The organism is Streptomyces sp. NPDC057137, from assembly GCF_042670825.1.
Taxonomy (GTDB): Bacteria; Actinomycetota; Actinomycetes; order Streptomycetales; family Streptomycetaceae; genus Streptomyces.
The window spans coordinates 1-43,032 of record NZ_JBHUUW010000066.1 but is presented as its reverse complement, the minus strand read 5'-3'; the positions used below and the strand labels follow the sequence as shown (position 1 = coordinate 43,032).

General features: G+C 69.4%; 31 protein-coding genes. 16 read left to right on the top strand and 15 right to left on the bottom strand.

Annotated elements, in window-relative coordinates:
- Positions 1 to 143 precede the first annotated feature (143 nt).
- From ACFT9I_RS33550 to ACFT9I_RS33535, 4 genes are all read right to left on the bottom strand, one after another.
- The gene (locus tag ACFT9I_RS33550; RefSeq protein ID WP_382570721.1) at positions 144 to 788 is read right to left on the bottom strand and encodes a dihydrofolate reductase family protein; all 645 of its coding nucleotides are present in this window, start codon (positions 786 to 788) and stop codon (positions 144 to 146) included.
- A gap of 295 nt (positions 789 to 1,083) precedes the next feature.
- Positions 1,084 to 2,613 carry a helix-turn-helix domain-containing protein gene (locus tag ACFT9I_RS33545; RefSeq protein WP_382570719.1) on the bottom strand — a complete coding sequence of 510 codons (1,530 nt, stop codon included), beginning with the start codon at positions 2,611 to 2,613 and terminating at the stop codon, positions 1,084 to 1,086.
- 180 nt (positions 2,614 to 2,793) lie between these two features.
- Positions 2,794 to 2,994: a DUF4236 domain-containing protein gene (locus tag ACFT9I_RS33540; protein WP_382570715.1), complete on the bottom strand. Its 201-nt coding sequence runs from the start codon at positions 2,992 to 2,994 to the stop codon at positions 2,794 to 2,796.
- A gap of 160 nt (positions 2,995 to 3,154) precedes the next feature.
- Positions 3,155 to 3,886, bottom strand: a complete 732-nt coding sequence (locus ACFT9I_RS33535; RefSeq protein WP_382570713.1) for an SDR family oxidoreductase — start codon at positions 3,884 to 3,886, stop codon at positions 3,155 to 3,157.
- A 220-nt stretch (positions 3,887 to 4,106) separates the two neighbouring features.
- Between ACFT9I_RS33535 and ACFT9I_RS33530 the strand changes: the two genes are divergently transcribed.
- Positions 4,107 to 4,940, top strand: a complete 834-nt coding sequence (locus tag ACFT9I_RS33530; protein WP_382570710.1) for a helix-turn-helix domain-containing protein — start codon at positions 4,107 to 4,109, stop codon at positions 4,938 to 4,940.
- 166 nt (positions 4,941 to 5,106) lie between these two features.
- Positions 5,107 to 5,727 carry a dihydrofolate reductase family protein gene (locus ACFT9I_RS33525; protein ID WP_382570708.1) on the top strand — a complete coding sequence of 207 codons (621 nt, stop codon included), beginning with the start codon at positions 5,107 to 5,109 and terminating at the stop codon, positions 5,725 to 5,727.
- On the opposite strand, the gene ACFT9I_RS33520 is transcribed toward ACFT9I_RS33525, so the two are convergent.
- Positions 5,720 to 6,628: a helix-turn-helix transcriptional regulator gene (locus ACFT9I_RS33520; RefSeq protein ID WP_382570705.1), complete on the bottom strand. Its 909-nt coding sequence runs from the start codon at positions 6,626 to 6,628 to the stop codon at positions 5,720 to 5,722. The genes ACFT9I_RS33525 and ACFT9I_RS33520 overlap by 8 nt on opposite strands.
- Before the next feature lie 102 nt (positions 6,629 to 6,730).
- Between ACFT9I_RS33520 and ACFT9I_RS33515 the strand changes: the two genes are divergently transcribed.
- A complete protein-coding gene (locus ACFT9I_RS33515) occupies positions 6,731 to 7,342 on the top strand; it encodes a short chain dehydrogenase (RefSeq protein ID WP_382570703.1) in 612 nt (203 codons plus the stop codon).
- Here the strand turns inward: ACFT9I_RS33515 and ACFT9I_RS33510 are convergent.
- Both ACFT9I_RS33510 and ACFT9I_RS33505 read right to left on the bottom strand, forming a co-directional pair.
- Positions 7,327 to 7,887, bottom strand: coding sequence for a hypothetical protein (locus ACFT9I_RS33510; RefSeq protein WP_382570701.1), 561 nt, complete (start codon positions 7,885 to 7,887; stop codon positions 7,327 to 7,329). The two genes, ACFT9I_RS33515 and ACFT9I_RS33510, sit on opposite strands and share 16 nt — an antisense overlap.
- A gap of 162 nt (positions 7,888 to 8,049) precedes the next feature.
- The gene (locus ACFT9I_RS33505) at positions 8,050 to 9,522 is read right to left on the bottom strand and encodes a glycerophosphodiester phosphodiesterase family protein (RefSeq protein WP_382570699.1); all 1,473 of its coding nucleotides are present in this window, start codon (positions 9,520 to 9,522) and stop codon (positions 8,050 to 8,052) included.
- 386 nt (positions 9,523 to 9,908) lie between these two features.
- Between ACFT9I_RS33505 and acnA the strand changes: the two genes are divergently transcribed.
- Entirely contained in the window at positions 9,909 to 12,623 is a 2,715-nt protein-coding gene (acnA, locus tag ACFT9I_RS33500) for an aconitate hydratase AcnA (RefSeq protein WP_382570727.1), read from the top strand.
- A 197-nt stretch (positions 12,624 to 12,820) separates the two neighbouring features.
- Here acnA and ACFT9I_RS33495 read toward each other — a convergent pair whose 3' ends face one another.
- Positions 12,821 to 16,663 (bottom strand): GH92 family glycosyl hydrolase, encoded by a 3,843-nt coding sequence (locus tag ACFT9I_RS33495; RefSeq protein ID WP_382570696.1) that lies wholly within the window; start codon positions 16,661 to 16,663, stop codon positions 12,821 to 12,823.
- 699 nt (positions 16,664 to 17,362) lie between these two features.
- On the opposite strand from ACFT9I_RS33495, the gene ngcE reads away from it, so the two are divergent.
- The 10 genes from ngcE to ACFT9I_RS33445 all read left to right on the top strand — a co-directional run bounded on the left by ngcE (position 17,363) and on the right by ACFT9I_RS33445 (position 31,212).
- Entirely contained in the window at positions 17,363 to 18,811 is a 1,449-nt protein-coding gene (gene ngcE / locus ACFT9I_RS33490; protein ID WP_382570693.1) for an N-acetylglucosamine/diacetylchitobiose ABC transporter substrate-binding protein, read from the top strand.
- Positions 18,812 to 18,859: 48 nt separating this feature from the next.
- The gene (locus ACFT9I_RS33485) at positions 18,860 to 19,789 is read left to right on the top strand and encodes a carbohydrate ABC transporter permease (protein WP_382570690.1); all 930 of its coding nucleotides are present in this window, start codon (positions 18,860 to 18,862) and stop codon (positions 19,787 to 19,789) included.
- On the top strand, positions 19,789 to 20,712 hold the full coding sequence (locus ACFT9I_RS33480; RefSeq protein ID WP_382570687.1) for a carbohydrate ABC transporter permease: 924 nt from the start codon (positions 19,789 to 19,791) through the stop codon (positions 20,710 to 20,712). The genes ACFT9I_RS33485 and ACFT9I_RS33480 overlap by 1 nt, the downstream gene beginning before the upstream one ends.
- A gap of 356 nt (positions 20,713 to 21,068) precedes the next feature.
- Positions 21,069 to 22,268, top strand: a complete 1,200-nt coding sequence (locus ACFT9I_RS33475; protein ID WP_382570684.1) for an ROK family protein — start codon at positions 21,069 to 21,071, stop codon at positions 22,266 to 22,268.
- 121 nt (positions 22,269 to 22,389) lie between these two features.
- Entirely contained in the window at positions 22,390 to 23,502 is a 1,113-nt protein-coding gene (locus ACFT9I_RS33470) for a sugar ABC transporter substrate-binding protein (protein WP_382570681.1), read from the top strand.
- 192 nt (positions 23,503 to 23,694) lie between these two features.
- Entirely contained in the window at positions 23,695 to 24,483 is a 789-nt protein-coding gene (locus tag ACFT9I_RS33465) for an ATP-binding cassette domain-containing protein (protein ID WP_382570725.1), read from the top strand.
- Complete coding sequence (locus tag ACFT9I_RS33460; RefSeq protein ID WP_382570679.1) at positions 24,480 to 25,772, top strand: sugar ABC transporter permease; 1,293 nt, start codon at positions 24,480 to 24,482, stop codon at positions 25,770 to 25,772. Before ACFT9I_RS33465 ends, ACFT9I_RS33460 begins: the two co-directional genes overlap by 4 nt.
- Before the next feature lie 253 nt (positions 25,773 to 26,025).
- Positions 26,026 to 27,957: a 1-deoxy-D-xylulose-5-phosphate synthase gene (gene dxs / locus ACFT9I_RS33455; RefSeq protein WP_382570724.1), complete on the top strand. Its 1,932-nt coding sequence runs from the start codon at positions 26,026 to 26,028 to the stop codon at positions 27,955 to 27,957.
- 194 nt (positions 27,958 to 28,151) lie between these two features.
- Positions 28,152 to 29,654, top strand: coding sequence for an amino acid permease (locus ACFT9I_RS33450; RefSeq protein ID WP_382570676.1), 1,503 nt, complete (start codon positions 28,152 to 28,154; stop codon positions 29,652 to 29,654).
- A gap of 37 nt (positions 29,655 to 29,691) precedes the next feature.
- Complete coding sequence (locus ACFT9I_RS33445; protein ID WP_382570674.1) at positions 29,692 to 31,212, top strand: ArnT family glycosyltransferase; 1,521 nt, start codon at positions 29,692 to 29,694, stop codon at positions 31,210 to 31,212.
- On the opposite strand, the gene ACFT9I_RS33440 is transcribed toward ACFT9I_RS33445, so the two are convergent.
- Complete coding sequence (locus tag ACFT9I_RS33440; RefSeq protein WP_382570671.1) at positions 31,188 to 31,580, bottom strand: NTP pyrophosphohydrolase; 393 nt, start codon at positions 31,578 to 31,580, stop codon at positions 31,188 to 31,190. The two genes, ACFT9I_RS33445 and ACFT9I_RS33440, sit on opposite strands and share 25 nt — an antisense overlap.
- A gap of 101 nt (positions 31,581 to 31,681) precedes the next feature.
- Between ACFT9I_RS33440 and ACFT9I_RS33435 the strand changes: the two genes are divergently transcribed.
- Complete coding sequence (locus ACFT9I_RS33435; RefSeq protein ID WP_382570669.1) at positions 31,682 to 32,839, top strand: hypothetical protein; 1,158 nt, start codon at positions 31,682 to 31,684, stop codon at positions 32,837 to 32,839.
- Between the two features lie 497 nt (positions 32,840 to 33,336).
- On the opposite strand, the gene ACFT9I_RS33430 is transcribed toward ACFT9I_RS33435, so the two are convergent.
- The 5 genes from ACFT9I_RS33430 to ACFT9I_RS33410 form a co-directional block, all read right to left on the bottom strand.
- Positions 33,337 to 35,463, bottom strand: a complete 2,127-nt coding sequence (locus tag ACFT9I_RS33430; protein WP_382570667.1) for a 3-hydroxyacyl-CoA dehydrogenase NAD-binding domain-containing protein — start codon at positions 35,461 to 35,463, stop codon at positions 33,337 to 33,339.
- Positions 35,460 to 36,680 carry a thiolase family protein gene (locus ACFT9I_RS33425; protein ID WP_382570664.1) on the bottom strand — a complete coding sequence of 407 codons (1,221 nt, stop codon included), beginning with the start codon at positions 36,678 to 36,680 and terminating at the stop codon, positions 35,460 to 35,462. The genes ACFT9I_RS33430 and ACFT9I_RS33425 overlap by 4 nt, the downstream gene beginning before the upstream one ends.
- A 537-nt stretch (positions 36,681 to 37,217) precedes the next feature.
- Positions 37,218 to 38,501, bottom strand: coding sequence for an HRDC domain-containing protein (locus tag ACFT9I_RS33420; protein WP_382570661.1), 1,284 nt, complete (start codon positions 38,499 to 38,501; stop codon positions 37,218 to 37,220).
- Between the two features lie 87 nt (positions 38,502 to 38,588).
- Positions 38,589 to 39,248 (bottom strand): response regulator transcription factor, encoded by a 660-nt coding sequence (locus ACFT9I_RS33415; protein WP_023537917.1) that lies wholly within the window; start codon positions 39,246 to 39,248, stop codon positions 38,589 to 38,591.
- A gap of 576 nt (positions 39,249 to 39,824) precedes the next feature.
- A complete protein-coding gene (locus ACFT9I_RS33410; RefSeq protein WP_382570657.1) occupies positions 39,825 to 40,499 on the bottom strand; it encodes a DUF3000 domain-containing protein in 675 nt (224 codons plus the stop codon).
- Between the two features lie 91 nt (positions 40,500 to 40,590).
- Between ACFT9I_RS33410 and hemE the strand changes: the two genes are divergently transcribed.
- Positions 40,591 to 41,682, top strand: coding sequence for a uroporphyrinogen decarboxylase (gene hemE, locus ACFT9I_RS33405; RefSeq protein WP_382570654.1), 1,092 nt, complete (start codon positions 40,591 to 40,593; stop codon positions 41,680 to 41,682).
- 11 nt (positions 41,683 to 41,693) lie between these two features.
- Here the strand turns inward: hemE and ACFT9I_RS33400 are convergent, their stop codons facing one another.
- Positions 41,694 to 43,031 carry an FAD-dependent oxidoreductase gene (locus ACFT9I_RS33400; protein ID WP_382570651.1) on the bottom strand — a complete coding sequence of 446 codons (1,338 nt, stop codon included), beginning with the start codon at positions 43,029 to 43,031 and terminating at the stop codon, positions 41,694 to 41,696.
- Position 43,032: the final 1 nt, after the last annotated feature.

Below are 43,032 nucleotides of genomic sequence, written 5' to 3'. Positions count from 1 at the left end.
GCTTCCGGAAGCAGCTGTCCGCACGCGGCGGCATTGACAACTGCTTGTGCGGACCGCCGGATCGCTCCCTCGAACTGCTCCCGTAGCCGCTCGGGGCAAGGTCCGTTCCTGCCGATCGGCAGGAACGGCAGGAACGGCAGGCCCTAGCTGGTGATGATTCGATTCCAGAGGTGGTGGGTAAGGCCGCTCGCCGACGTCGCCGACTCGATGGTGAAGCGGTCCTGAACCTCGGCCAGCCCGTCCCACATCGAGACCCCGGCGCCGAGGGTGATGGGCACGGTGACCAGGTGCATGAAGTCGATGAGGTCGGCTTTCAGGAACTGCCGGACGGTGGAGGGGCCACCGCCGATGCGAACGTCCCGGCCCTCTGCGAGGTCCTGGGCGCGTTCGAGTGCGTCCTCGGGTGTGGCGTCGAGGAAGTGGAAACTCGTCCCGTTGTCGAAGTGGATGGGGTCACGTCGGTGGTGGGTGAGCACCACCACGGGCGTACGGAAGGGAGGCTCGTCGCCCCACCAGCCCCGCCAGTCGTCGTCGGTCCACTCGCCGGTCTGCGGACCGAACTTGCCCCGGCCCATGATCTCGGCCCCGATGCCCTGACCCCAGGTGCTCGTGAGAGCGCGATCGATGGTGATCGGGTCATCCACGGCGTCCACGCCGTGGATGACCCGCCCGTCGAAGCGGGCGAACAGCCTCTCGGCGCCACCGATGGGTGAGTCGATCGTGATCGTCTCGCCTGCGCTGTAGCCGTCGAGGGAGACATGAAAGTTCTGCACGCGGACCTTGGCCATGCGATGGACCTCCAGCAAGTGATTGCAATCTGCAACCGGTTGACGAACCTTACAATCGAGGAGTTGCGAGTCGCAATCAGCCAGGAGGGTGCGCGATGCGTGAGCAGCCGCGTTCGGGTTGTGCCATCAACACCGCGGTGGAGTTCCTGGGAGACCCGTGATGGTCGCCCTCGGCACGTGGCCCGCGTCTACGGCGAGAGAGGCGTCCGCCGGGGCGGACGCCTCTCTCAAGTCGGTCACTTCCTGGTCGCCGAGGGGGTGGTCGACGACATCAGGGTGCGGCGGCATTCACGTACTAGATGTCGCGGAAGATCTCGATCTGCGCGCCCACCGAGTTCAGCCGCTCCGCCAGATCCTCGTAACCGCGGTTGATCACATACACGTTGCGCAGCACCGACGTGCCGTCCGCCGCCATCATCGCCAGCAGCACCACCACCGCGGGCCGCAGCGCCGGCGGGCACATCATCTCCGCCGCGCGCCAGCGCGTCGGGCCCTCCACCAGGACCCGGTGCGGGTCGAGGAGTTGGAGCCGGCCGCCGAGGCGGTTGAGGTCCGTCAGATAGATGGCGCGGTTGTCGTAGACCCAGTCGTGGATCAGGGTCGTGCCCTGCGCGACGGCGGCGATGGCCGCGAAGAACGGCACGTTGTCGATGTTCAGGCCCGGGAAGGGCATCGGGTGGATCTTGTCGATCGGCGACTCCAGCTTCGAGGGCCGTACGGTCAGATCCACCAGCCGGGTACGGCCGTTGTCCGCCGGGTACTCGGGCGTACGGTCGTGGTCCAGGCCCATCTCCTCCAGCACCGCGAGCTCGATCTCCAGGAACTCGATCGGCACCCGACGGATCGTCAGCTCGGACTCGGTGACCACGGCGGCGGCGATCAGGCTCATCGCCTCGACCGGGTCCTCGGAGGGGGAGTAGTCCACATCGGTGTCGATGCTCGGCACGCCGTGGACGGTGAGCGTCGTGGTGCCGACGCCGTCGACCCGTACCCCGAGCGCGTCCAGGAAGAAGCACAGGTCCTGGACCATGTAGTTCGACGACGCGTTACGGATGACGGTGACACCGTCGTGCCGGGCGGCGGCCAGCAGCGCGTTCTCCGTGACCGTGTCGCCGCGCTCGGTCAGCACGATGGGCCGGTCCGGCGACGTCGAGCGGTCGACCACCGCGTGGTACAGCCCCTCGGTCGCCGTGATGTCCAGGCCGAAGCGGCGCAGCGCGATCATGTGCGGCTCGATCGTGCGCGTACCGAGGTCGCAGCCGCCCGCGTACGGCAGCCGGAAGTTGTCCATACGGTGCAGCAGCGGGCCGAGGAACATGATGATCGAGCGGGTACGGCGCGCGGCGTCCGCGTCCATGGCGGCCATGTCCAGCTCCGCCGGCGGCACGATCTCCAGATCCATGCCGTCGTTGATCCAACGGGTGCGTACACCGATGGAGTTGAGCACTTCGAGGAGCCGGTAGACCTCCTCGATACGCGCCACCCGGCGCAGGACCGTGCGCCCCTTGTTGAGCAGCGAACCGCAGAGCAGCGCCACACAGGCGTTCTTGCTCGTCTTGACGTCGATGGAGCCGGAGAGCCGGCGTCCGCCGACCACGCGAAGGTGCATCGGCCCGGCGTATCCGAGCGACACGATCTCACTGTCGAGCGCCTCACCGATGCGCGCGATCATCTCAAGGCTGATGTTCTGGTTGCCGCGCTCGATGCGATTCACGGCGCTCTGACTGGTGGCCAGCGCATCCGCAAGCTGTGTCTGAGTCCAGCCCCGGTGCTGCCGGGCGTCACGGATGAGCTTGCCGATGCGTACGAGGTAGTCGTCTGCCATGGCGAAAGGCTATCTCATATGTGAGATGAGAGAGCAGTTGAGGTCCGCCATTCGTGGAGCCCCGGCCGAGGCTCGCACGCGCACCTCGTTCCCCATCCTGGCCCGACGTGCCCGTCCCGGCGAGCGGGGTACGGCCGGACGAGTGCGGGTGATGGGGTGCGGGCGTAGGGGTACCGCGGATCAGTGGCCGCGGCGCTTCGTCGTGGTCTTGCGCCAGCCGAAGGGGCCGGGCAGGTCCATCGAGGTGGTACGTCGGCCGGTGCTGCTCGCGGTGTGCTTCGGGCCGTTCTTGCCGCCGCTGGTGATGGACCACGAGCGCTTGTTGATGTTGAGCCGTACGCCGGGCAGGATCCGGAAGCTCTTACGGAATGTGATCGGCACGGTGTTCTCCTCAAGTCGGCCTCGGTGGAGCCTTGTCGGGAGTACGGGTTACCCGTGGGCCTCCATGCATGTCTGCCGGCACCGACATTGACGGAGGGTCACCTGAGGCGTGCCGTCGACGGGCCCGCTCAGGCGCGGGCGGCCGGCGTCGAGGAGGCCGTCAGCCCTGGGCCGTCGGCCTGATCACGAGTTCGTTGACGTCGACCTCCGGCGGCTGACCGATCGCGTAGTCGATCGCCTGGCCGATCGCCGCCGCCGGGATCGCGATCCCCATGCTGCCGCGCACCGCCTCGCGCACACCGGGATCGCTGATGCCGTCGGTCAGTTCGCTGTGCGTCAGGCCGGGGCAGACCACGGTGACGCGTACCTCACGGCTCTCCTGCCGCAGCCCCTCCGAGATCGCGCGGACCGCGAACTTCGTCGCGCTGTAGACGGCCGCTGTCGGGTCGACGCGCAGCCCGGAGACGGAGGCGATGTTCACGATGTGCCCGGCGCCCTGGTCGCGCATGACGGGCAGTACGGCGGCGATGCCGTGCAGCACGCCCCGGATGTTGACGTCGATCATGCGGTTCCACTCGTCGATCTTCAGCGCGTCCATCGTCGACAGCGGCATGACGCCCGCGTTGTTGACGAGGACGTCCACCCGCCCGTGCCGCTCGCGCGCGGCTGCGACGAACGAACGCATGCTCTCCAGGCTGGTCACGTCCAGCTCGTGGTGGTCGGCGGTGCCGCCGGACGTACGGATGGACTCGGCGACGGTGGCGATCAGGCCGGTACGGCGGGCGCCCAGGACGACCCGGTGGCCGGAGGAGGCCAGCCGTCGGGCGGTGGCCTCGCCGATGCCGCTGCTCGCGCCGGTGATGAGGACGACCTTGCTGGTGGGGGTGGTCACGGGGGAATCCTTCGTAAGAGGTGCAGGGGGGTGGGGGACGCGGCCGGTTCGGTACGGCGAGCATGCGCCGGATCGCGCCCGCGAGGCAGGGCGGGACTTCCTGGGTGCGCCACACCCTGGAACACCAGGGACACCGGAGACACCGGAGACACCGGAGGAATACCTGGGCACGGCTCCGGCGGCCGGGCCCGGCGGCGCGCCGCGACGTACGATTTGCCCCATGAGCGGTTACGGACTGGGCGAATTCCTGCGGGCCCGGCGCGCCCGGCTGAGGCCCGCCGACGTGGGGATGCCCAGCTCCGGAGCCCGCCGGGTCGCCGGGCTGCGGCGCGAGGAGGTCGCCGTGCTCGCCGGGGTCAGCGCCGACTACTACGCCCGGCTGGAGCAGGGCCGGGAGCGCAGCCCCTCCGGTCCGGTGATCGACGCCCTCGCCCACGCCCTGCGACTCGACGCGGACGCCGCCGGCCACGCGTACCGCCTGGCCGGCCTCGCACCGAAGACCTCCGACGAGGCCACAACCTGCCCCGACCAGGTGGACCCGGAGCTGGCGCGGCTGATGAGCGCCTTCCCGGCGGCCGTCGCGTACATCGTCAACCGCCGTCTCGAAGTCCTCGCGTCGAACGCCCTCGCCGACGCACTGATGTCCCCGCTCACCGACCACCGCCACATGGTCCGCTCCCTCTTCCACGATCCCGCCGCCCGCCATCTCTTCGCCGAGTGGGCGGCCGTCGCACGCGACAGCGTCGAGGCGCTGCGGCTGGCCCTCGGCCATGACCCGCACGACCCGGCGCTCATCGCCCTCGTCGCCGAACTACGGGCGAGCAGCGCGGAGTTCGCCGTGCTCTGGCAGGACCACAGCGTCAGCGGACTCGGCCGCAAGACCAAGATCTTCAACCACCCCGACGTGGGCCGGATCGTGCTGACGTACCAGACCTTCGACGTCCAGGGGACGCCCGGCCAGCACCTGCTCGTCGGCACCGCCGCGCCCGGCGGTCCGGATGCCGACGCGCTCGCGCTGCTCGGCTCGCTGCATGCCGCACGCCACGTGCAGTGACGCGCGTCGTAGGGGCGAGCGGGCCGCGCATGTCGAGATCGGCGCCGCCGGCCGGCTCCTTCACGACAGACGAGCAGCGGGCAGTACCGGCAGTACCGGCAGTACCGGGAGTACCAGGCGTACCGGGAGTACCGACAGCAGCACCGAACGTCGAAGGAGCACTCTCATGACGGTCACCGTCACCGCCGACATGGTCATGTCGCTGGACGGCTACATCGCAGGCACCGACCACAGCGTCACCAACCCGGCGGGCCACGGCGCCGACCGGATCGGCGGCTGGATCCACGCCCAGTCCAGTTGGCGCGAGCGCACGGGCCTGAACGGCGGTGAGGCGGACCAGGAGTCCGACATCATGCGCGAGTGGTTCGAGTCGACGGGCGCCGTGGTCATGGGACGGCTCATGTACGACTCCGGGGCCGACTTCTGGGGCGACAACCCGCCGTTCCGTGCCCCGGTCTTCGTCCTGACCAACCGCCCCGCGCCCACCCTCGTCAAGGAGGGTGGCACCAGCTTCACCTTCGTCACCGACGGCATCCACAGCGCGCTCGACCGGGCCAAGGCCGTCTCCGCCGGCCGTGACGTGGACATCGCCGGCGGCGCCCACACCGTCCAGCAGTATCTGCGGGCCCGCCTCGTCGACGAACTCCAACTGCATGTGATCCCCGTGCTGTTCGGCGCCGGCCTGCGGCTTTTCGACAACCTCGGGCTGGGTTCGCACGACCTCGAACCGATCCGCGTGGTGGACACCCCCGGCGCCACCCACCTCAAGTACCGCGTCCTCAAGTAGCCGAGGACGGGGCGGCCGTGGTGGCGAGGAGCCGGAGCGCGGCCTCGGACGCGGACCCCGGCTCGGCGCCGTACACCGCCACGCGCTGCCCCTCGTCGTTCGGCAGGGTCATGAACTCGACCATGAGCGTCATCGTGCCGACCGTCGGGTGGCGGTACGTACGGGTGTCGGTGCCGCAGTCGCCCACCGAGTGCGCCGCCCACAGCTCGGCGAACTCATGGCTGGTGACGGTCAGTTCGCCGACGAGACCGGTAAGACCGGGGTCGTCGGGGAAGCGCCCCGCGATCAGACGGAGATCGGCGACGGTGGCGCGTGCCTTACGCGTCCAGCCGCTGTCGCTGTCGCTGTCGCCGTTGCTCTCGCCGTTGCCGTCGCCGTACAGCTCGCGCATGTGCGGGTCGAGGAACAGCAGACGGGCGATGTTGGGGCGGTCGGCGGGCCGGTCCGGCGAGCCGATGTCGAGATGGCCGGCGAGCAGCGCGTGCGCCGCCGGATTCCAGTCCAGGATGTCGCCGAAGCGCCCGAGCACCAGGGCGGGTACGTCTCCGAACGACCGGATCATGATCCGTACGCCCGGACGCACCCGCTCGGGCTCCGCCTCCCGGCGCGGGGCCTTCGGCCGAGGACGGGCCAGCGAGTAGAGATGCGCGCGCTCGTCGTCGTCCAGGCGCAGCACGCGTGCGACGGCGTCGAGCACGGAGTCCGACGCGTTCGGGCTCTGCCCCTGCTCCAGTCGCGTGTAGTAGCCGGCGCTCACCCCGGCGAGCTGCGCCAACTCCTCGCGACGCAGCCCCGGCACCCGGCGGCGGCGGCCTCCGTACGTAGGCAGCCCGGCGTCCTCGGGCCGTAGCAGAGCGCGCCGCGACCGCAGGAATTCGCCCAGGTCCGCGTGTGTCTCCATACGCTCCAGTATCGGGGCGCCGCGCCGGTCCTGCCTGCACCTGTCAGGGGTGGTCCTGGCCGAGGGATGGGTACGGCCGCCGGTCCGTCGCAGCATGGCGGCATGAGAATTCTGGTGATCGGTGCCACGGGCACCGTCGGAGGCGCGGTCGCCGACGCGCTGGCCGCGCGGAACGCGACGTACGAGGTGCTGCGGGCGGCACGCCGTGGCGGCCCGCTGCGCGTCGACCTGACCGACACGGCCTCGGTCGACGCACTGCTCGACAGGACCGGCCCGGTGGACGCGATCGTGTGCTGCGCGGTGAGCGGTGCGATGACTCCACTGACGGCGCCGTCGGACGACGAGTACTGGAACGGCCTCGACGGGAAGCTGATCGGCCAGGTCGACCTCGTACGTCGGGCGCTCACCCACGTACGCGACGGCGGGTCCCTCACCCTCACCAGCGGCCGCTTCGCCGAGCCCGTACCGGGCAGCTCGCTCGGCCATCTGGTCAACGCCGGGCTTGAGGCCTTCGTCCACGCGGCGGCGGTCGAAATGCCGCGCGGTGTACGGCTGAACGCGGTCAGCCCGGGTTGGGTACGGGAGACGCTGACCGCCCTGGGCATGGACCCCGCGCCGGGCATCCCGGCGGCCGACCTCGCGCGCGTCTACGTGAACGCGGTGGAAGGCACGATGAACGGCACCACGCGGCCGTCGCCTCAGGAGGCGGCCTGACCGTCGCGCGGGCCCCGGTGGCGCCGGTAGTAGGAGACGGTCACGGCGGCGAGCAGCGGCCCCCAGAGGACCAGGGGCTGGTAGAGGATGCCGACCACGATGTTCCCCGTGTCCGTCATGTCGACGTGCGGATACGTCCACCACCAGGGAACGCTCGCCCACATCAGGGTCAGTGCCACCGCGCCGACGGCGGCCGGGACGACGGCGGCCGTCGGGCGCACGACACGCCCTCCGATCAGCGGTATCCAGCGGGGCACGACCTCGCCCCACGGCTGCACCAGACCGATCGTCAGAAAGGCGAGAAGCTCGCAGACCACGCTCAGCGTCAGCATCCAGACCTTGGCGCCGGGCGTCTGGAAGTCCACGAAGCTCTCGTCCTGGTAGCCGGCCGGAAAACCGAGCACCAGGGCGATCCGCCACAGCCCGCTCGGCAGCACCACCAGCGTGGTCAGATGCGCGGCCCAGACCGCCCAACGCGGCGGCGGCGCGACGGAGCCGGCGGTCGTGGCCGTCGTGGCCGTCGTGGCGGTTTCCACAGTGGTCATACGGCTCATCCTGCCGCCCGGCCCGCCACGTTCCATCAGCCTCGGAGCCCGGGCCGGGTAGTCCGCCGGGATGGCGCCCGGCGGTGTGAGCGGGCCGTGCGGAGGAGCGGCCGTCAGACCTGGGGAGCATGCCCGGCAGGTCTCCGCGTCACCGTGCGTGGCTCAGCGGCCGACGCGCTCCAGCTGGAACCAGTCCAGGTTCCAGTTCTGGTAGGCGTCCGCGTCCAGGCTGACGCGGACCTTGTGCGTGCCGCGCGTCAGGTACCGCTCCACGCCGCTGTTCTGCGGGACGAACGCGCTGTGGCTCGTGGTGTTCCGGACCGCGACCGGGCCGCTGTCGGCGCCGCCGTCGAACGACAGCCGGTAGGTGCCCGCCGGGGAGTAGGGCGAGGACACCCGGGAGACCACCCGATACCTGCCCGACCTGGGGACCTCCACCTCGTACGTCAGCCACTCGCCGGCCCGCAGCCAGCACACGTCCACCGCGCCGTCCTGGTCGCAGACGTCGACGTCCTCGTTGACACGGGCCACGCCACCGCGGTTGCCGGCGTCGGTGTCGTGGTAGGCGACGCCCTCGCCGCCCCGGGCGAAGTCCTCGCCCTGCACCCGCACCGCGTCCTGCGGCACGGGGTTGGCCTTGCCGGTCTCCAGCCAGGCTCGCAGGGCGACCACGTTGTCCGTCTGGAGCACACTGGCACCGAAGACGTCGATGAGAGCGCCCCAGCCCCGGGCCGGGTCTACGAGGGAGTACTCGTCGGTGGAGTGGTCGGCCAGGCCGTTCCACATGGAGTTGATCCACACCCGGCCGGTGGCTGCCATGCGCTTCAGGACGGGGGTGCGGGCGACCGCGTCGTAGTCGCTGTCGAAGATGACCTCGTACGCCACGGGCTGGTGGGCGCCGAACTCGTCGATGGCGTCGATGTTGGCGTCCGAGACGATGTGCAGGTAGATCGCGTCCCGGTGGGCCGCGCGGAACTTCTCGACCTCCGCCACGGGGGCGTCGCTCTTGAACAGCCCGTTGCGGACCGTACCGGTCTCCCGGAGGACCGTGAAGATCTCCTCGCGGGCGGGCCAGCCCTTGTCCAGGTTGACCAGGCCCCGGTTCTTCGCGATCCCCATCGCCTCGGCGAGCGTGGGCACCCGTTCGTCGGTGAGCGCGGCCTGGGCGCCGCCAAGACCTTTGCGCAGGCGCAGTTCCCGCAGCTCGGCCAGGGTGAGGTCGGAGACGGCGCCGGTGCCGTCCGTGGTGCGGTCCACCGTGGTGTCGTGCATCAGGACCGGCACGCCGTCCGCCGTGAGCCGGACGTCGATCTCGACGATCTCGGCACCGTCCTCGTAAGCGGCCCGGACGGCGGGCAGGCTGTTCTCCGGCGCGGCCCGCCACTGGCCGCGGTGCGCGGCGGTGAGGACCGTGGCGTCCTCGCCGTGGTCGAGGAAATCCCGGTAGGCGCGCTCGGCGGCGTTCCCGGAGCGGCCACCCGAGCCCGACCCCGACCCCGAGCCCGACCCCGGGCCCGAGTCGGCGCCGGCACGCGCGGAGCCGACGTCGAGCGTCCCGACCGTGGCGACCAGCACGACGGCCGCCACGTAGCTGATGTAGCTGCCCCAGCGTTTCCTGATCATTGTCGCTCTCATGCGACGCACACTGATCACCGTGGATGGCTGCCACACGATCGTTCCCTGGCCCCGTCCCCAACACCGCGTGACTTCTTCAGGGGGCCGCAGGGAGCCGTCCTCGGTGACGTCGATCAGCCTTCGACGAGACAAGAACAAGACAACACGACAGCCGCCGGGCCGAACACAACGGCCGCCCGGGCATGACCTCGCAGCGGTCATGTACTAGAGTTATCTCGACATCGAGATATCTGCCGAAGGCGTACCGCAGCCGCCAGGCAGTAAGGCGAGCCTAACTTAGCCTTACCTTAGCGGATCGGCGAGCAGCCCGTTGGCGGCACCGCGCGGCGTCAGCCGCACATGCGTCGCGGCGCGGTAGTACGCGCACATTCATGAAGGAGACTGTCGTGTCGGCGAACAGCTTCGACGCCCGCAGCACGCTGCGCGTGGGCGACGAGTCGTACGAGATCTTCAGGCTGGACAAGGTCGAGGGCTCAGCGCGCCTCCCTTACAGCCTGAAGGTGCTGCTGGAGAACCTGCTCCGCACCGAGGACGGCGCGAACATCACCGCCGACCACATCCGCTCGATCGGTGGGTGGGACTCCCAGGCGCAGCCGAGCCAGGAGATCCAGTTCACCCCGGCCCGCGTGATCATGCAGGACTTCACCGGCGTGCCCTGCGTCGTCGACCTCGCCACCATGCGTGAGGCCGTCAAGGAGCTGGGCGGCGACCCGGCGAAGATCAACCCGCTGGCCCCGGCCGAGCTGGTCATCGACCACTCCGTCATCGCGGACAAGTTCGGCACGCCCGAGGCCTTCGCGCAGAACGTGGAGCTGGAGTACGGCCGCAACAAGGAGCGCTACCAGTTCCTGCGCTGGGGCCAGACCGCGTTCGACGAGTTCAAGGTCGTCCCGCCCGGCACCGGCATCGTCCACCAGGTCAACATCGAGCACCTGGCCCGCACCGTCATGGTGCGTGGCGGCCAGGCGTACCCCGACACCCTCGTCGGCACCGACTCGCACACCACCATGGTCAACGGCCTCGGCGTGCTCGGCTGGGGCGTCGGCGGCATCGAGGCCGAGGCCGCGATGCTCGGCCAGCCCGTCTCGATGCTCATCCCGCGCGTCGTCGGCTTCAAGCTGACCGGCGAGCTGACCCCGGGCACGACCGCCACGGACCTCGTCCTCACGATCACCGAGATGCTGCGCAAGCACGGCGTCGTCGGCAAGTTCGTGGAGTTCTACGGTGAGGGTGTCGGCGCCACGTCGCTCGCCAACCGCGCCACCATCGGCAACATGTCGCCGGAGTTCGGCTCGACCGCCGCGATCTTCCCGATCGACGACGAGACGCTGAAGTACCTGCGCCTGACCGGCCGCGACGAGCAGCAGGTGGCGCTCGTCGAGGCGTACGCCAAGGAGCAGGGCCTCTGGCTCGACCCGGCCGCCGAGCCCGACTTCTCCGAGAAGCTGGAGCTCGACCTCGCCACGGTCGTCCCGTCCATCGCCGGCCCGAAGCGCCCGCAGGACCGTATCGTCCTGGCCAACGCCAAGGAGCAGTTCGCGCGCGACGTGCGCAACTACGTGACGGACGACGAGGAGGCGGGCAAGGAGTCCTTCCCGGCCTCCGACTCGCCGGCCTCCTCCAACGGTGTGCCGACCCGCCCGACCCTGGTCACCACGCCGGACGGCTCGACGTACGAGATCGACCACGGCGCCGTCACCGTCGCCGCGATCACGTCGTGCACCAACACCTCGAACCCGTACGTGATGGTCGCCGCCGCGCTCGTCGCCAAGAAGGCCGTCGAGAAGGGCCTCACCCGCAAGCCGTGGGTCAAGACGACCCTGGCGCCGGGCTCGAAGGTCGTCACGGACTACTTCGACAAGGCCAACCTCACGCCGTACCTCGACAAGCTCGGCTTCAACCTCGTCGGTTACGGCTGCACGACCTGCATCGGCAACTCGGGTCCGCTGGACGAGGAGATCTCCAAGGCGATCAACGAGAACGACCTGGCCGTCGCCGCGGTGCTCTCCGGCAACCGCAACTTCGAGGGCCGGATCAACCCCGACGTCAAGATGAACTACCTGGCGTCCCCGCCGCTGGTCGTGGCCTACGCGATCGCCGGCTCCATGAAGGTCGACATCACGCGCGACGCGATCGGCGTCGACCAGGACGGCAAGGCCGTCCACCTCCAGGACATCTGGCCGACCGAGGCCGAGGTCAACGAGGTCGTCGCCTCCGCCATCGGCGAGGACATGTTCAACAAGTCCTACCAGGACGTCTTCGCGGGCGACGCCCAGTGGCAGGCGCTGTCGATCCCGACGGGCAACACCTTCGAGTGGGACCCGCAGTCGACCTACGTACGGAAGCCCCCGTACTTCGAGGGCATGACGATGGAGACGACCCCGGTCGCCGACATCACCGGCGCGCGCGTGCTCGCCATGCTGGGCGACTCGGTCACCACCGACCACATCTCCCCGGCCGGTGCGATCAAGGCGGACACCCCGGCGGGCAAGTACCTCAACGAGCACGGCGTCGAGCGCCGTGACTTCAACTCGTACGGCTCGCGCCGCGGCAACCACGAAGTCATGATCCGCGGCACGTTCGCCAACATCCGCCTGCGCAACCAGATCGCGCCGGGCACGGAGGGCGGCTACACCCGCGACTTCACGGTGGCGGACAGCCCGGTCTCCTTCATCTACGACGCCTCGCAGAACTACCAGGCGGCCGGCACGCCGCTGGTCGTCCTCGCGGGCAAGGAGTACGGCTCGGGCTCGTCCCGCGACTGGGCGGCGAAGGGTACGGCGCTGCTGGGCGTCAAGGCGGTCATCGCCGAGTCGTACGAGCGCATCCACCGCTCGAACCTGATCGGCATGGGCGTGCTCCCGCTCCAGTACCCGGAGGGCGCGTCGGCGCTGTCGTACGGCCTGACGGGCGAGGAGGCGTTCACCTTCACGGGCGTCACCGCGCTGAACGACGGTACGACGCCGGCGACGGTCAAGGTCACGACGGACACGGGCGTGGAGTTCGACGCGGTGGTCCGCATCGACACCCCGGGCGAGGCGGACTACTACCGCAACGGCGGGATCATGCAGTACGTGCTCCGCAGCCTGATCCGCAAGTAGGTCTTGCCGGACGGCAGTTGACGAGGGGCCGCACCTCACGCGCGTAGGCGCGCGGGGTGCGGCCCCTCGCCGTTGGCCCCGGCCGCCGCACCGCCGCCCGCCGCCGAAGGACAGGCGCCAGGGAGCCGCGTCGTGCCGGAACAGCAGAACGGGCCCCGGCGTCCACCGCCGGGGCCCGTCCACCTGAGGCGCGGCCGCTACCGCAGCAACTCCACCTCCGCCAGCTCCGCCTGACCCTTCGTCACCAGCCGGTACTTCGCGTACGACCCCGGCGTCGCCACCGTGAACGCCCGCGTCTGCTGGTCCCACTCGAAGGACTGACCCGACCGCTTGTCGAGCGTCTTCCAGGTCGTGCCGTCCGCCGAGCCCTGGAGCTCCCACGCGGCCGGCGACGTCTCCGTCTTGGCGGACGTCAGCGTGTACTGGACCGCCTTCGTCGCCGACGGCACCGGCAGGTCGACCGAACCGCCCGCCGCGCCCGTCGTCTTCGACGAGTTGTCGAAGAGCGCGCCCGCGCCGGTCACCGCGTCACTGCGCGGCGACGGCACCTTGTCGTCCTTCGCGATCGACACCGGCGCCGCGTCCTTGCCCGAGCCCCACGCCGACGGCTTCGCGCCCATGTCGAACTCCAGCGTGCCGCCCTTGGAGAGAACGTCGTGCGGCAGCGCCGTGGAGTTCCACGTCTTGCCGTTGACCTTCAGGCCCTGCACGTAGATGTTCTTGTCGCTGTTCTTCGGCGCCGAGACGACGAGCTTCTTCCCGTTCTCCAGGTGCACCGTCGTCTTCGTGAAGAGCGGCGAGCCCACCGCGTACTCCCCGCTGCCCATCACCAGCGGGTAGAAGCCCATCGCGGAGAAGAGGTACCAGGCCGACTGCTCGCCGTTGTCCTCGTCGCCGTGGTAGCCCTGCCCGATCTCGCTGCCGGTGTAGAGGCGGCCAAGCACCTCGCGGACCTTCTCCTGCGTCTTCCAGGGCTGGGAGGCCGCGTTGTACATGTACGTGGCGTGGTGCGCGACCTGGTTCGAGTGGCCGTACATGCCCATCCGGACGTCCCGCGCCTCCGTCATCTCGTGGATGACGCCGCCGTACGACCCCACGAACTCGGGCGCCGCGGTCTCCGGCGTCGCGAAGTACTCGTCCAGCTGCTTCCCGAGACCCGCGCGCCCGCCGTACAGATTGGCGAGGCCGCGTGAGTCCTGCGCCGCGGTGAAGGAGTAGCCCCACGCGTTCGTCTCGGTGTAGTCGTAACCCCACACCCGTGGGTCGAACTTGTCGCTCGGGACCCGCCAGTCGCCCTTCAGGTTCCGGCCCTGGAAGAAGCCGGCCTCGGAGTCGAAGAGGGACACATAGCTCTGCGCGCGGTTGAGGAAGTACTCGGACTCCTCCTTGTACCGCTTCTTGCCCGTCTCCTTGTAGAGCTTCTCGCCCATCTTCGCGATGCCGTAGTCGTTGAGGTAGCCCTCCAGCGACCAGGACAGGCCCTCATGGGTCTCCGTGGAGGCGTAGCCGAGGAACGGCGACGTCTCCATCCCCTTGCGGCCCACGCCCGCGCTGGGCGGCACCACGGTCGCGTTCTTCAGCGCCGCGTCGTACGCCGCCTTCGCGTCGAAGTCGACACCCTTCACGTACGCGTCCGCGAAGGCCACGTCCGAACTGGTGCCGGTCATCAGGTCGGCGTAGCCGGGGGAGGACCAGCGGGAGATCCAGCCGCCGTCCTTGTACTGCTGGACGAAGCCGTCCACCATCTCCCCGGCCTTCTTCGGCGTCAGGAAGGAGTACGCGGGCCAGGTCGTCCGGTAGGTGTCCCAGAAGCCGTTGTTGACGTACACCTCGCCCGTGACGATCTTCGCGCCCGTGTGCGTGGGGGAGTCCGTGCCCATCTTCGGTACGAAGGGGCTCGCGTACTGCTGCCTCGGCTTCTTCTTCGTACCCGTGTTCTCGAAGCCCGAGTTGGGATACAGGTAGAGCCGGTAGAGGCTGGAGTAGAGCGTCGTGAGCTGGTCCTTGTTCGCGCCCTCGACCTCCACCTTCCCCAGGATGCCGTCCCAGGCGCGCTGCGCGTCCTTCTTGACCCGGTCGAAGCCGAGGTCGGCCGGCAGCTCGTCCGCCAGGTTCTTCTTCGCCTGGTCGACACTGATCAGCGAGGTCGCGATCCGCAGGTTGACGGTACGGTCCTGGCCGGCGTCGAGGCTCACGAAGCCGGTGACGTCCTTGCCGCCACCGCCCGGCAGCTTGCCGCTGTCCTTGACCGCCGCGTCGAAGACGCCGTACACGAACAGCCGCGTGGCGCCCGCCGATCCACCGCTGCGCACGTCGGAGTAGCCGGTGAAGGACCGGTTCGCCGCGTCGATGGTCAGACCGCCGTCGTTGTTGATGTTGTCGAGCACGACGCTCGCGTCGTCACCGGGATACGTGAACCGCATCGCCGCCGCGTGGTCCGTGGGCGTGATCTCCGCCTTGAGGCCGTTCTCGAACGTCACGCCGTAGTAGTGCGGCCTGGCGATCTCGTTCTCGTGGCGGTACGGCAGCGCGCGCGCCGAGCGCGACGCGTCCGGCGTGCCGGTGGCCGTCGACGGCATCAGCTGGAAGGTCTGCCGGTCGCCCATCCAGGGGCTCGGCTCGTGGCTCGCGGACAGCGCCTCCAGTGCGGGGAGGTTGTCGTCGTTGTTGCCGCGGGAGTACTCGTACAGCCAGCTCGTGGATCCGGCGTCGGTCACCGGCGTCCAGAAGTTGAAGCCGTGCGGCACGGCCGTGGCCGGGAAGGTGTTGCCGCGCGAGAAGGAACCGCTGGAGTTGGTGCCGCGCGTGGTGGACGCGTAGTCCGAGAGGTGCGCGAGACGCTTCTCCGGCGCCTTCACCGCCAGCGCGATGTCGTCCACCCAGCCCTGGAACTTCGCCGGGCCCTTGGCGGAGTCGTACGCCACGAGTATCCGGTCCACCGTCTTGCCGGCGGCGACCGAGCCGATCCGGGAGGCGACGGCGTTCCACTGGTTGACGTACAACCGCTTGGCCTCACCCTGGCCCTGAGGGGTCATCAGGCCGCCGTGCGAGTCGAGGGCCTTCAGATCGCTCAGGTAGGTGCCGTCGGTGAAGGCGAGGTCCACCGAGACGTTCGTGGCCGGGTAGTTGAGATCCGTCTCCGTCATGGCGGGATAGATCTTGTACGACAGCTCCGTGTTCGCGCGCACGGCCGTGTTGACGTCGAAGACCTTGTTGTACGAGTAGCCCCGGCCGTCCGGCTTGTGCGAACCGGCGTACTCCAGCGCGCGCGTGCCCGTGAAGCCGGCGTTGGACTTGGCCGTGGGCGAGCCGCCGGGGCCGCCGTCGATCTGGCTGCGCATGTCGGCGGGCGGCGGCGTGGTGGTGTCACCGTCGGAGAACTGGACGTCGGCGAGCTGGGTGGCGTCGCCCGCCCCGTTGTTCTTGGTGATGTCCAGCCGATAGTGCGCGTAGGCGGTCGAATTGTCGAATTCGTACGACTTTGTCTGGAATGGACCGCCGAAGGTCTGGTCCACTCGGGTGTCGAGCGTCTTCCAGTCCTTGCCGTCCGTCGATCCCTTGAGCGTCCAGTCCTTCGGATCGCGCTCGGAGTGGTCGTTGGCCGAGGTCAGCGCGTAGGTCACGACCTTGACGGGGGTGTCCAGGTCGAACTCGATCCAGGCGGTCGGCTCGAAGGCCAGCCACTTGGTGCTGGACTGGATGTCGACCAGGTTCTCCTTGCCCTCACCCCCGTTCGTGTTCTCGTCGCTGGCGCGCAGCTCCACGACCCGGTCGGTGACATTGCCGGGGATGCCGGCGTTGAACTCGCCGCTCACGCCCGACGATCGCTTCTCTCCATCGGGTCCGGTATCGACGGTATTGCGCCAGTCCGGCCGGGTGTCGCCCTCCTCGAAAGACGACGCGAACGAGTCCTTGGGGGCCGCGGCCTTGGCGGGCTGTGCCACGGCCGCCGAGTGTGCGGTGACGACAAGCAGTGAAGCGACAGCCACCAGGGCGGCGTTGCGGCACTGTGTGAGCCGGGGTCTTGGTGTGCGCTGCATCCCGAGTCTTCCTTCCGCGGAAGCATGATGGACAACGTTGTCAAAGGTCATGCGCCGGTTAAGTAGTGATGCAAGAGGCGCAAGGTGTCAAGGGTGTTGCCGGTGTCAGAAGACAGGAACCGGCCATTCTGTCGCAAGTGTTTCGTGGAATGTGCACACAAGTGCCCGCGACGAGAGCGCGCGAGTGGTCCGGATATCGCGCCGTGCGCGATCCGGAAAATGCGGCGAGATCCGTACGGATGCCGCGCGGGCCTTCTGAAACCCGCCCCAGGTCTCAACTAGGGAAAGACTCCCGCCCAAACCTGCTTTCGATCTTGCTCACTCGACCTGAAGTGGACTATACCTGTCGGCGTCCGCCTCGCCAGGTTTCGAACGGCGAAGGACCGGGAGACGGGGGACGGTTGGGTGCCGCGACGTCGCGACGCACCCCGCCGCCAACCATTCAGGCCGTCCCTGCTGTAATCACGCATCACACGTGATGCGTCACACCTCACGCATCACTACGACGCTCAACAACACGCTCGACAAGAAGCATCGCGAGACGCACGGCGAGAAGCACCGCAAGACGCAGAGCAATCAGCACCACAATCCTGAACGACCAGCTTCATTTGACCGCGGTGGCGGGGCCCTTCTGCCTCAGGCGAGAAGGACGGGCGACCGGTACACCGCCTGAGTCCTGGAGAAGGCGAGGACTTGAGCATGGGATCCACCTCCGCTCACAGCAATGAGGGCCTTGGCCGTCGTGATCTGATCAAGCGTTCGGCAGCAATCGGCCTGATCACCGTCCCGACCATGAGCTTCCTGGCGTCCTGCGCGAGCAGCGACAGCGGCACCGAGGACAAGGTCGAGAAGGGCAAGACCTCGGCGAAGAACCCCCTCGGAGCGAACGAGACGGCGCAGCTCGATGTCGTCATCTTCAACGGCGGTTTCGGCGAGCAGTACGCCATCGACGCGGAGAAGCGGTACAACACGGCTTTCCCGAAGGCTCCGAAGGTCAAGCACGCCGCGACCGAGAAGATCCAGTCCACGCTCCAGCCGAGGTTCAACGGCGGCACCCCGCCGGACCTGATCGACAACTCCGGCGCCGAGCAGATGGACATGGGCGTGCTGGTGGGCAAGAAGCAGCTCACCGACCTCACGGCGCTGATGGACGCCCCGTCGTACGACGACCCGGCGAAGAAGGTGCGCGACACCCTGCGCCCCGGCATCGTCGAGATGGGCCAGTTCGACGGCGACCCCGTCTGGATCATGTACTACGCCTACACGGTGTACGGCGTCTGGTACTCGCAGAAGGCGCTGGAGAACCTCGACGCGACGTACCCCGAGACCTGGGACGACATGCTGGCGCTCTGCGCCAAGGCGAAGAAGAAGGGCATCGCGGGCTGGACGTACGCGGGCAAGCACCCGTACTACATCCCGTTCTCGCTCTACCCGCTGATCGCCAAGATCGGTGGCGTCGAGGTCCTCGACAAGATCGACAACCTGGAGCCGAACGCCTGGAACGACCCGGCGGTCAAGACGGCCTTCGAGGCGTACTACGAGCTCTTCAAGAAGGGCTACATCCTCCAGGGCACCCCCGGTCTGGACCACATCCAGTCGCAGACCGCCTGGACGAAGGGCAAGGCGCTCTTCATCCCGAACGGTTCGTGGGTGGAGAACGAGGCGGCCAAGACGATGCCGGCCGACTTCAACCTCGCCGTCGGCGCGCCGTCCAGCATGGACGCCTCCGACAAGATGCCGTTCGGTACCCTCTGGGCGTCCGGCGGTGAGCCCTTCATCGTGCCGGGGAAGGCCAAGAACCCGCAGGGTGGCATGGAGTTGCTGCGCATCATGCTCAGCGAGGAGTCGTCGAAGAACTTCACCTCCCAGGTGAAGTCGCTGACCGCCCTCAACGGCGGCACGGACGGGGTCGAGCTGACCCCCGGCCTGAAGTCGGCCGTCGCCGCCCTGGACAAGGCGGGGACGAACGTCGTCAACCCGCGTCTCCAGGACTGGTACGTCAAGCTCCAGAAGGAGCAGATCGGTGTCGCCGGCCTCGGCGAGATGATGGCCGGGCGCGCCACCCCCGCCGAGACCATCAAGAAGATCCAGGGCTACGCGGATGCCGCCGCGAAGGACCAGTCCATCAAGCACTACAAGCACCAGTGAGCAGGCGTCACCAGCGGCGGTATCCGCGCACAGATCGGGGTCGGATCCATGCAGCACGGTAAATACCGGTTCATCGTGGGGTTTTTGATCGCCCCCTTGGCGTTGTACGCGATCTTCGTCATATGGCCGTTCATCCAGTCCATCTACTACTCGTTCACGGACTGGACGGGGTTGAGTTCCGACTTCAAGATGGTGGGCTTCGACAACTACAAGAAGATGTTCGAGGACGACATCTTCTGGAAGTCGTTGCAGCACAGCCTGCTGTTCGTGCTGCTGCTGCCGCTGGTGACGCTCACCCTCGCGCTGTTCCTCGCCTTCATGATCAATGTCGGTGGGAAGCAGAAGAAAGGCGCCGCGATCAGAGGCGTACGCGGTTCGGGTTTCTACAAGATCGCGTATTTCTTTCCACAGGTGCTCTCCGTCGCGATCGTCGCCCTGCTTTTCCAGTTCGCCTACAACCCGGAGAGCGGCGCCATCAACGCGGCGCTCTCGGCGGTCGGCCTGGACAGCATCCAGCCGCTCTGGCTGGGTGACCCGGATCTCGCGCTCTGGTGCGTGATGGCGGTACTGATCTGGAGCACGGTCGGTTTCTTCGTCGTCCTCTTCTCCGCCGGAATGGCCTCCATTCCGAAGGACTACTACGAGGCGGCGCTGCTGGACGGCGCGGACCGGTTCACGACCTTCTTCAAGATCACGCTGCCGCTGCTCTGGGACACCGTGCAGGCGGGCTGGATCTACATGGGCATCCTGGCGCTCGGCGCCGAGGCGTTCGCGGTGGTACAGATCATGACCATCGGGCCGGGCGGTGGCGGTCCCGACTACTCCACCACGATCCTGCCGCTGTACGTCTACCAAACGGCCTTCAGAGATGCCCAGGCCGGTTATGCCACAACGATCGGTGTCGCTCTGCTCGTGGTGACGCTGTCCTTCGCGGCAGTCGTGACGAAGCTGGGCCGGCGCGAGCGGCTGGAGTTCTGATGAAGACCACTGACACGCCTCCGGCCGCGCTGCCCGAGGAGCCGCAGGACCGGCAGCCGGTGACCAAGGTGAACGCCCCGCCGGTGAAGGAGAAGCGCGAGGGCTCCGTCCTCAACGTCTTCTCGCACGGTGTGCTGGTCATCTGGGCGCTGCTGGTCGTCCTGCCGCTGCTGTGGGCGGTGATGTCCTCCTTCAAGGACGACAACTCCATCTTCAGCTCGCCCTGGTCGCTGCCGGACAAGCTCCACTTCGAGAACTGGTCGCGGGCCTGGACCCAGGCGCACATGAGCGACTACTTCTTCAACACCATTGTGGTGGTGGGTGGTTCGCTGATCGGCACCCTGGTGCTCGGCTCGATGGCCGCGTACGTACTGGCGCGCTTCGATTTCCCCGGGAACCGCTTCATCTATTTCCTCTTCATCGGGGGAATGAGCTTCCCGATCATCCTGGCGCTGGTCCCGTTGTTCTTCGTCATGAACAACATGGGGCTGCTGAACACCACGCACGGTCTGATCCTGGTGTACATCGCCTACTCACTGCCGTTCACGGTGTTCTTCCTGTCGTCCTTCTTCAGGACGCTGCCGAGTTCGGTGGCGGAGGCGGCGATCATCGACGGCGCCTCGCACACCAGGACCTTCTTCCAGATCATGCTGCCGATGGCCAAGCCGGGTCTGATCAGCGTGGGCATCTTCAACTTCCTCGGGCAGTGGAACCAGTACATGCTGCCGACGGTGCTCAACACCGACCCGGACAAGAAGGTTCTCTCGCAGGGTCTGGTGCAGCTGGCGGTCAGCCAGGGCTACAAGGGCGACTACTCCGGCCTCTTCGCCGGACTGGTGATGGCGATGCTGCCGGTGCTCGCCGCGTACATCATCTTCCAGCGCCAGGTCGTCGCGGGCCTGACGGCGGGAGCGCTCAAGTAGCAGAGCCCGCCCACGGCTTCACCGCTCCACCGAACCGCCCTCCGGCCTCTCGCCGGGGGGCGGTTCGCGGCGTTCCGGGCCCGCGCGAAGGGGGTTCGTTCGGTATCCAACCCGAGCCGAAGGGGTACTTTTCGCCACCGGCAGTGGCCTGAAATCGACAAAACGGCGATGTTCGCAGGTCAGATGCGTAAGTACGGTGCTCATCCGAGTCCGGCACTGCTCAAGGTCTTGACGGGAAGCGACCCGAAAGGCTGAGCTTAGAGTTCACAAGTTGGAGATACGTCGGGGTTTCACAGGCGCGACCCCGGCCGGGGGCGGTGGTCGTGCCGCCTGCCAAGGGCAGGAGTGGATCAGTTGTGGAGACTCCAGGGTCGCAGTCGTCTCTGCACCGGGCGAACCTAGAGCGGGTCGTCCGCGCGGTGCGCATGGCGGGCTCGCTCACCCAGGCGGAGATCGCCCGGAGCACAGGACTGTCGGCGGCCACGGTCTCCAACATCGTCCGCGAGCTCAGGGAGGGCGGCACCGTAGAGGTGACGCCCACCTCGGCGGGGGGCCGCAGGGCCCGCAGCGTCTCGCTCAGCGGCGACGCCGGCATCGTCATCGGCGTCGACTTCGGGCATACGCATCTGCGGGTGGCCGTCGGCAATCTGGCCCACCAGGTGCTCGCCGAGGAGTCCGAACCGCTCGACGTGGACGCCTCGTCGGCGCACGGCTTCGGCCGGGCCGAGGAGCTGGTGGAGAGGCTGATCGAGGCCACCGGGATCGGCCGCCAGAAGGTCATCGGCGTGGGGCTCGGGGTGCCGGGACCGATCGACGTCGTCTCGGGCACGCTCGGCTCCACCTCGATCCTGCCTGGCTGGACGGGGATCAACCCCAGCGAGGAGCTGGCGGGCCGGCTCGGCGTGCCGGTGTACGTCGACAACGACGCCAATCTGGGCGCCCTCGGCGAGCTGGTCTGGGGGAGCGGCCGGGGGGTGAAGGACCTCGCCTACATCAAGGTCGCCAGCGGCGTCGGCGCCGGTCTGGTCATAGACGGTCAGATCTACCGGGGACCGGGCGGTACGGCCGGTGAGATCGGGCACATCACGCTCGACGAGTCGGGCCCCGTCTGCCGCTGCGGCAACCGCGGCTGCATGGAGACCTTCACGGCGGCCCGCTACGTACTGCCGCTGCTCAGGTCCAGCCACGGCCGCGATCTGACCATGGAGCGGGTCGTGCAGCTGGCCAGGGAGGGCGACCCCGGCTGCCGCCGGGTGATCGCCGACGTCGGGCGCCACATCGGCAGCGGCGTCGCCAATCTCTGCAACCTGCTGAACCCCAGCCGGGTGGTGCTCGGCGGCGATCTGGCCGAGGCTGGGGAACTGGTGCTGGCGCCGATACGCGAGTCGGTCTCCCGGTACGCGATCCCGAGTGCGGCCAGACAGCTCTCGGTGCTTCCGGGAGCCCTGGGCGGCCGGGCCGAGGTGCTCGGGGCACTCGCCCTCGTACTGAGCGAAATGGGCGATTCGACCCTTCTTGAGGGTGCACTGCCCGTCGGCACTGCTGTCTTCACTTAGATAACGAATGGCACCGTTGTCATCTCGTTAAGGATTTACTCCTTGACGCTGCGTCCGCAGCGGAGTTGACTTCCAGCCACCTCGGCCGCAACGTCGCGGCCTCGTCAGGGAGGTTTCTGAAGTGAACGCACATCTCCGACGTGCTGCCGTGGCCGCCGCTGCCACCGCGATGGCCGTCTCGCTTGCCGCCTGTGGAAGCGCCAAAGAGTCCGGTGACTCCGCCAAGGAGTCGAAGAAGGACAAGGGCGACGCGCTGACCATCGGTCTGCTGCTGCCCGAGAACCAGACCGCGCGCTACGAGAAGTTCGACAAGCCGCTCATCGAGAAGCGGGTCAGCGAGCTGACCGACGGCAAGGGCAAGGTCGTCTACGCGAACGCCAAGCAGGACGCGTCGACCCAGAACCAGCAGGCCGACACGATGGTCACCAACAAGGTCGACGCGCTGATCGTGGACGCCGTCGACTCCAAGGCCATCACCAGCTCGATCAAGAAGGCCAAGGACGCCGGCATACCGGTGATCGCCTTCGACCGCCTCGCCGAGGGCGACATCGACGGCTACGTCTCCTTCGACAACGAAGAGGTCGGCCGCGTCCAGGGCCAGGCGCTCCTGGACGAGCTGGGCACCAAGGCGAAGGACGGTGACATCGTGATGATGAACGGTGCCATCACCGACCCGAACGCCGCCCTCTTCAAGAAGGGCGCCAAGTCCGTCCTCGACGGCAAGGTGACGATCGGCAAGACGTACGACACCAAGGAATGGAAGCCGGAGAACGCCAACGCCAACATGGAAGGCGCGATCTCGGCCCTGGGCAAGGACAAGATCGTCGGCGTCTACTCCGCCAACGACGGCATGGCGGGCGGCATCATCGCCGCCCTCAAGAGCGCCGGCGTCAGCCCGCTCCCGCCGGTCACCGGCCAGGACGCCGAACTCGCCGGTGTGCAGCGCATCGTCGCCGGTGAGCAGTTCATGAGCGTCTACAAGCCGTACCCGACCGAGGGTGCCATCGCCGCCGAGATGGCCGTCGCGGTCGCCAAGGGCGAGTCCCTGGACTCCATCGCCAAGACGAAGCTCGACAGTGCCACCACCAAGGGCATCCCGTCGGTCCTCGTCCCGGTCGTCTCGCTGACCAAGGACAACATCAACGACACGGTGATCAAGGACGGCATCTACACCGTCGACGAGATCTGCACCGCGAAGTTCAAGGCCAAGTGCGACACCCTCGGCGTCAAGTAGCCGACACGTCAGACCGCGGAAACCCGCCCTGAAGCCTGTCCGGCGCCCCGCCCTCAACTGTCCCGCTATCGGGCGGGGCGCCGGACGGACCACTTCACGGCTTTTCGTGTGTCGCCGTATTTCTCTCTTCTGCTCGACCCCGCGCCCAACACCCCCGGGCGCGGTATCCCCGCCGGTCAGGCGGCGAAGGAGATGGTTCAAGTGACCGCTACGCCCGTGCTGGCGTTGCGAGGGGTCTCCAAGCGGTTCGGTGCGGTGCAGGCGCTCACCGACGTAGAGCTTGAGGTCCATGCCGGACAGGTCGTCGCCCTCGTGGGCGACAACGGTGCCGGTAAATCGACGCTCGTCAAGACGATCGCCGGAGTCCACCCCATCGATGACGGCGTCATCGAGTGGGAGGGCGGGTCGGTCGCGATCAACAAACCGCACGACGCCCAGGCACTCGGTGTCGCGACGGTCTACCAGGACCTCGCGCTGTGCGACAACCTCGACGTCGTGGGCAATCTGTACCTCGGCCGGGAGCTCCGTTCCTGGGGCGTCCTCAACGAGGTCGAGATGGAGCGCCGCGCCCGCGAGCTGCTCAACACCCTGTCGATCCGTATCCCCAGCGTGCGTATCCCGATCGCCTCGCTCTCCGGCGGCCAGCGCCAGACCGTGGCCATCGCCCGGTCCATGCTCGGCGAGCCCAAGCTGGTGATCCTCGACGAGCCCACCGCGGCCCTCGGCGTGGAGCAGACCGCCCAGGTCCTCGACCTGGTCGAGCGGCTGCGTGAACGCGGTTACGCCGTGATCCTCGTCAGCCACAACATGGAGGACGTCCGCGCGGTCGCCGACAAGGTCGCCGTGCTCAGGCTGGGCCGTAACAACGGCTTCTTCGACGTCGCCACCACCTCGCAGGAAGACATCATCTCCGCGATCACCGGAGCCACGGACAACGCCGTGACCCGACGCGCGGCGCGCAACGTGGAGGTTAAGAAGTGAGCATCGACAAGACCTCCGCCCCCGTCAGCACCGCCGACGACGCGCCCGCCCCGGCGGCCGGCGCGAGCACGGTAGCGGTGGACCCCCGGCTGCTCGTCCGCGAACAGGGCTTCGCCGGCTACCTGTCGGAGTTCAAGCGCAAGATGCGCGGCGGTGACCTCGGATCCATACCGGTCGTCATCGGCCTGATCATCATCTGGGCGATCTTCGCCAGCCTGAACTCGAACTTCCTCACCGCGGGCAACCTCTCCAACATCGCGGTCGCCATGGTCGGCACCGGCATGATCGCGGTCGGCATCGTCTTCGTCCTGCTGCTCGGCGAGATCGACCTGTCGGTCGGCTCGGTCAGCGGTGTGGCGGGTGCCGCCTTCGCGGTCCTCGCCGTCACCCACGGCATGGCGGAGTGGCTGGCGCTGATCATCGCCATCCTGACCGGCGCCGTCGCGGGCGCCATCCACGGCTTCTTCTTCGCCCGTGTCGGCGTTCCCGCGTTCGCCGTGACCCTGGCCGGTCTGCTGTTCTGGAACGGCTTCATGCTCCAGATCCTCGGCGACGACGGCACGATCAACCTCGACCCCGACGGCCTGGTCGCCAACCTGACCGGCTACTACTTCTCCGACGTCGCCGCCGCCTACGGGCTCGCGGTGATCGCGGTGGCCGGCTACTTCCTGTCGGCGTTCTTCGACAACCGCCGCCGGGCCGCCGCCGGTGTCCCGTCCCGCCCGCTGAGCGAGATCATCGTCCGTACGGCGCTGCTCGCCGTCCTGGCCTTCGCAGCGGCGATCATGTTCAACCAGAACAAGGGCCTGCCCCTGGCCGTACTGATCTTCCTGATCGTGCTGGTACTGACGGACTTCGTGCTCCGCCGCACCAGCTTCGGCCGCAAGATCTTCGCACTCGGCGGCAGCGTCGAGGCCTCCCGCCGTGCCGGTATCAGCGTCATCGGCGTCCGGATCGCGGTCTTCTCCATCGCGGGCACCTTCGCCGCGATCGGCGGTCTCTTCATCGCCTCGAAGATCACCTCCGCCAACCAGGGCGCCGGCGCCGGTGAGCTGCTGATGAACGCCATCGCCGCGGCCGTCATCGGCGGCACCAGCCTCTTCGGCGGCCGGGGCCGTACCTGGAACGCGCTGCTCGGTGTGCTTGTCATCACGTCGATCCAGTACGGGCTCGCCCTCCAGGGCATCGCCTCGCCGATCCAGTACATGATCACCGGTGGTGTGCTTCTCGCCACGGTCGTCATCGACGCCGTCACCCGGAAGACCCAGAAGACCGCTGGTCGCGCCTGACAGCCGTCGTCGTACGGCGTGCCCGGTACCGGATCCCGGTGCCGGGCACGCCCGCGTTCGGGCGGCGCTTTCCGGGGGCGTCCGGGGGGCGTACGTCTGACATGCGCACAAATGATCGTACGGTGATTCACGCGCTGCCCGATGACGCCCGGCGTGACGGGAACATTAGACTCGGCGGACCGGATGCCAGATCAGTCAACGCCAAGGAGGCACGGTGACACAGCCGCGCGCAGCACGACCGCCCGAGGCGGCGGTGGGCGACGGATGGGACCTGCTGACCCGGATCAAGGGCCCGCGTGATCTGGACCGCCTCGGCCCCGAGCAGCTGGACCGGCTCGCGAGTGAGATCCGGTCCTTCCTCGTCGACGCCGTCTCCAAGACCGGCGGACACCTCGGTCCCAACCTCGGGGTCGTCGAGCTGACGATCGCCCTGCACCGGGTCTTCGACTCGCCCAGGGACAAGGTCCTCTTCGACACCGGCCACCAGTCCTACGTGCACAAGCTGCTCACGGGACGTCAGGACTTCACGAAGCTCAAGAGCAAGGGCGGCCTGTCCGGCTACCCGTCCAGGGCCGAGTCCGAGCACGACATCATCGAGAACTCGCACGCCTCGACGGTCCTCGGCTGGGCCGACGGCCTCGCCAAGGCCAATCAGGTCCTGGGCCGCGAGGACCACGTGGTCGCCGTCATCGGCGACGGCGCGCTCACCGGCGGCATGGCCTGGGAGGCGCTGAACAACATCGCCGCCGCCAAGGACCGCCCGCTCGTCATCGTCGTCAACGACAACGAGCGCTCCTACGCGCCCACCATCGGCGGCCTCGCGAACCATCTCGCGACCCTGCGGACCACCGACGGCTACGAGCGCTTCCTGGCCCGCGGCAAGGACATCCTGGAGCGCACCCCGGTCCTCGGCCGGCCGCTCTACGAGACGCTGCACGGCGCGAAGAAGGGCCTCAAGGACTTCATCGCCCCCCAGGGCATGTTCGAGGACCTCGGCCTGAAGTACGTCGGCCCGATCGACGGCCACGACCTGGAGGCGATGGAGTCGGCCCTCCAGCGCGCCAAGCGCTTCGGCGGCCCCGTCATCATCCACTGCCTCACCGAGAAGGGCCGCGGCTACCAGCCCGCGCTCCAGGACGAGGCGGACCGCTTCCACGCCGTCGGCAAGATCCACCCCGACACCGGCCTGCCGATCGCCAGCTCCGGCGTCGACTGGACCTCGGTGTTCGGCGAGGAGATGGTCAAACTCGGCAACGAGCGCCCCGACATCGTCGCCATCACGGCCGCGATGCTCCAGCCGGTCGGCCTGGAGAAGTTCGCGAAGGCGTTCCCGGACCGGGTGTACGACGTGGGCATCGCCGAGCAGCACGGGGCGGTGTCGGCGGCCGGCCTGGCCACCGGCGGACTGCACCCCGTCTTCGCCGTGTACGCGACGTTCCTCAACCGCGCCTTCGACCAGGTCCTGATGGACGTCGCCCTGCACAACTGCGGAGTCACGTTCGTACTCGACCGCGCCGGAATCACCGGCACCGACGGCGCCTCCCACAACGGTATGTGGGACATGTCGATCCTCCAGTGCGTGCCCAACCTGCGGATCGCCGCCCCGCGCGACGCCGACCAGGTGCGGGCGCAGCTCCGCGAGGCCGTCGAGGTCGAGGACGCCCCGACCGTGGTGCGCTTCTCCAAGGGCGCGGTCGGCCCCGCTGTCGCCGCCGTGGGCAAGGTCGGCGGCATGGACGTGCTGCGCAGGCCGGCCGAGGGCACGGCGGACGTCCTGCTCGTCTCGGTCGGCGCGCTCGCCCCGATGTGTCTGGACATCGCCGATCTCCTCGACAAGCAGGGCATTTCGACGACCGTGGTCGACCCGCGCTGGGTCAAGCCCGTCGACGAGGCGCTCGCGCCGCTCGCCGAGCAGCACCGGGTCGTCGTCACCGTCGAGGACAACAGCCGTGCGGGCGGCGTCGGTTCGGCCGTCGCCCAGTCCCTGCGGGACGCCGGTGTCGACACCCCGCTGCGGGACTTCGGCATCCCGGCCCGCTTCCTCGACCACGCGTCGCGCAAGGAGTTGCTGGCCGAGATCGGTCTGACGGCCCCCGACATCGCGCGCCAGGTCACCGGCCTCGTGTCGCGGATCGACGGCCGCATGGCCGGCGAGCCGTCGGCCGAGGAGGTCGCGCGCGACTGACGCAGCCGCGACCGCGAACGCGACCGAACACGACGCGTCCGCGAACACGACCGCGCACATCGTCGGACGGGCCGGTCGGACTCCCTGTACGGGTGGTCCGACCGGCCCATCCGTGTGAAATAAACGCTTCCGGGCACCGGCGCCGCCGAGCACCTCTCGATCATGGCGGCAACCACGCACTCGGAGGTACGCCGGTGAGCACCCAGCACGACACGGAACGCGGCAGGAATTCGCTGTTCCGCACGAAAACCGTCGAACAGTCCATCCTGGACACCGAAGAGCCGGAGCACGCGCTCAGGAAGTCGCTCTCCGCGCTCGATCTGACGGTCTTCGGTGTCGGTGTCATCATCGGCACCGGCATCTTCGTCCTCACCGGCGCCGTCGCCAAGGACAACGCGGGCCCCGCCACCGCCCTCGCCTTCGTCGCCGCCGGCATCGTCTGCGCCCTCGCGGCCGTCTGCTACGCGGAGTTCGCGTCGACCGTGCCGGTGGCCGGATCCGCGTACACCTTCAGCTACGCCTCACTCGGCGAACTGCCCGCCTGGATCATCGGCTGGGACCTGGTCCTCGAATTCGCCCTGGCCACCGCCGTGGTGGCCGTCGGCTGGTCCGGCTATGTGCAGTCGCTGCTCGACAACGCGGGCTGGCACATGCCCCAAGCCCTCGCGGGCACCAGCGAGGAAGAGGGCTTCGGCTTCAACCTGTTGGCCTTTCTCCTCGTCCTCCTGCTGACCGGGATCCTGGTCCTCGGAATGAAGCTCTCCGCCCGCGTCACCGCGGTCGTCGTGGCCATCAAGCTGGTGGTCGTCCTGATCGTCATCATCGCCGGCTCGTTCTTCATCGACTCCAAGAACTACTCGCCGTTCATCCCCAAGGCCCAGCCGCAGTCCTCGGGCACCAGCCTCGACTCGCCGCTCATCCAGATCATGTTCGGCTACACGCCCACCAACTTCGGCGTCATGGGCATCTTCACCGCCGCCTCCGTCGTCTTCTTCGCCTTCATCGGCTTCGACATCGTCGCCACGGCCGCCGAGGAGACGAAGGTGCCGCAGCGCGACATGCCGCGCGGCATCCTCGGCTCACTGATCATCTGCACCGTGCTCTACGTCGCCGTGTCGATCGTCGTCACCGGCATGCAGAAATACACTCAACTGACTGTGGACGCACCGCTCGCCGACGCCTTCAAGGCCACCGGGCATCCGTTCTACTCGGGTGTCATCAGCTTCGGCGCCGCCGTCGGCCTCACCACCGTGTGCATGATCCTGCTGCTCGGCCAGACCCGGGTGTTCTTCGCGATGAGCCGTGACGGGCTGCTCCCGCGGATCTTCTCCCACGTCCACCCCAGATTCCGCACCCCGTACCGCTCGACGGTACTGCTCGGTGTGATCATCGCGATCGTCGCGGGCTTCACCAGCATCGAGGAACTGGCCTCGCTGGTGAACATCGGCACGCTCTTCGCCTTCGTCGTCGTCGCGATCGGCGTGGTCATCCTGCGCCGTACGCGCCCCGATCTGCCGAGGTCCTTCCGTACCCCGCTGGTGCCGTGGCTGCCGGCCGTGTCCGTGCTCGCCTCGCTGTGGCTGATGCTCAACCTGCCGGCCGAGACCTGGCTGCGTTTCGGTATCTGGATGGCCATCGGCGTCGTCGTGTACTTCGCCTACGGGCGGGGCAACAGCCGCCTGGGCAAGTCCGGCTGACGCCGCCTCAGTCACCACCACCGCACGAAAGTCACGTATGTCCGTCGAGTCGCCGTCCACCGCGCCACGCCTCGCACCCGCGAGGCCGCACCACCCCCAGCGGCAGCCGAGCCGTACGCCCGCGTACGGCTTCTGGCGAAGACTGCTGCCCGTCCTGGCCGCCGTCGCCCTCGCCATCAGACTCCCGTCCTTCCTGCACCCCTTCTGGAGCCCCGACGAGGGCTATCTCGCCGTGCAGGCCCGGATACTGGCGAACGGCGGGGAGTTGTACGAGACCGTCGTCGACCGCAAGCCGCCCCTGCTGCCCTGGCTGTACGAGGCGGCGTTCACGCTCTTCGGCGACGGATCCGTCCAGGCGATGAAACTCCTCGCGGTCGCCGCCCAGTTCGGCACGGCCACCCTGCTCGCGGCGTTCGCCCGGCGCCGCTGGGGCGACCGGTCCGGTGCCACGGCCGGGGTGCTCTTCCTGCTGATCTCCGTCGGGTTCATCCCGCAGGACACCCAGGCCCTCACCTTCGAGGTCGTCATACTGCCCTTCACGGCGGCGGCCGTCGTCTGCGCCGACCGGGGCCGCTGGGGCGCCGCCGGAGTCGCCGTCGCCGGGGCGTTCCTCACCAAGCAGACCGGCGGCGTGGTCCTCGTCCCGGTGCTGTGGCTGCTCTGGCGGGCCTGCGGACCCGGCCCCGCAGTGCGGCCGGCACTGCTCCGTACGGCGGCCGGCTTCGCCGTCCCGGTCGCCGCCGCCGCGCTCCTGACCGACCCGGCGGGCTTCCTCTTCTGGACGGTCACCGGATCGGGGGCGTACGCCTTCTCCCTCACCGGCTCCGAACTCCACGTCCTCATCCGGGCGTTCGTGAACAGCCTGATCCTCTGCCTCTGCTGCGTCGGCATCGTCCCGCCGGTCGCCAGGGCCCTGCGGACCACCCACCGACCGGCCGGGAGACCCCTCACCGACCTCTGGGTCTGGTTCGCCGCCTCCGCCGGGGCCGTCACCGTCGGATTCCACTTCTACGGCCATTACTTCCTGCAACTCCTGCCGCCCATCGCCCTGTTGGCGACGGCCGCCCTGCGGTCGCTGCGCCAGGAACGGCTCAGATCCGTCCTGTCGGTGCCGGCGTGGGTCTGCGCGCTCTTCGTGCTCTGGGCGGTCTTCGCCCCCCGCTCGGAACTCGTCCACGCCGAACGTGTCGCCACCGCCGTACGGGAACACAGCGCCCCCACCGACCGGGTCCTCGTGTGGGGCATACACCCGCAGACGTACCGCCTCGCCGACCGCGCCCCCGCCAGCCGCTATCTGACCGCCGGGCTCCTCACCAACTTCAGCGGCGGCAGGGACGGCCCGCAGGTCGGCGAGGCATACGGAGTGCCGGGCGCCTGGCGGGTCTTCGCCGAGGAGATGCGGGCGCGACCGCCCACGCTGATCGTCGACGACTCACGCGGCAAGCCCTACGGCCCCGAACGGCTCCCGACGCTACGGCGGTTGCTGGCCGGTCAGTACGAGCCGCTTCCCGGGACCGTCGAGGGCACCGTCCTCTACGTACGCTCCTCCGGGAGCTGACGCACCGTCCGGGGCCCGACGCATCGCGCCCCGTACGCCTCGACCCGGCGCCGCAGCTCCCGGTCGGCGGTGACGACGACACAGGGGCGCCCGTCCGCGCCCGCGGCCAGTTCCGCGATCAGGTCGTCGCCACTGCCGGGCGCCGACTCCACCCGTACACCCGGCACGGACTCGATGCCCCGCGCCTGGCCCTCCACGACCAGCACCAGCTCCAACGGCCCGGGAATCCCCGCGTCGGGCAGCCCGTCCCCGGCGAGGGGCACCAGGTGGTCCCGCAGCCGCTCGGCCGCCGCGCGCCGGTCGCGCCACCATCCGTCGGGCACCGAACCGACCACGTTCGCCCCGTCGACAATCAGTAGAATCCGCACTTCAGGAGCGTGCCACAACCGCCCGGGGCGGTACGGTTCCCGTTCGCCCGCGAATGCTATCGTCGGGGAAATTTCATGCGCTGGGAAGGTGGCAGTGGGTCATGGCACTGCGGTCCGCACGGACGTCGAAACGATCCGGTCGGGGCCCCGGCGAGGCCCCGGACATCGGCGGCCGCCCGGCTGAGTCCGTCCCCGTTCCCACGGCCGACGGCACACTGCCCGCGACCACCGGCTGGCTGGTGCGCGGCAAGGACGGCAGGCTCACCGCGTACGCGCCCACCGAGGGCGGCGTGCTGCGGTGGACGGAGGACCGGCTCGGCGGACCACGCTGGTCGGGCCCCGAACTCCTCCCGGCCCCGGGCCTGTTGCCGTACCTGTCCATCGCCAGCGGCTCCGAGGGCTACGTCCACCTGGTGGGCCTGCGCCGCAAACCGGCCGCCGAGGGGCAGATCCGGACGGACGTCGTGTACGCCGTGCAGTTCCAGACCGGCCGCCCGCTGCGGGACTGGCAGCCGCTCAGTACGCCGTACCCGAAGGACCTCGCCAGAGGCGGCCTGCTCGGTCTGCCCTCGGCGGTGATCGACCCCAACGGCTCGCTGCACCTGTTCGCCCGCAACGCGGGCCGCGGCCTGTCGGCCCGGATCCAGAAACCCACCGGAGCGTGGGTCGGGTGGGCGGACCTCAAGGGGTCCCGGATGACGGGCGAGGCCGCGGCCGTCGTGGGCGAGGACGGTCTGATCGAGGTCCTGGGCCCGACCGACGACGCGGTGATGCGCTGGCGGCAGCCGAAGGTGGCGGTGAAGGCCGAGCGCGACCTGAAAAGCTTCGCGGCACGCGTCGCCCCCGGCACCCTCACCTCGGAGCGCACCGGCGGCGACCGCCTCACGCACTACTGGCGCGACACCGACGACCGTACGGTGCACGCCTGGCGTCTCGACACGGGTGAGACCGCCCCGCTGGGCGGTCCGGGCACCGGCCCGATCGCCCTGCTCCGTACCCCCGTGGACGGCCACGACTGCACGATCCTGGCCCAACGCGGCCTCGACGGACGGCCCTTGCTCGCCGCCTACCCGACGGAGGACGAGGCGGCGGGCGTCACCTGGACCCCGACCGGCGAACAGTGCGTGGGCGCGCCTGCGCTGGCGCTGGACGGGCAGGGCAGGGTGGTGATGGCCGCCATCGCCACGGACGGCGGCCTGCGGGTGGCCCGTCAGAAGGCGGAGCCGGGGCTGGCGTTGGAGGCGTGGGCGCGGGTCTGAGGGGGCGGGGGTTTGTTTGCCGGTGCCGCCCGGTGGTCGTTGTCCTCAAGCGCCGGACGGGCTGGGTGGGTTGCGGTGGTGGCCGGGTGCCGCTCCGGGGTCATGCCCGGACGGCGTGATTTACGCCGCGTGCCCCGTTCGTTGGACCCGAGGGAACCGGGCTTTTCACGCGGCACAAATCAGCCTGAGTGTCCGGCCACGACCCCTGCGCGTCCCCCTTCCAACCCGCGGGCGGGAGTGGGGGTTGAACAGCGCCACGTGACGGCGTGAGGGGGGCGGGGTCGCAGGAGGGGTGTGTTCGGACACTCAGGCTGACTTGTGTCGCGTGAACAAGCCGGGTCGTCGGGTCCAACGAGCGTTGCACGCGGCGTAAGTCATGCCGTCCGGACATACCCCTCCGGAGACCCCGAACCCCGCCCCCGGCAACGAAACCGCAACCCGCCCGGACACCAACCCCGGACCACCGGGCTCCCGCCCGGTGGTCCGCCGAACAAGCGTTACGCCGGGACGCTCGCCACGCCCGCCTCCAGGAACTTCTTCCCGTTCACCCGCTCCGAGACGCCCTCCCGGTCCAGGTACGGCGTGATGCCACCCAGATGGAACGGCCAGCCCGCGCCCGTGATCAGGCAGAGGTCGATGTCCTGGGCCTCGGCGACGACGCCCTCGTCCAGCATCAGACCGATCTCCTGCGCCACCGCGTCGAGCACGCGCGCCCGGGTCTGCTCCTCCGTCAGCACCGTGTCGCCCTGCTTGAGCAGCGCCACGACCTCGGGGTCCAACTCCGGCTTGCCGGAGTCGTACACGTAGAAGCCCCGCTTGCCCGCCTTGACGACCGCCGCCAGGTTCTGCGAGACCGTGAAGCGGTCCGGGAAGGCCCGGTTGAGGGTCTCGGAGACATGCAGACCGATCGCGGGACCGACCAGCTCCAGCAGGACCAGCGGCGACATCGGCAGACCCAGCGGCTCGACGGCCCTCTCGGCGACGGCGACCGGGGTGCCCTCGTCGATGACGTTCTGGATCTCGCCCATGAAGCGGGTCAGGATGCGGTTGACGACGAACGCCGGGGCGTCCTTCACCAGCACCGCGCTCTTCCTGAGCTTCTTCGCGACACCGAACGCCGTCGCGAGCGACGCGTCGTCCGTCCGCTCGCCGCGCACGATCTCCAGCAGCGGCAGGATCGCCACCGGGTTGAAGAAGTGGAAGCCGACGACCCGCTCCGGGTTCTTCAGCTTCGACGCCATCTCGGACACCGACAGCGACGAGGTGTTGGTGGCGAGGATCGCGTGCGCCGGGGCGACCGCCTCGACCTCCGCGAACACCTGCTGCTTGACGCCCATCTCCTCGAAGACGGCCTCGATGACGAAGTCGGCGTCGGCGAAACCGTCGGCCTTGTCCAGGACTCCGGTGACCAGGCCCTTGTAGCGGTTGGCCTTGTCCTGGTTGATCCGGCCCTTGCCGAGCAGCTTGTCGATCTCGGCGTGGACATAGCCCACACCCTTGTCGATCCGCTCCTGGTCGATGTCCGTGAGGACGACGGGGACTTCGAGCCTGCGCAGGAAGAGCAGCGCCAACTGCGAGGCCATCAGGCCCGCTCCGACGACACCGACCTTGGTGACGGGCCGCGCCAGCGACTTGTCGGGCGCGCCCGCCGGGCGCTTGGCGCGCCGCTGCACGAGATTGAACGCGTAGATCCCGGAACGCAGTTCACCGCCCATGATCAGGTCGGCGAGCGCGGTGTCCTCGGCGTCGTAACCCGCCTGGAGGTCACCGTCCTTGGCGGCGGCGATGATGTCGAGCGCGCGGTACGCGGCGGGGGCCGCGCCGTGCACCTTGGAGTCCGCGACGAACCTGCCGCGCGCGACGGCCTGGTCCCACGCGTCGCCCCGGTCGATCTCCGGACGCTCCACCTTCAGCTCGCCGCTCAGGACCGACGCGGTCCACAGCAGCGACTGCTCCAGGAAGTCCGCGCCCTCGAACAGGGCGTCGGCGATGCCCAGTTCATAGACCTGCGCGCCCTTGAGCTGCTTGTTCTGGTTGAGCGAGTTCTCGATGATCACCGTGACCGCGCGGTCGGCGCCGATCAGGTTCGGCAGCAGCGCGCAGCCGCCCCAGCCGGGGACGAGACCGAGGAAGACCTCGGGCAGCGAGAAGGCGGGCAGCGCGGCGGAGACGGTGCGGTACGAGCAGTGCAGCCCGATCTCGACGCCACCGCCCATCGCGGCGCCGTTGTAGTACGCGAACGTCGGTACGGCGATGGCCGCGAGCCTCTTGAAGACGTCGTGGCCGCCCTTGCCGATGGCCAGCGCGTCCTCGTGCCGCTTCAGCAGCTCGACACCCTTGAGGTCGGCGCCGACGGCGAAGATGAACGGCTTGCCGGTGACACCGACACCGACGATCTTTCCCTCGGCGGCCTCGGCCTCGACCTGGTCGATCGCGGCGTCGACATTGGCCAGCGACTGCGGTCCGAACGTCGTCGGCTTCGTGTGGTCCAGGCCGTTGTCCAGCGTGATGAGCGCGAACGTGCCCACGCCGCCGGGGAGTTCGAGGTGGCGTACGTGCGCCTGGGTGACGACCTCGCCCGGGAACAGCTCGGCCGCGCCCTTCAGGAGTTCAGCGGTGCTCACTTGTTTCCTCCGTCGAAGTGCGGGTTCTCCCAGACGACCGTCGCGCCCATGCCGAAGCCGACGCACATGGTGGTGATGCCGTAGCGGACGTGCGGCTGCTCCTCGAACTGCCGGGCCAGCTGCGTCATCAGCCGTACACCGGAGGACGCGAGCGGGTGGCCGTACGCGATGGCGCCGCCGTACTGGTTGACGCGCGGGTCGTCGTCGGCGATGCCGTAGTGGTCGAGGAAGGCCAGCACCTGTACGGCGAAGGCCTCGTTGATCTCGAAGAGGCCGATGTCGTCGATCGACAGACCGGCCTTGGCGAGGGCCTTCTCGGTCGCCGGGATCGGGCCGAAGCCCATGACCTCCGGCTCGACACCCACGTACGCGTAACTCACCAGGCGCATCCTGACCGGCAGCCCGGCCTCACGCGCGAACTCCTCGGAGGCGATCAGCGAGGCGGTGGCGCCGTCGTTCAGACCCGCCGCGTTGCCGGCCGTGACACGGCCGTGCGGGCGGAACGGGGTCTTGAGACCGGCCAGGGACTCCAGCGTCGTCCCGGGGCGCATGGGCTCGTCCTCGGTGGCCAGGCCCCAGCCCGTCTCACCGCCCTCGGGGTTGGTGCGGCGCACCGAGACCGGCACGAGGTCCTGCTGGATCTTGCCGTTCGCGTAGGCCTTCGCGGCCTTCTCCTGCGAGCGCACGGCGTACTCGTCGGCGCGCTGCTTGGTGATGTGCGGGAAGCGGTCGTGCAGGTTCTCCGCGGTCATGCCCATGAAGAGGGCCGACTCGTCGACGAGCTTCTCCGAGACGAACCGCGGGTTCGGGTCGACGCCCTCGCCCATCGGGTGGCGGCCCATGTGCTCGACACCGCCGGCGACGACCACGTCGTACGCGCCGAAGGCGATGGAGCCGGCGGTGGTCGTCACGGCGGTCATCGCGCCGGCGCACATGCGGTCGATCGAGTAGCCGGGGACGGACTGCGGCAGCCCGGCGAGGATGCCGGCGGTACGGCCGATGGTCAGGCCCTGGTCACCGATCTGCGTGGTCGCGGCGATGGCGACCTCGTCGATCTTCGCGGGGTCGAGGTCCGGATTGCGCCGCAGCAGCTCCCGGATCGCCTTCACGACGAGGTCGTCGGCCCGGGTCTCGTGGTAGATGCCCTTCGGGCCCGCCTTGCCGAACGGGGTGCGGACGCCGTCGACGAAGACGACATCCCTGACGGTACGAGGCACGATGGCTCTCCTCCAGGGTGCGGGGGCTCTGCGGGCACGCTTGCTTGGATCCTATGCTACTTGCGGGTAACCGGGGGATGTTAGGCGCGTCACGGTGGTTGCTGTTTCGTTGCCGGGGGTCGGGGTTCGGGCCCTCCGGAGGGATATGTCCGGACGGCATGATTTACGGCGCGTGCACGGCTCGTTGGACCCGAGGGAACCAGCATTTTCACGCGCCACAAATCAGCCTGAGTGTCCGAACACACCCCTCCTGCGACCCCGCCCCCCTCACGCCGCCACGTGGCGCCGTTCACACCTACCGCCGGTCTGCGCGAGGGAAGGGGGACGCGCAGGGGTCGTGTCCGGACACTCAGGCTGATTTGTGCCGCGTGGGAAGCCCGGTTCCCTCGGGTCCAACGAATGGGGCACGCGGCGTAAATCATGCCGTCCGGGCATGACCCCGGAGCGGCACCCGGCCACCACCGCAACCACCCCAGCCCGTCCGGCGCTTGAGGACGAAACCGGCCGCCGGGCGGACCCGGCACAAGACCAACCCGGTCAGCCCGTGGACGCCGTCGCCCCCAGCGCCCGCGCCAACAGCGGCGCCACCTGTTCCACCTGCCACCGCCGCGCGCCATGCGCGGCCAGCGCCTCCGAGACCGCCTCCACGCTCCGCTCCGCCGGCGGCTCCCAGCAGACCCGCCGCACCGTGTCCGGCGTGATCAGGTTCTCCTGCGGCATGTTCAGCCGCTCCGCGAGCGCCGTCACCGAGGCGCGGGCGGCCGAGAGGCGGGCCGCCGCCTCCGGGTCCTTGTCCGCCCACGAGCGCGGCGGCGGCGGACCGTTCAGCGGCTGGCCCGGCTGCGGCAGCTCCGTGTCGGGCAGCGCCTTCGCCCGGTCGATCGCCGTCTGCCACTGATCGAGCTGGCGCCGCCCCATCCGGTGCCCGAAGCCGGGCAGCGCGGTGAGGGCGTGCACGTTCAGCGGCAGCGCGAGCGCCGCCTCGATGATCGCGCCGTCGCTGAGGACCTTGCCGGGGGAGACGTCGCGTCGCTGCGCGGCCTGGTCGCGGGTGTTCCACAGCTCCCGTACGACGGCCATCTGCCGGCGCCGCCGGACCTTGTGCATGCCGGACGTACGGCGCCACGGGTCCTTGCGCGGCGGAGGCGGCGGCGCGGAGGCGATCGCGTCGAACTCCTGCCAGGCCCAGTCCAGCTTGTTCTGCCGGTCCAGCTCCTTCTCCAGCGCGTTCCGCAGATCGACCAGCAGCTCCACGTCCAGCGCCGCGTACCGCAGCCACGGCTCGGGGAGCGGCCTGGTGGACCAGTCGACGGCGGAGTGGCCCTTCTCCAGGGCGAACCCGAGGACGTTCTCGACCATCGCGCCGAGGCCGACGCGCGGGAAGCCCGCGAGCCGGCCCGCCAGCTCGGTGTCGAACAGCCGCGTGGGGCGCATGCCTATTTCCCTGAGACACGGAAGGTCCTGGGTGGCGGCGTGCAGGATCCACTCCGTGTCGGCGAGGACGTCGCCGAGGGCGGAGAGGTCGGGGCAGCCGACGGGATCGATGAGCGCGGTGCCCGCGCCTTCGCGGCGCAGCTGTACGAGATAGGCGCTCTGCCCGTACCGGTAGCCGGACGCGCGTTCGGCGTCGACGGCCAGCGGGCCGGTGCCCGCGGCGAAGGCAGCGATCACCTCGGCGAGCGCTTCTTCGGTGGCGACCACCGGCGGAATGCCTTCGCGAGGCTCCAACAAAGGGATCGGCGCCGATTCGACGTCGTCCGGGGGAGCGCCCCCGGTGGTTCGCAGTGGTGGGTCTGCTGCGGTGTCTTGGGCGTCGGTCACGTGTCAAGGGTATCTGTGAACGGACGCCGCCCGCCGACGGAACGTTCCGTCGGCGGGCGATGCGGCCGGTGGGGAGGGTGAAACCGGTCAGTGAATGATTCCGGTACGGAGGGCCACGGCGACCATTCCGGCCCGGTCACCCGTGCCGAGCTTGCGCGCGATACGGGCGAGGTGGCTCTTGACGGTCAGGGCCGACAGGCCCATGGAGACGCCGATCGCCTTGTTCGACTGGCCTTCGGCGACCAGTCTGAGCACCTCGACCTCACGGCCGGAGAGCTCGCGGTAGCCGCCCGGGTGGCTCGGGGAACCCGGGGGACGGCGGTGCATGCGGGGTCCCGCGCCGATGGGTGCGGCGCCGGGGCGGCCGGGGTGGCCGATGTTCGTACGGGTACCGGTCACGACGTAGCCCTTGACTCCGCCCGCGAGGGCGTTGCGCACCGCGCCGATGTCGTCGGCGGCGGAGAGGGCGAGGCCGTTGGGCCAGCCTGCTGCCCGGGTCTCGGACAGCAGGGTCAGCCCGGAACCGTCGGGCAGGTGGACGTCGGCAACGCAGATGTCGCGTGGATTGCCGACGCGGGGACGCGCCTCCGCGATGGACGAAGCCTCGATGACGTCACGTACTCCAAGGGCCCACAGGTGGCGGGTGACGGTGGAGCGGACGCGAGGGTCGGCCACGACGACCATGGCCGTCGGCTTGTTCGGGCGGTAGGCGACCAGGCTTGCGGGCTGCTCGAGGAGAACGGACACCAGGCCTCCTGGGAAGGTGCGGGACGGGCCGGCTCGGGGATGAAGCCGGGGGCGAACCGTGCTTGAAGGGTCATTGACCTCTTCGGCAGCAACCGTCCCCGCCTTTAGAGAATGATCACGAATTGATGAGTAACAATTCGGGCAATTCGGATACGCGATCGATCATCCTACGAGTGGGCCCATAGCCGGCGAGCCGATTTCGGCGGGTGGCCGGGCCCGTCCTGGGTCCTGTCCGGCGGATCTTCGGGGATCAGCCCGGGGCGGCTGGCGCGGTGCATCGCAAGGCGGAGGATCGGCGTTGTGGATGGCCCGGCCGTACTTGGCCGACTCCGACAACGCAGGGAGGTGCCGTGCCAGGCGTTCCGGGCCCCCGAACATCCGCCGGACAGGGCCTAGGGGGTGTCTTGCCGATCTTGCCGGGCTCGCGGTCCCTGGCACGCACGCCCGCCGCGTTGTCGTCGGTCGGCATGGCTCCGCCATGCCTCCCTCCTCCGCCTTGCGATCGCACGCGCCAACGTGACATCAGCCGCTGCGCGGCGGGCGCTCCCTGATCCGGCCTGATCGACAAGACACCCCCTAGCGGGCCTGCGGCCCCCGGCGCTGGGGGAGCGAGACCACACCCGCCCCCGGCTCCGTCGGGCCCGTCGGGGCCGCCGGTGGCAGACCCGCGAGCTGGCACAGCAGATCGCACCAGGCCGCCAAGTGCGTTGCCGCGTCCGGGACTCCGCCCATGCCCTCGCGCGGTGTCCAGGACGCCCGGATCTCGATCTGGGTCGCCGGGCGGCGCTCCGAGAGCCCGCCGAAGTAGTGCGACCCCGCGCGCGTGACCGTGCCGCTCGGCTCTCCGTAGGAGAGTCCACGTGCCTCCAGCGCCCCGGTCAGCCACGACCAGCAGACCTCCGGGAGCAGCGGGTCCGCCGCCATCTCAGGCTCCAGCTCCGCCCGTACGAGCGTCACCAGCCGGAATGTGCCCTGCCAGGCGTCGTGCCCGTCCGGGTCGTGGAGCAGAACGAGTCTGCCGTCGGCGAGGTCGTCGTCCCCCTGGACGACCGCCGCCTCCAGTGCGTACGCGTGCGGTGCGAGCCGCTGGGGCGGCTTGGTCGGGTCGATCTCCATCTCGGGGCGCAGCCGCGCCGTCCGCAAAGCTTCGACGGCCAGCCGGAACGCGGACGGGACGGAGTCCTCCTCCGTACCCCCCGTACCGCCGACGCCGTTGGAATGATCAGAAAACTGTCCCTGAGCCGCAGCCATGCGGGGAAGAGTAGGCGGAACGAGCGTCCCGTGCGGTGAAGGACACCCTGCCCGGGGCGGCCGCTTCTGTGTACATGCGAAGATTCTGGGCGTGAGCGCCAACGACCGCCCCTCGGGCCAGCCGACGAAGACCGCAGCGACAGCGGCGACACTCGCCACCCGCGACTCCGCCTTCATGAAGGCGTGCAGGCGGGAGCCCGTACCGCACACCCCCGTGTGGTTCATGCGGCAGGCGGGGCGTTCGCTGCCCGAGTACCGCAAGCTGCGCGAGGGCACGGCGATGCTGGAATCGTGCACGCGGCCGGATCTGGTCACCGAGATCACGCTCCAGCCGGTACGCCGGCACGGGGTCGACGCCGCGATCTACTTCAGCGACATCGTCGTCCCGCTCAAGGCCATCGGCGTGGACCTTGACATCAAGCCGGGCGTCGGCCCCGTCGTCGCGCATCCCATCCGCACGCGCGCCGACCTCGCGCAGCTGCGGGACCTGACGCCCGACGACGTCCACTACGTCACCGAGGCGATGGGCATGCTCACCGCGGAGCTGGGATCCACCCCGCTGATCGGCTTCGCGGGCGCCCCGTTCACCCTCGCGAGCTACCTCGTGGAGGGCGGGCCCTCCCGTAACCACGAGAACACCAAGGCCATGATGTACGGCGACCCGGAGCTGTGGGCCGAACTGCTCGACCGGCTCGCGGAGATCACCGGCGCGTTCCTCAAGGTGCAGATCGAGGCGGGCGCCAGCGCCGTGCAGCTCTTCGACTCCTGGGTGGGCGCGCTCGCCCCCGCCGACTACCGGCGCTCCGCGATGCCCGCGTCCGCCAAGGTCTTCGACATGGTCGCCGGATACGGCGTACCGCGCATCCACTTCGGTGTCGGTACGGGCGAACTGCTCGGCCTCATGGGCGAGGCGGGCGCGGACGTCGTCGGCGTCGACTGGCGCGTACCGCTGGACGAGGCGGCCCGCCGCGTCGGCCCCGGCAAGGCGCTCCAGGGCAACCTCGACCCTGCGGTCCTCTTCGCCCCCACGCGGGCCGTGGAGACGAAGGCCGACGAAGTCCTCGACGCCGCCAAGGGGTTGGAGGGGCACATCTTCAACCTCGGCCACGGGGTGCTGCCGAACATGGACCCGGACTCGCTGACCCGCCTGGTGGAGTACGTCCACACGCGGACGGCCCGCTAGGACCTGGCCGACTACCAGCCCGCCTTCCGGACCGCCGCCGTCGCCTTGCGGGCCGCCACCAGGACCGGGTCCCAGACCGGGGAGAACGGCGGCGCGTAGCCCAGGTCCAGCGCCGTCATCTGTTCCACCGTCATCCGCGCCGTGAGGGCGACCGCCGCGATGTCCACCCGCTTCGCGGCGCCCTCGCCGCCGACGATCTGCACGCCGAGCAGCCGGCCCGTACGGCGCTCGGCGAGCATCTTCACCGTCATCAGCCGCGCGCCCGGCAGATACCCGGCGGTGCCGGTGGACTCGATGGTCGCCGAGACGTACTGGAGCCCCGCCGCGCGGGCGTCCTTCTCGCGCAGCCCCGTCCGGGCGATCTCCCGGTCGCACACCTTGCTGACGGCCGTGCCGACGACGCCCGGGAAGGTGCCGTAGTCGCCGCCCACGTTGGCGCCGATGATCTGGCCGTGCTTGTTGGCGTGCGTGCCCAGCGCGATGTGGCGGGTGGTGCCTGTGATCAGGTCGAGCACCTCCACGCAGTCGCCGCCCGCCCAGATGTGCTCGTGGCCGCGTACCCGCATCGACAGGTCGGTGAGCAGCCCGCCGTGCGGGCCGAGCGGCAGACCGGCGGCCTCGGCGAGCGCCGTCTCCGGGCGGACGCCGATGCCGAGGACGACGACGTCCGCCGGATACTCCGCGTCGTCGGTGGCGACCGCCCTGACCCGGCCGTCGTCGCCGGTGAGGATCTTCGTGACGGCGGCCCGCCCGACGGTGGTGATGCCGAGGCCGTCCATCGCCTCGTGGACCAGCCGGCCCATGTCCGGGTCCAACGTGGCCATCGGCTGCTCGTCGCGGTGCAGGACAGTGACCTCGTACCCGCGCTTGAGCAGCGCCTCCGCCATCTCGACGCCGATGTAGCCCGCGCCCACGACGACCGCGCGTCCGCCGTCGCCCGTGCGGGTCAGGGTCTCGATCAGCGCCTGGCCGTCGCCGAGGGTCTGTACGCCGTGTACGCCGGGTGCGTCGATGCCCGGCAGCGGGGGCCGGATCGGGCGCGCGCCGGTGGCGATCACCAGCTTGTCGAAGTCCGTCCACGACTCGGTCCCGGCGTCCAGGTCCCGGGCCCGGACCCGCCGGCCCGCGGTGTCGATCTCCAGGGCCTCGGTGCGCATCCGCAGATCGATCCCGCGCTCCCGGTGCTCCTCGGGCGTACGGGCCACGAGGTCGTCCCGCCGCCCGACGTCGCCGCCGACCCAGTACGGAATGCCGCACGCCGAGAACGAGGCGAAGTCGCCGCGCTCGAAGGCGACGATCTCCAGTTCCTCGGGCCCCTTGAACCTGCGGGCCTGCGACGCGGCGGACATT

Bases quoted from the DNA above. Each gene is read 5' to 3' on its own strand.
- ACFT9I_RS33550 (WP_382570721.1), bottom strand. From the start codon at position 788: ATGGCCAAGGTCCGCGTGCAGAACTTTCATGTCTCCCTCGACGGCTAC.
- ACFT9I_RS33545 (WP_382570719.1), bottom strand. From the start codon at position 2,613: ATGGCAGACGACTACCTCGTACGCATCGGCAAGCTCATCCGTGACGCC.
- ACFT9I_RS33530 (WP_382570710.1), top strand. From the start codon at position 4,107: ATGAGCGGTTACGGACTGGGCGAATTCCTGCGGGCCCGGCGCGCCCGG.
- ACFT9I_RS33525 (WP_382570708.1), top strand. From the start codon at position 5,107: ATGACGGTCACCGTCACCGCCGACATGGTCATGTCGCTGGACGGCTAC.
- ACFT9I_RS33520 (WP_382570705.1), bottom strand. From the start codon at position 6,628: ATGGAGACACACGCGGACCTGGGCGAATTCCTGCGGTCGCGGCGCGCT.
- ACFT9I_RS33515 (WP_382570703.1), top strand. From the start codon at position 6,731: ATGAGAATTCTGGTGATCGGTGCCACGGGCACCGTCGGAGGCGCGGTC.
- ACFT9I_RS33510 (WP_382570701.1), bottom strand. From the start codon at position 7,887: ATGACCACTGTGGAAACCGCCACGACGGCCACGACGGCCACGACCGCC.
- ACFT9I_RS33505 (WP_382570699.1), bottom strand. From the start codon at position 9,522: ATGAGAGCGACAATGATCAGGAAACGCTGGGGCAGCTACATCAGCTAC.
- ACFT9I_RS33495 (WP_382570696.1), bottom strand. From the start codon at position 16,663: ATGCAGCGCACACCAAGACCCCGGCTCACACAGTGCCGCAACGCCGCC.
- ngcE (WP_382570693.1), top strand. From the start codon at position 17,363: ATGGGATCCACCTCCGCTCACAGCAATGAGGGCCTTGGCCGTCGTGAT.
- ACFT9I_RS33485 (WP_382570690.1), top strand. From the start codon at position 18,860: ATGCAGCACGGTAAATACCGGTTCATCGTGGGGTTTTTGATCGCCCCC.
- ACFT9I_RS33480 (WP_382570687.1), top strand. From the start codon at position 19,789: ATGAAGACCACTGACACGCCTCCGGCCGCGCTGCCCGAGGAGCCGCAG.
- ACFT9I_RS33465 (WP_382570725.1), top strand. From the start codon at position 23,695: ATGGTTCAAGTGACCGCTACGCCCGTGCTGGCGTTGCGAGGGGTCTCC.
- ACFT9I_RS33445 (WP_382570674.1), top strand. From the start codon at position 29,692: ATGTCCGTCGAGTCGCCGTCCACCGCGCCACGCCTCGCACCCGCGAGG.
- ACFT9I_RS33435 (WP_382570669.1), top strand. From the start codon at position 31,682: ATGGCACTGCGGTCCGCACGGACGTCGAAACGATCCGGTCGGGGCCCC.
- ACFT9I_RS33410 (WP_382570657.1), bottom strand. From the start codon at position 40,499: ATGGCTGCGGCTCAGGGACAGTTTTCTGATCATTCCAACGGCGTCGGC.
- ACFT9I_RS33400 (WP_382570651.1), bottom strand. From the start codon at position 43,031: ATGTCCGCCGCGTCGCAGGCCCGCAGGTTCAAGGGGCCCGAGGAACTG.